The sequence below is a fragment of the Streptomyces sp. NRRL WC-3618 genome, assembly GCF_001280005.1.
Lineage (GTDB): Bacteria > Actinomycetota > Actinomycetes > Streptomycetales > Streptomycetaceae > Streptomyces.
On the sequence record NZ_LGDW01000458.1, the window covers coordinates 1 to 45,984 of the forward strand.

41 protein-coding genes and 1 pseudogene are annotated in these 45,984 nt (G+C 69.7%); 22 read left to right on the forward strand and 20 right to left on the reverse strand.

Annotated elements, in window-relative coordinates:
- The first annotated feature begins 69 nt into the window (after positions 1 to 69).
- Positions 70 to 801 (forward strand): nucleotidyltransferase family protein, encoded by a 732-nt coding sequence (locus tag ADL01_RS32495; protein WP_053745620.1) that lies wholly within the window; start codon positions 70 to 72, stop codon positions 799 to 801.
- A gap of 93 nt (positions 802 to 894) precedes the next feature.
- Here the strand turns inward: ADL01_RS32495 and ADL01_RS32500 are convergent, their stop codons facing one another.
- From ADL01_RS32500 to ADL01_RS32525, 6 genes are all read right to left on the reverse strand, one after another.
- A complete protein-coding gene (locus ADL01_RS32500) occupies positions 895 to 2,646 on the reverse strand; it encodes a DoxX family protein (RefSeq protein ID WP_234354872.1) in 1,752 nt (583 codons plus the stop codon).
- 118 nt (positions 2,647 to 2,764) lie between these two features.
- On the reverse strand, positions 2,765 to 3,706 hold the full coding sequence (rlmB, locus tag ADL01_RS32505) for a 23S rRNA (guanosine(2251)-2'-O)-methyltransferase RlmB (RefSeq protein ID WP_053745622.1): 942 nt from the start codon (positions 3,704 to 3,706) through the stop codon (positions 2,765 to 2,767).
- Positions 3,707 to 3,815: 109 nt separating this feature from the next.
- Positions 3,816 to 5,219, reverse strand: a complete 1,404-nt coding sequence (gene cysS / locus ADL01_RS32510) for a cysteine--tRNA ligase (RefSeq protein ID WP_053745623.1) — start codon at positions 5,217 to 5,219, stop codon at positions 3,816 to 3,818.
- A 107-nt stretch (positions 5,220 to 5,326) separates the two neighbouring features.
- Entirely contained in the window at positions 5,327 to 5,833 is a 507-nt protein-coding gene (gene ispF / locus ADL01_RS32515) for a 2-C-methyl-D-erythritol 2,4-cyclodiphosphate synthase (RefSeq protein ID WP_053745624.1), read from the reverse strand.
- Complete coding sequence (gene ispD, locus ADL01_RS32520) at positions 5,823 to 6,575, reverse strand: 2-C-methyl-D-erythritol 4-phosphate cytidylyltransferase (protein ID WP_053745625.1); 753 nt, start codon at positions 6,573 to 6,575, stop codon at positions 5,823 to 5,825. Before ispD ends, ispF begins: the two co-directional genes overlap by 11 nt.
- A 402-nt stretch (positions 6,576 to 6,977) precedes the next feature.
- Positions 6,978 to 7,460: a CarD family transcriptional regulator gene (locus ADL01_RS32525; protein ID WP_006380568.1), complete on the reverse strand. Its 483-nt coding sequence runs from the start codon at positions 7,458 to 7,460 to the stop codon at positions 6,978 to 6,980.
- A 659-nt stretch (positions 7,461 to 8,119) separates the two neighbouring features.
- On the opposite strand from ADL01_RS32525, the gene ADL01_RS32530 reads away from it, so the two are divergent.
- The gene (locus ADL01_RS32530) at positions 8,120 to 8,776 is read left to right on the forward strand and encodes a hypothetical protein (protein WP_053745626.1); all 657 of its coding nucleotides are present in this window, start codon (positions 8,120 to 8,122) and stop codon (positions 8,774 to 8,776) included.
- Positions 8,777 to 8,864: 88 nt separating this feature from the next.
- Here the strand turns inward: ADL01_RS32530 and ADL01_RS32535 are convergent, their stop codons facing one another.
- Both ADL01_RS32535 and ADL01_RS32540 read right to left on the reverse strand, forming a co-directional pair.
- On the reverse strand, positions 8,865 to 9,545 hold the full coding sequence (locus ADL01_RS32535) for a response regulator transcription factor (protein ID WP_053745627.1): 681 nt from the start codon (positions 9,543 to 9,545) through the stop codon (positions 8,865 to 8,867).
- Positions 9,542 to 10,867 (reverse strand): sensor histidine kinase, encoded by a 1,326-nt coding sequence (locus ADL01_RS32540; protein ID WP_053745628.1) that lies wholly within the window; start codon positions 10,865 to 10,867, stop codon positions 9,542 to 9,544. Before ADL01_RS32540 ends, ADL01_RS32535 begins: the two co-directional genes overlap by 4 nt.
- 203 nt (positions 10,868 to 11,070) lie before the next feature.
- Here ADL01_RS32540 and phoU point away from each other — a divergent pair, with 203 nt between their 5' ends.
- From phoU to ADL01_RS32565, 5 genes are all read left to right on the forward strand, one after another.
- Positions 11,071 to 11,760 (forward strand): phosphate signaling complex protein PhoU, encoded by a 690-nt coding sequence (phoU, locus tag ADL01_RS32545; protein ID WP_053745629.1) that lies wholly within the window; start codon positions 11,071 to 11,073, stop codon positions 11,758 to 11,760.
- Between the two features lie 651 nt (positions 11,761 to 12,411).
- A complete protein-coding gene (locus ADL01_RS32550; protein WP_053745630.1) occupies positions 12,412 to 13,548 on the forward strand; it encodes a sugar ABC transporter substrate-binding protein in 1,137 nt (378 codons plus the stop codon).
- A gap of 8 nt (positions 13,549 to 13,556) precedes the next feature.
- Positions 13,557 to 15,659 carry a HEAT repeat domain-containing protein gene (locus tag ADL01_RS47340; RefSeq protein ID WP_053745631.1) on the forward strand — a complete coding sequence of 701 codons (2,103 nt, stop codon included), beginning with the start codon at positions 13,557 to 13,559 and terminating at the stop codon, positions 15,657 to 15,659.
- Between the two features lie 13 nt (positions 15,660 to 15,672).
- Positions 15,673 to 15,921, forward strand: a complete 249-nt coding sequence (locus tag ADL01_RS32560; protein WP_053745632.1) for an SCO4226 family nickel-binding protein — start codon at positions 15,673 to 15,675, stop codon at positions 15,919 to 15,921.
- A 73-nt stretch (positions 15,922 to 15,994) separates the two neighbouring features.
- Positions 15,995 to 16,219 (forward strand): hypothetical protein, encoded by a 225-nt coding sequence (locus tag ADL01_RS32565; RefSeq protein WP_053745633.1) that lies wholly within the window; start codon positions 15,995 to 15,997, stop codon positions 16,217 to 16,219.
- Between the two features lie 29 nt (positions 16,220 to 16,248).
- On the opposite strand, the gene ADL01_RS32570 is transcribed toward ADL01_RS32565, so the two are convergent.
- Positions 16,249 to 16,566: a hypothetical protein gene (locus ADL01_RS32570; RefSeq protein WP_053745634.1), complete on the reverse strand. Its 318-nt coding sequence runs from the start codon at positions 16,564 to 16,566 to the stop codon at positions 16,249 to 16,251.
- 531 nt (positions 16,567 to 17,097) lie between these two features.
- Here ADL01_RS32570 and ADL01_RS32575 point away from each other — a divergent pair.
- From ADL01_RS32575 to ADL01_RS47595, 5 genes and pseudogenes are all read left to right on the forward strand, one after another.
- A complete protein-coding gene (locus ADL01_RS32575; RefSeq protein ID WP_053745635.1) occupies positions 17,098 to 18,180 on the forward strand; it encodes a PEP/pyruvate-binding domain-containing protein in 1,083 nt (360 codons plus the stop codon).
- 65 nt (positions 18,181 to 18,245) lie between these two features.
- Positions 18,246 to 20,084, forward strand: a complete 1,839-nt coding sequence (locus ADL01_RS32580; protein ID WP_053745636.1) for a PEP-utilizing enzyme — start codon at positions 18,246 to 18,248, stop codon at positions 20,082 to 20,084.
- A gap of 36 nt (positions 20,085 to 20,120) precedes the next feature.
- The gene (locus ADL01_RS32585) at positions 20,121 to 20,819 is read left to right on the forward strand and encodes an HD domain-containing protein (RefSeq protein WP_053745637.1); all 699 of its coding nucleotides are present in this window, start codon (positions 20,121 to 20,123) and stop codon (positions 20,817 to 20,819) included.
- A 45-nt stretch (positions 20,820 to 20,864) separates the two neighbouring features.
- Positions 20,865 to 23,294, forward strand: a complete 2,430-nt coding sequence (locus ADL01_RS32590) for a SpoIIE family protein phosphatase (protein WP_078960883.1) — start codon at positions 20,865 to 20,867, stop codon at positions 23,292 to 23,294.
- A 155-nt stretch (positions 23,295 to 23,449) separates the two neighbouring features.
- Positions 23,450 to 23,740: pseudogene (locus ADL01_RS47595) on the forward strand (class I SAM-dependent methyltransferase); the annotation flags it as partial.
- A 306-nt stretch (positions 23,741 to 24,046) separates the two neighbouring features.
- On the opposite strand, the gene ADL01_RS32600 reads toward ADL01_RS47595, so the two are convergent.
- Positions 24,047 to 24,808: a phosphoglyceromutase gene (locus ADL01_RS32600; RefSeq protein ID WP_053745640.1), complete on the reverse strand. Its 762-nt coding sequence runs from the start codon at positions 24,806 to 24,808 to the stop codon at positions 24,047 to 24,049.
- A gap of 173 nt (positions 24,809 to 24,981) precedes the next feature.
- Here ADL01_RS32600 and ADL01_RS32605 point away from each other — a divergent pair, with 173 nt between their 5' ends.
- A complete protein-coding gene (locus ADL01_RS32605; RefSeq protein ID WP_053745641.1) occupies positions 24,982 to 26,262 on the forward strand; it encodes an MDR family MFS transporter in 1,281 nt (426 codons plus the stop codon).
- Here the strand turns inward: ADL01_RS32605 and ADL01_RS32610 are convergent.
- Complete coding sequence (locus ADL01_RS32610) at positions 26,237 to 26,680, reverse strand: DUF2000 domain-containing protein (protein WP_053745642.1); 444 nt, start codon at positions 26,678 to 26,680, stop codon at positions 26,237 to 26,239. The two genes, ADL01_RS32605 and ADL01_RS32610, sit on opposite strands and share 26 nt — an antisense overlap.
- Before the next feature lie 49 nt (positions 26,681 to 26,729).
- Here ADL01_RS32610 and ADL01_RS32615 point away from each other — a divergent pair, with 49 nt between their 5' ends.
- Positions 26,730 to 27,545, forward strand: coding sequence for a helix-turn-helix transcriptional regulator (locus ADL01_RS32615; protein WP_053745643.1), 816 nt, complete (start codon positions 26,730 to 26,732; stop codon positions 27,543 to 27,545).
- Here ADL01_RS32615 and ADL01_RS32620 read toward each other — a convergent pair.
- Complete coding sequence (locus tag ADL01_RS32620; RefSeq protein WP_053745644.1) at positions 27,535 to 28,026, reverse strand: YbjN domain-containing protein; 492 nt, start codon at positions 28,024 to 28,026, stop codon at positions 27,535 to 27,537. The genes ADL01_RS32615 and ADL01_RS32620 overlap by 11 nt on opposite strands.
- The gene (gene mshA, locus ADL01_RS32625) at positions 28,019 to 29,341 is read right to left on the reverse strand and encodes a D-inositol-3-phosphate glycosyltransferase (RefSeq protein WP_053745659.1); all 1,323 of its coding nucleotides are present in this window, start codon (positions 29,339 to 29,341) and stop codon (positions 28,019 to 28,021) included. The genes ADL01_RS32620 and mshA overlap by 8 nt, the downstream gene beginning before the upstream one ends.
- A gap of 176 nt (positions 29,342 to 29,517) precedes the next feature.
- On the opposite strand from mshA, the gene ADL01_RS32630 reads away from it, so the two are divergent.
- The 4 genes from ADL01_RS32630 to ADL01_RS32640 all read left to right on the forward strand — a co-directional run bounded on the left by ADL01_RS32630 (position 29,518) and on the right by ADL01_RS32640 (position 33,502).
- Positions 29,518 to 30,348, forward strand: coding sequence for an SAM-dependent methyltransferase (locus ADL01_RS32630; RefSeq protein ID WP_078960882.1), 831 nt, complete (start codon positions 29,518 to 29,520; stop codon positions 30,346 to 30,348).
- 226 nt (positions 30,349 to 30,574) lie between these two features.
- Positions 30,575 to 31,690 (forward strand): C40 family peptidase, encoded by a 1,116-nt coding sequence (locus ADL01_RS32635; protein WP_053745646.1) that lies wholly within the window; start codon positions 30,575 to 30,577, stop codon positions 31,688 to 31,690.
- A 22-nt stretch (positions 31,691 to 31,712) separates the two neighbouring features.
- On the forward strand, positions 31,713 to 31,865 hold the full coding sequence (locus ADL01_RS44980) for a hypothetical protein (RefSeq protein ID WP_159049707.1): 153 nt from the start codon (positions 31,713 to 31,715) through the stop codon (positions 31,863 to 31,865).
- A gap of 245 nt (positions 31,866 to 32,110) precedes the next feature.
- The gene (locus ADL01_RS32640) at positions 32,111 to 33,502 is read left to right on the forward strand and encodes a PP2C family protein-serine/threonine phosphatase (RefSeq protein ID WP_053745647.1); all 1,392 of its coding nucleotides are present in this window, start codon (positions 32,111 to 32,113) and stop codon (positions 33,500 to 33,502) included.
- Positions 33,503 to 33,589: 87 nt separating this feature from the next.
- Here ADL01_RS32640 and ADL01_RS32645 read toward each other — a convergent pair whose 3' ends face one another.
- The 3 genes from ADL01_RS32645 to ADL01_RS32655 all read right to left on the reverse strand — a co-directional run bounded on the left by ADL01_RS32645 (position 33,590) and on the right by ADL01_RS32655 (position 35,643).
- A complete protein-coding gene (locus ADL01_RS32645) occupies positions 33,590 to 33,928 on the reverse strand; it encodes a DUF2516 family protein (protein WP_053745660.1) in 339 nt (112 codons plus the stop codon).
- A gap of 429 nt (positions 33,929 to 34,357) precedes the next feature.
- A complete protein-coding gene (locus ADL01_RS32650; protein ID WP_053745648.1) occupies positions 34,358 to 35,041 on the reverse strand; it encodes a hypothetical protein in 684 nt (227 codons plus the stop codon).
- Positions 35,042 to 35,160: 119 nt separating this feature from the next.
- Positions 35,161 to 35,643, reverse strand: coding sequence for a helix-turn-helix domain-containing protein (locus tag ADL01_RS32655; RefSeq protein WP_053745649.1), 483 nt, complete (start codon positions 35,641 to 35,643; stop codon positions 35,161 to 35,163).
- Between the two features lie 252 nt (positions 35,644 to 35,895).
- On the opposite strand from ADL01_RS32655, the gene ADL01_RS32660 reads away from it, so the two are divergent.
- From ADL01_RS32660 to ADL01_RS32675, 4 genes are read left to right on the forward strand one after another with little or no spacing between them, the layout of a single operon-like run.
- Positions 35,896 to 36,672 (forward strand): TnsA-like heteromeric transposase endonuclease subunit, encoded by a 777-nt coding sequence (locus ADL01_RS32660; protein ID WP_053745650.1) that lies wholly within the window; start codon positions 35,896 to 35,898, stop codon positions 36,670 to 36,672.
- Positions 36,638 to 38,752 carry a Mu transposase C-terminal domain-containing protein gene (locus ADL01_RS32665; RefSeq protein WP_053745651.1) on the forward strand — a complete coding sequence of 705 codons (2,115 nt, stop codon included), beginning with the start codon at positions 36,638 to 36,640 and terminating at the stop codon, positions 38,750 to 38,752. Before ADL01_RS32660 ends, ADL01_RS32665 begins: the two co-directional genes overlap by 35 nt.
- Positions 38,743 to 39,771 (forward strand): ATP-binding protein, encoded by a 1,029-nt coding sequence (locus ADL01_RS32670; RefSeq protein WP_053745652.1) that lies wholly within the window; start codon positions 38,743 to 38,745, stop codon positions 39,769 to 39,771. The genes ADL01_RS32665 and ADL01_RS32670 overlap by 10 nt, the downstream gene beginning before the upstream one ends.
- Positions 39,768 to 40,199 (forward strand): TniQ family protein, encoded by a 432-nt coding sequence (locus ADL01_RS32675; protein WP_053745653.1) that lies wholly within the window; start codon positions 39,768 to 39,770, stop codon positions 40,197 to 40,199. Before ADL01_RS32670 ends, ADL01_RS32675 begins: the two co-directional genes overlap by 4 nt.
- An 840-nt stretch (positions 40,200 to 41,039) precedes the next feature.
- Here ADL01_RS32675 and ADL01_RS32685 read toward each other — a convergent pair.
- The 4 genes from ADL01_RS32685 to ADL01_RS32700 all read right to left on the reverse strand — a co-directional run bounded on the left by ADL01_RS32685 (position 41,040) and on the right by ADL01_RS32700 (position 45,861).
- Complete coding sequence (locus tag ADL01_RS32685) at positions 41,040 to 41,789, reverse strand: IS5/IS1182 family transposase (protein ID WP_053745655.1); 750 nt, start codon at positions 41,787 to 41,789, stop codon at positions 41,040 to 41,042.
- Between the two features lie 181 nt (positions 41,790 to 41,970).
- Positions 41,971 to 43,911, reverse strand: coding sequence for an ATP-binding protein (locus ADL01_RS32690; protein ID WP_053745656.1), 1,941 nt, complete (start codon positions 43,909 to 43,911; stop codon positions 41,971 to 41,973).
- A 1-nt stretch (position 43,912) separates the two neighbouring features.
- On the reverse strand, positions 43,913 to 44,485 hold the full coding sequence (locus ADL01_RS32695; RefSeq protein WP_053745657.1) for a hypothetical protein: 573 nt from the start codon (positions 44,483 to 44,485) through the stop codon (positions 43,913 to 43,915).
- Positions 44,482 to 45,861, reverse strand: a complete 1,380-nt coding sequence (locus ADL01_RS32700; protein WP_053745658.1) for a dsDNA nuclease domain-containing protein — start codon at positions 45,859 to 45,861, stop codon at positions 44,482 to 44,484. The genes ADL01_RS32695 and ADL01_RS32700 overlap by 4 nt, the downstream gene beginning before the upstream one ends.
- Positions 45,862 to 45,984 lie beyond the last annotated feature (123 nt).

Consider the following 45,984-nt stretch of genomic DNA (forward strand, 5'->3'; position numbering starts at 1 on the left):
ACCCTCACCTCACCCCCAAGCCCTCACCTCACCCCCCAAAACCCGCGGAGCGCCCCGTACAGTTCGAACATGACCGATCCGAACGCCACTTCGCGTCCCACTCAGGCCGTGGTCCTCGCCGGCGGCCAGGGCTCCCGGCTGCGCCCCTACACCGACGACCGGCCGAAGCCGATGGTCGAGATCCCCGGCACGGGGACGCCGATCATCGGCCATCAGCTTGTCTGGCTCGCCGAAGAGGGCGTGACGGACGTCGTCGTCAGCTGTGGACACCTCGCCGAGGTGCTGCAGAAGTGGCTCGCGACCGCCGACCTGCCACTGAACGTGTCGACGGTCGTCGAGACCGAACCTCTCGGCCGTGGCGGCGGCCTGAGGTACGCCGCCGCACATCTTCCCGCCCCTGACCAGCCCTGGTACGCCACCAACGGGGACATCTGGACCCGTTTCTCGCTGCGTGACATGGCCGACTTCCACACCGAGCGGGACGCCGTGGCGACCCTCGCCCTGGCCCGTCCGCGGCTGCCGTGGGGCGCCGTGCAGACGGACGGGTTCGGTCACATCACGGACTTCATAGAGTCCCCTCCGTCGCCCTTCGAGATCAACGCGGGCGTGTACGTCTTCTCCTCCGAGTTCGCCGCCCTCCTCCCGGAGCGGGGCGACCACGAACGTACGACGTTCCCTCATCTGGCCCGCGAACTGCGGCTGGCCGGCTTCCCGATCCCGCACGGTGCCTACTGGCGTGCCATCGACACCGCGAAGGACCTCACCGAGGCCGCGAAGGAGCTTGCGGCGCTGGGCCGTTGAGGCGGCGTACGTCGAAAGCTTTTGTCCGTACGTGAAGGAAACGGGGTCCCGCGCTGTCACAGCGCGGGACCCCGTTCACGTAACTGCCTGCCGCTAGCCCAGGAGGCCGCCGACCAGTCCCGGCTGGCCCGTGGAGGAGCCGCCGGTGCTGCCGTCGCCGGTACCGCTGGTGCTGCCGCCCGTGGAGCCTCCGTCGGTGCCGCCGGGGGTGCCCGTGCTGCCGCCCGAGGAGGACGGTCCGGCGGTGGTGGTGCTGGGTGCCTGCTGGACCGGGGTGGTCTGCTGCGGCGGGGCCTGGCCGGCGCTGCGCTGGGTCTGGCTGGGCCGGCTTCCGGTGACGCTGCCGCTCTCGCGGGCCTCCTCGGGGGTGGTGGCGCCGCCGGTCGCGGGAGAGGCCGAAGTGGCGCTCTGCGTCGGTGACTTGGTGGCCGCCGAGGGACTCTTGGAGGCGCGGTGTTCGCGGGACTGCTCGGGGAGCGGGGAGCCGGGGAGTTCGTTGCGCGGGGCCTCTCCGGGGCCGGGGACGACCACGCGGTCGGCGTCACGGACGGCGCCGCCGAGGAGCGAGCCGATGAGGAGCGTGAGCCCGATGACGACGGCCGTGACGAGGGCGCCGCGGCGCAGGACGTAGGCGCGCAGCTCCCAGATGTCCGTACGGGGTCCGAGCCGGCGCCAGGCGCTGCCGGCGAGGCGGCCGTCGATGGAGTAGACGGGGGCGCCGGCGATGATCAGCGGCGACCAGGCCGCCAGGTAGATGATGTCGGGGGCGTCGTAGACGGGGACGCTCTTCCAGCTGACGGTGAGGAGCAGCGCGGCGGAGAGCAGGGCGCCGCCGACCGCGGCGACCCGCTGCCACAGGCCCAGGACCGTGAGGACTCCCACGATGACCTGGAGGAAGGCGATGACGAGTCCGGAGCCTACGGGGTGCTGGAGGGCGAACTGCCGCAGTGGTTCGGCGACTTCCCAGGGGTGCAGGGTGTTGAGCCACTTCACCATGGAGCCGCGTTTGCCGCCGTCGAAGTAGACGGGGTCGCAGAGCTTGCCCATGCCGGCGTAGATGGAGATGAAGCCGAGGAAGATGCGCAGCGGGAGCAGGACGACGCCGAGGTTCATCCGGCGGCCGGGGTAATAGGCGTGCCGGACGGGGTCGTTGGTGTGGCGTTTGCCGCCGGTGCGCCGTCCGTCGGCGTCCCGCTCGTGGGCTTCGTCGCCCTCGTAGCCGAACTCGTCGTCGCCGTAGCCGTGTTGGCCGTACCTGGAGTCGCCGTACCCGGAGTCGCCATATCCGGCTTCCTCGTATGCGCTGCCGCTGGTGCGCATGTGGGGGAGCAGGCGGCCGGGGTCGGAGCCGTGGGTGCGTTGGCTGCCGACGATCGGGGTCTCGACGGTCTGGTCGAGGGTGCTGCCGGCGTAGTCGAGTTCACCGTCGGCAGGGCCGATGCGGGGGATGACCTGGGTCGCTCCGGCGTCGCCGGCCGGCGGCTGCTCGCCGTGGCGCACGCTGGAGCCCCGTACGGCCTGGAGCAGGCGGTGTGCGCCGGTGTCGTCGGGCGCCGACCTGCCGCTCCAGACGACGGGTGCCCGGCGTCGGACGGCCGTGGCGCCGCCGGCGCCGACGACGGGGACGCGCGTCGTGTCCTGGGAGGCGCCGAGGTGCCGGGCGACGCGGGACGACGGTGCCGCCCGCCGGGTCGAGGCCCCCAACTGCACGCGGAAGCTCGCATGGTTGACGATGACCTGCGCCGGATCGCTCGGCACCTTCACCATGCTCAGCGCGGGAGCGTCGTCGTATCCCGACGAGCGGTCCCCCGTGGGTGTGCGGGGTGTTCTGGTGTCCACACTCATCTAACCGAGTGACGTGACGTTAGGACACTGCCTTTGACTTGGCGGATGTGTCCGGACCGCGTCAAGGTCACGTCACCCGCCGGGAATCCCCCGTACGGGTGACGGCGTGCACGCGTGTTCAGGCGCGGCGGCGGGCCGCTTCGTAGAGCACGATCCCGGCCGCGACACCGGCGTTGAGGGACTCGGTTCCACCGGGCATCGGGATCCGGACGAGGTGGTCGCAGGTCTCCCCGACGAGCCGGGACAGCCCCTTGCCCTCGCTGCCGACGACGATGACGACGGGTCCGCCGAGGGCGGGCAGGTCGCCGAGCTCCGCTTCCCCGTCGGCGGCGAGACCGACGACGACGATGCCGGCCTTCTGGTACGCCTCCAGGGTGCGCGTCAGATTGGTGGCGCGGGCGACGGGCGTACGGGCGGCCGCGCCGGCGGAGGTCTTCCAGGCGCCGGCGGTCATACCGGCGGCGCGCCGCTCGGGCACGACGACCCCGTGGCCGCCGAAGGCGGAGACGGAGCGGACGACGGCGCCGAGGTTGCGCGGGTCGGTGACACCGTCGAGGACGACGATGAGGGGGTCGGCGCCGTTGTCGTAGGCGGCGTTGGCGAGGTCCTCGGGGTGCGCGTACTCGTACGGCGGGACCTGGAGGACGAGGCCCTGATGGTTGAGGCCGTTGGTCATCCGGTCGAGCTCGGGACGGGGCGCTTCCATGAGGTGGATGCCGCCGCGCTCACCGGCGAGCTGGAGCGCCTCGCGTACCCGCTCGTCGTTGTCGATGAACTGCTGGACGTAGAGCATGGACGCGGGCACGCCTTCGCGCAGCGCCTCCACGACCGAGTTGCGTCCGACGACGAGTTCGGACGAGGTCCGTCCGCCGCGCCCCTTGGGCGCGGGCCGCCGCTGGAGCTGCTTGGCCTTGGCCCCGGCAATACGGTTCTTCTTGTGCCCCTTGCGCGCCTCGGCGGGCGGCGTCGGGCCCTTGCCTTCGAGCCCCCGGCGCCGCTGGCCGCCACTGCCGACCTGCGCGCCCTTCTTGCCGGACATGCGGCGGTTGTTAGCGGCCATGACCTACCTGTCTGTGTGAAGGCGTGCGTGTGTACGTCTACGAGTGTGCCGCCCGGAGACCCGAGCGGCACAATCGATCAAGGAGATGCGGGTATTTGTGCGGAAATGGTCAGCGCGGGCCGAGGGTCCAGCGCGGCCCCTGCGGACCGTCCTCGATGACGAGGCCCGACTGGTTGAGCTGATCGCGGATGGCGTCGGCGGTGCCCCAGTCCTTCCGTCCGCGCGCGGCCTCACGCTGGTCGAGGACGAGTCGTACGAGGCTGTCGACGACCCCGTGGAGGTCTTCGCCCCGGTCGGCGCCGTCCCCGGCCCAGTGCGGGTCGAGGGGGTCGAGGCCGAGGACGCCGAGCATGGCGCGCACCTCGGCGAGGCGGGCGACGGCGGCTTCCTTGTCGTCGGCGGCGAGGGCGGAGTTGCCCTGTCTGACGGTGGTGTGGACGATGGCGAGGGCCTGCGGCACGCCCAGGTCGTCGTCCATGGCCTCGGCGAAGGCGGGCGGCACCTCGGCGGAGGGCTCGACGACGCCCCCGGCCTTCTCGATGACGCGCTGGACGAAGCCTTCGATGCGGGCGAACGCCGACTCGGCCTCGCGCAGGGCGTCTTCGCTGTACTCGATCATCGAGCGGTAGTGCGGGGTGCCGAGGTAGTAGCGCAGGACGATGGGCCGCCAGGCCTTGACCATCTCGCTGACGAGGACGGAGTTGCCGAGGGACTTCGACATCTTCTCGCCGCTCATGGTGACCCAGGCGTTGTGCAGCCAGTACCCGGCGAAGTCGTCGCCGAAGGCCTTGGCCTGGGCGATCTCGTTCTCGTGGTGGGGGAAGATCAGGTCGAGGCCGCCGCCGTGGATGTCGAAGGCGGAACCCAGGTACTTGTGCGCCATGGCGGAGCACTCCAGGTGCCAGCCGGGCCGGCCCCGCCCCCAGGGCGTCTCCCAGCTCGGCTCGCCCGGCTTCACGGCCTTCCACATGGCGAAGTCGCGGGGGTCGCGCTTGCCGGTCTCGCCGTCCCCGGAGGGCTGGAGCAGGTTGTCGAGCTCCTGGTTGGACAGCTGGAGGTACCCGGGGAAGGAGCGTACGTCGAAGTAGACGTTGCCGTCGGCCTCGTACGCGTGCCCGCGCTCGATGAGGCCGCGCATCATCTCGACCATCTCGGTCACGTGCCCGGTGGCACGCGGCTCGTAGGTCGGGGGCAGGCAACCGAGCGCGCCGTAGCCGTCGTTGAAGGCCCGCTCGTTCTCGAAACCGATGGACCACCAGGGGCGGCCCTGGTCGGCGGCCTTCCTGATGATCTTGTCGTCGATGTCGGTGACGTTGCGGATGAACGTGACGTCGTAGCCGCGGTACGTGAACCAGCGGCGCAGGATGTCGAAGTTGAGCCCGGACCGGATGTGCCCGATGTGCGGGGCGGCCTGCACGGTGGCACCACAGAGGTAGATCGAGACACAACCCGGTGTGAGCGGGACGAAGTCACGGATCTGCCGGGCGCTGGTGTCGTACAGGCGAATGGTCACGGGTCCAGGGTAGTGGCCCACACCTGGTGCCCTGCGACCCTCGTGCACAAGGGCCACATATTCGTGACATTGCCGTCCAGGAGCGGGGCCTCCCTGCCTCTCGGCACTCAGCCGGTACGGGCGACCAGTGCCGTGGCCACCGCCATCAGCCCTTCCTCCCGCCCCGGAAACCCGAGCCCGTCCGTCGTCGCGCCGGACACCGACACCGGCGCCCCGACCGCCTCCGACAGCACCTTCTGCGCTTCCTCGCGCCGCTTCCCGATCTTCGGCCGCGGTCCCACCACCTGTACGGCGACGTTGCCGATGGTGAATCCCGCCGCCCGCACGATCCGCGCCGCCTCCGTCAGCAGCGTCACCCCGGACGCCCCGGACCACTCCGGGCGACCGGTGCCGAAGTGCTGGCCCAGGTCGCCGAGGCCGGCCGCCGAGAACAGCGCGTTGCACGCGGCGTGGGCGACGACGTCCGCGTCGGAGTGACCGGCGAGACCTGTTCCCTCGCCCTCCCACTTCAGGCCGGCGCACCACAGTTCCCGGCCCTCTTCGAAAGCGTGGATGTCGGTACCGATGCCGACCTGGGGCAGCACCGGCCCCGGTGCGGTGGGCTCAGAAGCCATGGTTCAGCCTCCTGCGGGCGAGTACCGCTTCGGCGAGCACCAGGTCCAGCGGCCTGGTCACCTTGAACGCCTCCTCGTGTCCGGGCACGACCACGACCGGCAGGCCCAGCTGTTCGACCATGCTCGCGTCGTCGGTGACATTCTCGGTCACCGTCTTGTGGGCCCGCAGCAGCGTGTCGACGGCGAAACCCTGCGGTGTCTGGACCGCGCGGAGCCTCGCCCGCTCCGGCGTCGCCAGTACCGGTTCCGGTTCCCCGGGCGTGGTGGCCGGTTCGACCTCCTTGACGGTGTCGGCGAGCGGCAGCGCGGGAACCACGGCCTGGGCGCCGTCCCGTACGGCCTCGATGACGGCGTCGACGGTGTCCACCGGTACGAGGGGGCGGGCGGCGTCGTGCACGAGGACGATGTCGATGCCGGGTGGCAGCGCGTCGAGGCCGAGCTTCACCGACTCCTGGCGGGATTCGCCCCCGGGGACGACGACGAAGTCCGTGCGCTCGGGCAGCGCGTGGGCGTCGAGCAGGGTCCTGACCTCGGCGGCGCCGTCCGGCGGGGCCACGACGACGACGAGGGAGACGGCGCGGGACGCGGCCATCGCGCGTACCGCGTGGACGAGCATGGGCGTGCCGTTCAGCGTGCGAAGCGCTTTGGGGGCACCCGGGCCGAGGCGGACGCCCCGGCCGGCGGCCGGAATCACGGCGGCCGTGCGTGCCCCGGGCGGTGTGGGGCGCGATTCGTCAGACATCGGTTCCTGTCAGGTTTGTGTGCCGAGCCCTCGTGGGTATGGCCTGGAGGAGTGCCGGGCGCGAGCCTCGATCGGACCCTTCCGTGACTTCCGGTCGAGTCGGCTCCGGGCCCGGCGCACCAAGTATCAGTCAGTACTTCAGTGCTACTGGCAGACCGCGGAGACACCGCTACCGCGGAGAATCCACTGCCGGTAGGGAATTCGCTGATGGCGCCAGTGGTGCCCCGGATGCGTGACAGGACATCCGGGCACGAACATGCCGCAGCGCCCGGCGACATTGGATACGTCATCGGGCACCGCGGCATTTCTTTGTACTGCTGAGCACTGTGCTGCGCTGAGCATTGTGCTGCTGAGCTGAGGCTGAGTGAGCGGGCCCTTTTCAGAGCCCGTGTTCAGCCCGATTCAGGACGCGAGTACCTCGTCGAGCAGAGCCTCGGCCTTGTCCTCGTTCGTGTTCTCCGCGAGCGCGAGCTCGCTCACCAGGATCTGGCGAGCCTTGGCGAGCATGCGCTTCTCACCGGCGGACAGTCCGCGCTCACGCTCACGACGCCACAGGTCACGCACGACTTCCGCGACCTTGATGACATCGCCGGAGGCGAGCTTCTCCAGATTTGCCTTGTAACGACGCGACCAGTTCGTGGGCTCCTCGGCATACGGAGCGCGCAGGACCTCGAAGACCCGGTCCAGCCCTTCCTGACCGACCACATCACGTACGCCGACGAACTCCGCATTGTCCGCTGGTACACGTACAGTCAGGTCACCCTGGGCGACCTTCAGCACCAAGTAGGTCTTGTCCACGCCTTTGATCTGGCGAGTTTCGATGGCCTCGATCAGCGCGGCCCCGTGATGGGGATAGACCACGGTGTCGCCAACCTTGAACGTCATGTGACAGGTACCCCTTCCGTGGCTATCCAGGGTAACACGGAAACGGCAGCTTCTGAATGGCGTTTTCGCAGGTCAGGGCATATCTCGGGGCTTGACAACTGCAACAGGAACGTGCTTCGGAAGCGCCCGGGAGACGAACGGGAGGGGGGTATTCGCAGGTCGGAGCGGCTCTCCGAACGGAGCGAAACCCAGGCGCCACGCGCGCGCGGAGGCTCCGACGGGCGACCAAACATCCGCTTATGTCCGCTTCCAAGTGTGCTACTTCCGTTACTCCGTTCGATGAGCGGAGGCGGGTGGGAGGCGAATCCGGAATTGATCAAGGGGGTCGGCGATCGAGTGGATGAGCCATGGATGATCAATTTCCCGATGCCGTCCATTCCTTCACAGCTTCCATCCCTGGTTCCTTCACCCGTTCCTTCGCTCCTTCCTTCACTGGAGATTTTCCGGACGGGGTCTTCTGTTTGTCGGCGGCACTTATGTGAATGCCGGACCGCCGTGCCCCGGAAGGGGTCAGAGCGACGACCGGGGCGCCCCGGTCGCCCGTAGAGGCGGGTCGGGTGCGGCGGCGCGGGAACGGCTCGGTAACCTGAGGCCGCTGACAGTCACTTAGGGCGGCTTTATCGGGAGCTGCCCGTGCGTTCCAAGGAGTTGCCGCCGCCGTGAGCAGCAGCCTTCGACGCGGCGCCCTCGCCGCATCCGCCCTCGCGTTCTCGGTCGCCACGCTCGCCGGGTGCGCGGCCGGAAACGATGCCCAGACGCTGGAGATCAAGCCGGACAACGCGGCCACGACCGTCGGCGACATCAAGCTGCAGAACGTCGTCGTGATCACCCAGCCGGCGCGGGAGTCGACCGGCCCGGCCACCGTGTCGGCGGCCGTGTTCAACACCGGCACCACCGCCCAGACGCTTGAGTCGATCACCATCCCCGGCACCGGCAAGACCGCCGAGCTGAAGCCTGCCAAGGGCAAGGACCTGAGCGTCCCGGCCGGCGGCTCGCTCATCCTCGGCGGCGCGGGCAACGCCTCCGCCGTGGTGCCCAGCAGCAGCGAGGCGGTCAAGGACGGCAACGCGCAGAAGGTCACCTTCACCTTCAGCAAGACCGGTGACGTGAGCCTGCGCGCGTTCGTCGTCCCGGCGGAGAGCTTCTACTCCTCGTGGGGCCCGACCGAGGGTGCGGAGACGCCGGCCACCACCCCCTCGCCGTCCGCGCCCGCCTCCGGCGCGCCTGCCGCGTCCGGTTCGCCGAGCCCGTCCGGTGCGGCCGGTACGCCCGCCGCCGGCGCCACGCCGAGCACCTCGGCGACGGCCGGTCAGTAACCCCGTACTCAGTAATCGCGTACGCCGAAGGGCGGCACCTCTTCAGGAGGTGCCGCCCTTCGGCGTACGCGCGCGTGTGCGGGTCGGTTTACGGCTCGAACTTGTAGCCGAGGCCGCGGACGGTGACCAGGTATCTCGGCGCGCCCGGGTCCGGCTCGATCTTGGCGCGCAGGCGCTTGACGTGGACGTCGAGGGTCTTGGTGTCACCGACGTAGTCGGCGCCCCAGACCCGGTCGATGAGCTGCATACGGGTCAGCACGCGGCCGGCGTTGCGCAGCAGCATCTCCAGCAGGTCGAACTCCTTGAGCGGGAGGTCGACCTTGTCGCCGGCGACGGTGACCACGTGGCGGTCGACGTCCATACGGACCGGGCCGGCCTCCAGCGCGGCCGGGGTGACCTCCTCGGGCTCGCCGCGGCGGCGCAGGACGGCGCGGATGCGGGCGACCAGTTCGCGGGAGGAGAAGGGCTTGGTGACGTAGTCGTCGGCCCCTATCTCCAGGCCGACGACCTTGTCGATCTCGCTGTCCTTGGCGGTGACCATGATCACCGGGACGTTGGACTTGACGCGCAGCTGACGGCAGACCTCGGTGCCGGGCAGGCCCGGCAGCATCAGGTCGAGCAGGACGAGGTCGGCGCCGTTGCGCTCGAACTCGTCGAGGCCGTCGGGGCCGGTGGCCGCGATGGCGACCTCGAAGCCCTCCTTGCGGAGCATGTACGAAAGGGCGTCGGAGAAGGATTCCTCATCCTCGACGACGAGCACTCGGGTCACGGATGGACCTCCGGGGCGTGAAGCGGATCGTAAGGGGATGTACCGGTGGTCCGGTCGGCCACTTCGCCGGGGTCGGACGGTCCGTCCCCGGCTTCGGGGTCGGAGTCTGGGAGTGACTCGGGGTGGGAGTCATGGTCGTACACGTGCGGCCGGTTCGCACGGGCTCGGCGGCCGGTGCCCGCCTCCGGCAGCCGCAGGGTGAACGTGGAGCCCTGGCCCTCGGAGCTCCACACCGTGACCTCCCCGCCGTGCGAGGCGGCCACGTGCTTGACGATCGCGAGCCCCAGGCCCGTACCGCCGGTGGCGCGGGAGCGGGCCGGGTCGACGCGGTAGAAGCGCTCGAAGATGCGCTCCTTGTCCTTGTCGGAGATGCCTATGCCCTGGTCGGTCACGGCGACCTCGATCAGGTCCCCGCCCGGCGAGTTCACCCGGCGGGCCGCTATGCCGACGCGGGTGGCGGCGGGCGAGTAGTTGACGGCGTTCTCGACGAGGTTGCCGAGGGCGGCGGCGAGCTGGCCGCGGTTGCCCCAGACGCGCAGGTCGGCGGTGCCTCCGGCGGCCATGGTGATGTGCTTGGTGCCGGCCTGGTGGCGGCAGCGGTCGACGGCCTCGGCGACGAGTTCGTCGACGCGGACCGGCTCGGCGTCCTCCAGCGGGTCGTCGTTCTGCACCCGGGAGAGGTCGATGAGTTCCTGGACGAGGCTGGTGAGGCGGGTCGCCTCGATCTGCATCCGGCCCGCGAAGCGCTCGACGGCCTCCGGGTCGTCCGAGGCGCCCATGACGGCCTCGGAGAGGAGGGAGAGCGCGCCGGTGGGGGTCTTGAGCTCGTGGCTGACGTTGGCGACGAAGTCGCGGCGTACGGCCTCGATGCGCCGGGCCTCGGTGAGGTCCTCGACGAGGAGGAGCACGAGCCGCGAGCCCAGCGGGGCGACGCGCGCGGAGACCGCGAGGCCCTCGCCGCGGCCGGTGCCGCGTCTGGGGAGGTCCAGCTCGACCTGCCGTATCTCGCCGTCGCGCCGGGTGTCGCGAGCCATCTGGAGCATCGGCTCCACCGAAAGCTTTCCGCCACGGACCAGTCCGAGTGCGTACGCCGCCGAGCTGGCCTTGACGACGGCGTCCGCCTCGTCGAGTACGACGGCCGAGGACCGCAGCACGGACAGCACCGTGTCGACGCCGGGCGGCAGCACGGGGTCGGTGTGCAGGGAGCTACGGGTGGGGCGCTTCTGGTCGCGCTCGCTCCAGCGGAACGCCAGCATGGCGATGACACCGGTGAGCACCCCGGCGATCGCTGCCGCTGCGGCGACTGCCGCGTTCACGTCCATGCGTTCAGGTTAGGCATGGGATACGACCTGGCCACAGCCATCAACGTGCGACCTCCGACACTCGTCGCCCAGAGTTCACCTTGGAGCCAGTATTGATTCATTTGTCGGGGCGGAAAACGACGCGTCCGGGGCCGAACGTGGGAGCGTGGGGGTCACGGGGCCCGCTGTTCGCCCCCGAACGGACGTCAAGAGAGGGACACCTGATGCGTGACGCGTACCACGAGGAACTTGACTCGATCGGCGATAGTCTGGTCGAGATGGCCCGACTTGTCGGGTCGGCGATCGGGCGTGCCACGACGGCGATCCTCGACGCCGATCTGAAGCTGGCCGAGAGCGTCATCGAGGCCGACGCCAAGGTCGACGAGCTCCAGCACGACCTGGAAGGCCGCGCCATAGCGCTGCTGGCCCGCCAGCAGCCGGTGGCGACCGATCTGCGGATCGTCGTCACGTCGCTGCGGATGAGCGCCGACCTCGAGCGCTCCGGCGACCTCGCCCAGCACGTCGCCAAGCTGGCCCGGCTGCGCTTCCCGGACCGCGCGGTCCCGCGCGACCTGCACGCCACGATCCTGGAGATGGGCCAGCTCGCGCAGCGCCTGATGGCGAAGGCGGCCGAGGTCATCATCACCAAGGACGTCGACCTGGCGATGCAGCTGGAGACGGACGACGACGAGATGGACCTCCTGCACCGCACGCTCTTCCGGCACCTGATCGACGAGCGCTGGAAGCACGGCATCGAGACGGCGGTCGACGTCACGCTGCTGGGCCGTTACTACGAGCGCTTCGCGGATCACGCGGTGGCCGTCGCCAAGCGTGTCGTGTTCCTGGTGACCGGAGAGCACGCGGACGAGCTGCAGGCGGACGTTCAGCCCCCCACGGGGGTCGAGGGGGCGTAACTCCCCTGAGGGGCGTGCGGGTTCTGCCGCACGCCCCCGAGGTGTGCGCGAGCCTCTGTGCGCCGTTGATGCGCCCGGCGGGACGGGCATGCAATGGGGAGAAGGCACCAGACAACGAGCAGGCATCCGTCTCCAGGACCAGCTCTCCAGGAGGGCCCGATGGCCGAGACCCCCAGCACGCCCGACCCGACGCGGGAACGCGACACCCAACACCCCGCCGACATCAAGGCCCTTCCCCTGTTCGGCGCCTGCGGTTGTGGCTCCGGCTGCGGGTGCGGCTGCCAGTCGGGCAACCCCTGTCAGTGTGGCTGACGGAGCGTCACCGGAAACGGCGAACAGTTACAGGATTGGCTACGGCAACGACCAAGGACCCTGCCTCCATTGCGGAGGCGGGGTCCTCTTGTGTGAGGTTTGTGCGCGGCGAGGCCCGTTCGTCCCTGTTCAGGAGGGTGCCGGACGCCTTCGATCATTATTGAACGGGCATACACTTCAGAGCAGTTGACGCTCAGACATTGCCCATGCACAACAGTCACGCTGTTGCCATCTCGTTAACCAGCACTTCTTGACGTCACGTGCTGCCGCCGCGTTGGCTTCCCTAACTGTTCTGTATCTGGGTTCGTCATGCTGTTACCCGCCTGGAAGGCACCTGCCGTGAACGCTCGTATCCCCCGTCGGACCGCCGTACGCCGTACCGCCATCGCGGCGACGGCGGCTGCCTCGGCCTTCTCGCTCGCCGCGTGCGGTGTCATGGACGGCGCCGGCGGAAGCAGCGACTCCGCGGCGCCCAAGAAGGGCGACAACATCACGGTGGGGCTCCTCCTGCCCGACAAGAAGACGAAGCGCTTCGAGAAGTTCGACTACCCGCTCTTCAAGAAGCAGGTCCTCACCCTCACCAACGGCAAGGGCAAGGTCCTCTACGCCAACGCCGAGGCGAACGAGAGCAAGCAGACCAAGCAGCTCGAGGAGATGATCGCCGAGAAGGTGGACGTCATCGTGGTGGACGCGATCGACGCCAAGGGCATCGTGCCGGCGATCGAGAAGGCCAAGGACGCCGACATACCGGTCATCGCGTACGACCGGCTCGCGCAGGGCCCGATCGACGCGTACGTCTCCCACGACAACGAGCTCGTCGGCGAGGTACAGGGCCGCTCGATCGTCGAGGCCCTCGGCGGCAAGGCCGCCAGCAGCAAGATCGTCATGATCAACGGCTCGCTCACGGACCCGAACACCGCGCGGTTCGAGACCGGCGCGATGGACGAGCTCAAGGGCAAGGTCCAGATCGCCGCTTCGTACAACACCAAGGACTGGCTGCCCGAGGTCGCCAAGGCCAACATGGAGACGGCGATCAAGACCGTCGGGCTGAGCAACATCGCCGCCGTCTACTCGGCGAACGACGGCATGGCCGGCGCGGCCATCGACGCGCTGAAGGAGGCGGGCGCCTCCAAGATCCCGCCGGTCACCGGGCAGGACGCGGACCTCGCGGCGGTGCAGCGGATCGTCTCCGGCGAGCAGTACATGAGCGTCTACAAGTCGTTCATCCTGGAGGCCAACGACGCCGCGTCCATCGCGGTGGCCAAGGTCCAGGCCCGCTCGATCGAGTTCGACGCGCTGACCCGCGACAGCGTCGACAGCCCCACGACGAAGAAGATCCCGTCGCAGCTGGTACCGGTGGTGGCCCTCACGAAGGACAACATCAAGGACACCGTGATCCAGGACGGCGTGTACACGGTCCAGGACATCTGCACGGCGGAGTACGCGGCGGCCTGTGCGGAGATCGGTCTCAAGTAGACGGCGGCATGACGACCGGCGAGTCGCTCCTCCGGCGCCAGGGCACGGAACTGTCGGACGAGGACTGCTCCACTCTCCACGACCACTGCGGCGCGGGCCGGCAGCACCTGACCGCCGCGGCGACCGCCGCGCTCCCCGACCTGCTGCGGCTCGCCGCAGCTCCCGGCGGGACGCGGGTGTACCTCGTGGACCTGATCGGCACGCTGGCCCAGCAGGCACGGACCGTGCCGCCGGAGGCGGTGGACCCCGGCTGGCCGACGGCCTGGGAGCACCACCGCGCGGAGGCGGAGGCACTGCTTGCCGACCCCGACAGAGCCGTACGGTACGCGGCGCTGGGCCTGACTCCGACGCCCGCGAAGCTCCTCGAACGCTGGCGGGCGGAGGAGGACGCGACCGTACGGCACCGGCTGCTCCCGACCCTCACGGCCGCCGCGGCCGAAACGGCGTGGGAGCCGGAGGCCGTCGCGCTACTGAACAGCCTCCTGCTCGACGACGACCCGGTGCTGCGCCTGGCGGCCGTGCAGGCCTGGGCGGCGATCGACCCGGCGGCCCCCGCCCGGCACGTGGACCTGATGGCGGACGTCCTGGCGGACCCGGCCCACCGTCCGGCGATCGCGGTACGGGGCACCGAACCCGGCGAGGACACGGCGTACGCCTTCGAGGCCTCCGTCGATCACTCGCTCCATCTGCTCCTGGAGCAGACGGACGACCCGGCGACGGCCACGCGCTTCGTCCTCCGCCTGGCCGACCGGAGTGGGGGTGCGGAGGATTCCGTACCGCGCCGGTGCGTCCTGGACCAGGCGTGGCGGCTGCTGGTGGAGCGCCGGTCCGCGGCGCCCTCTCTCGTACCCCTGGCCGCCGCCCGGCTCGCCGACCGGGACCCGACGGTACGGGTGCGGGCGGCCCATCTGCTCGCGGTGCTCGGTACCCGGTCGGCGCCGTACGCCGACGAGCTCGCCGCCCTCCTCGACGACACCGGCGAGGACGAGCTGCTGGAGGGCACGATCGGGGAGCACGCCCGCTGGGCGCTGGCCCGGATCGGCGACGTACGGGCGCTGCCGGGGCTGGTGGAGAGCCTGTACGAGCCGTACCGCGACCAGTACGCCCGCGGCTACGTCCTGGGCGACCCGCGCCGCCCGGAGATCTCCGATGTCCTGATCCCGCTGCGGGCACACGCGCCGGCGCTGCTGCCGTCGTTGCGGGCGGCGCTGCGGCACGACATGCGCAACGGTGACGTGGGCGCGTCCCTCGCCGGAGAGTTTCGTGGGGTGCTGGAGGCCTGGGGCCCGGCGGCGCTGCCTGCCCTGCCGGACGTACTGCCGTTGCTGGCCGGCACTTGCCTCTCTCTGGCCGCGGCCGACGTGCTGGCGGCCATGGGTGAGGGAGCGGTGACGGCCGTACCGGCGCTGCGCGACTGCGCGGTCCTCGACTGGGAGGGCAACCGCTGGAAGGTCGCGTGGGCGGTGTGGCGCATCGGCGGCGACCCGGAAGGGGGCGGCGAGCGGACACTGCGGCTGCTCGGCGAGGCGCTGCTGAACGCCGAGGAGCCTCACTACGGCGGCCTGCTTGGCTACGTGGCGGACTTCGGCCCCGCCGCCTGCGCGTACGCGCCCCGGATCCGCGACCTCATGGACAACACCGAGCACTGGTGGCTCCGGCTGGCGTCGGCGACGGCCCTGTGGTCGGTCACCGGCGACCCGGCACCGACGCTGCCGGTACTGGGCCGCCCCATCGCGGCGGTCGCCGAAGGCGATGACAGCTACGGGGCGCTCCGCATCGCGCTGGACGCGCTGAGCCGCATCGGCAGGATCACGACGGAGATCGAGGCGGACCTGCGCACGATCCGGGCGAGGGAACGGCGGCTGTCTCCGTACGGGGACTATCGCGCCGTACTGGACGACGAGGCGCTGCGGGGGACGATCGAGGGGCTGCTGGCGGGGGCGGGGGCGCGGCAGGGAGCTGCGGTCGGGGTCGCCGGGCCGACCGTACGGGCAGAAGATGAAGGAGAAGTACAGGAAAGCGGCACGAAGCAGGAAGAGCCACCCGGTCACCGAGATCAATCAGCTCAACCATCTCAACCGGATCAACCATCTCAACCAGATCAGGGATAGGAGGTGCGACGCCATGCCCCAGTTCATGGACGTCCACCACGGCATGGAGGGCATCACCGCCGACCAGCTGCGCGAGGCCCACCAGGCCGACCTCGACATCGAGAAGGACGAGGGAGTCCACTTCGAGAAGGCCTGGGCGGACCCCGAGTCCGGCACGGTCTACTGCCTCTCGGAAGCCCCCTCGGCGGAAGCGGTCCAACGCATCCACGAGCGCTCCGGGCACCTTGCGAACGAGATCCATCCGGTGCCGCTGACGGTGTGAGCACCGGGTGACTCCGCGGGCGGACCGCCCACCGGACCGACGGCTCACGGTCCGCCCCGGAAGGGAAACTCCCATGAAGCCAACGCTGCCTTCAAAGACCGGCACCCCGCCGGAACCCCCGGCCGAGGCCCCCCGCGAGACCGACCTCGCCCCCCTGCTCACGGCCTGGGACCGGGCCCACCCCACGGTCGCCGACCCCGACTGGCGCCACGTCCTGGACGAAATCGCCCACCCCCGGACGACGGAGGCGTTTCGGCACCTGGCCGGGGCTGGGGAAGGGTGCGAGCCTGGGGCTTGAACGCCGTGGCGTACGGCCGACGAGCCGCACTAGCCGCGCGGCAACTCCACCCGCCGCCCGACGCCGATCTCCTCCGCCTCATCGTCCGTGACCACCGCGAACACACCACGTGGGATGCCCGCAAGTCCCGCCACGCGAGACGCGACGGCCAGGAGATCGTCTTCGGGGGCACCGGTGACGAAGAAGACGTACGTCTCGCCGTACTCCTCCCCGTCGTCCCACACCTCCGCGTCCCCCTGCTGAGCGAGGAAGTCCTCGACCTGATCGATCCAGGGGAAGGGATACGAACCTTCCGGAGTGCCCGGGACTTCCCGAAGGGGCACGTGGATCTCGACGACGATGTCCATGTGGCTCATTCTCACTGGTCAGGCCGCGGCTCCACGTACTCATCCGGTCCCAGAGCATCGCGCGTGCCGAAAGGCCGAAGGACGCCCAGAGAGGGCCCAGCGTCGCCAAAAAGCCCCCTCCCCCGCGAGGAACTCGCAGGTCGGGGGCTCGATGGGGTTCGCTTACTTCTTCTTGCCCCGGGTCTTGCCGCGCCGGCACAGGGGAGGGCGGGCGAGGGTACCGAGCGGGTCGGGTGACCACCATCCCGGCCCGTCGTCGCGGTAGCGCTACTCGCAGAGCGGGCCCGCCTCGCGGTCGACGCAGCGCGCTGCCGCCTCGGTGCAGGGCATAGGCGTGGGCCCCCGACGACCGCGGCCGTGCGCCCGTCGGCCACCGCCAGGTCCGCGGCCCGTCGGCCACCGCCGGGACACCGCCCGCGCCGCTGACCTGGCATGACGCCTGCCGGGTCGCCGTCCGCCGTCGTCACACAGGGCACCGTAAGCTTGGTGGAGGGAATGCCGTGCAGCCGTGCCAGTGCGGGGAGCCCTTCCATGACCGACCAGTTCACCGTCTCCTTCGATTCCGGTGCCGAACCGTCCACCGCCCGGGTCGGGGGTAAATGCGTCGGTCTGCTGACGATGACCGGCCGCGGGATACGGGTGCCGCCCGGGTTCGCGGTGACCACCGATGCCTTCGCCGCCGCGCTCGACGGCGGCGGCCTTCGCGCGGAGATCCGTTCCGTCCTCGCCGGGCTCGACCGCTCCGACCCGGCCGACACCGAGAGGCGGGCCGCCGAGGTCCGCGGACTTGTCACCGACCGGCCCGTGCCGCCCCCGGTCGCGAGGGCCGTCGCCGCGGCCTACCGGGTCCTCGGGGCGGCCGGGGACGTCCAGGTGGCCGTACGGTCGAGCGCCGAGACGGAGGACCTGCCGACCATCAGCTTCGCCGGGCAGTACGACACGTACCTGGGGGTCCTCGGGGCCGACGCCGTTGTCGACGCCGTACGCCGCTGCTGGGCGAGCCTGTGGACGGCGCGGGCGATCACCTACCGCGCCGCGGGGGGTGTGCCCGAGCGGGGGCTGAGAATGGCGGTCGGCGTGCAGAGAATGGTCGACGCCCGCACGGCTGGTGTGGCCCTGACCGTGAACCCGGCCGACGGCGACCCGTCGAAGATCGTCATCGACGCCGCCTGGGGACTCGGCGAACCGCTGGTGTCCGGCGAGGTGACCCCCGACAACTACGTCGTGGACAAGGTGCTGCTCCTTCCCGTGAAGACGACTCTGTCGCCGCAGCACCACGAGCTGGTCGTCGCTCCGAACGGGCACGGTCTCCTCCGGCGTGCGGTCGAGGATGGCCGCCGCAGGAGGGCATGCCTGGGGCCCGCCGAGGTCACCGCCGTCGCCGAGCTGGCCAAGAGAGTCGAGCGGCACTACGGCTGTCCGCAGGACATCGAGTGGGTCATCGCCCGTGACGCGCCCCAGCTCCCGGACGGCGGCCCCCGCGTACTGCTGCTCCAGACACGGCCCGAGACGTTCTGGAGTCGCCGACCACGGGCGAAAGCCGCGGTGGTGCCCGGGGCGGGCGTCTCCAGCATCGCCGACACCATGCTCGGACTCGGGACCCTCCCGAGCTGAGCGGTCCGAGCCCCAGCCCCGGTCACCGGTCACCAGTCACCACGGACCCGACGAAGGGACCTCGTATGGCGACCCAGGAGCGCCGCACCTCGTCCGGACAGCGCACGAGCTTCCCCAGCCCCTACGAGCAGCCCGCGCCCGAAGGAGCCGAGGACTGGCGGAGCCTGTACCCGTACAACGTGCTCTTCCAGCCCGAGCGGCGGGCCGTCGAGGAGGCGAAGTTCTGGTTCTGCGACAGCCAGCACTGGCCCTCGGTGCTCAAACCGTTCGAGACGATCGGCCCCGAACTGGCGACGAAGTGCCTGGGTCAGTTCAACACCCGGTACTTCCTCGTGCCGCCCGCCAACGGCGTGGAATGCCGCATCCACCAGGGCTACGTCTACCAGAACCCGGTCACGGTGGAGCCGGACGAGGCGGCGGCGAGGGTGCCGGAGTTCCTCCGGCGCGCCGGGTACTACTTCGAGCACTGGGACGCGCTGCTGGACAACTGGAAACGCAAGGTCCTCGCCACGATCGTGGAGCTGGAGGCGCTCCGGTTCACCGAACTGCCCGACGTCCAGCCGTACGAGGAGGTCGAGCGCGGCGTCGGGCTGGACGCGGCCGACGCCCTGCTCGGCGGATACGACAGGCTGCTGGCGCTGTGCCACCGGGCCTGGCAGTACCACTTCGAGTTCCTCAACATCGGCTACGCGGCCTACCTGGACCTCTTCCGGGCGTGCGGACAGTGGTTCCCCGGTATCCCCGACCAGGCCGTCACGATCATGGTCCAGGGCGTGGACCTGGAACTGTTCCGTCCGGACGACGAGTTGAAGCGACTGGCGAAGCTCGCCGTCGAACTGGGCCTGGACCACGTGCTGACCGTCCCCGGCCCCGGACAGCACACCCTCGCCACCGTCGCGTCGGCGCCGAGGGGCCGGGACTGGCTGGACGCCTGGGAGACGGCCCGCGACCCGTGGTTCAACTTCACCTCCGGCAACGGCTTCTACGCCGACGACCGGTACTGGCGGGACGAACCCGCGCTGCCCCTGGGCTACATCCGCGACTACGTCCTGCGGCTGCGCCGGGGCGAGTACATCGACCGGCGCGTGAGTGAACTGGTCGCCGAACGGGACCGGGTCACCGGCGAGTACGCCGCCCTGCTCGATGCCGCGCAGCGCACGGACTTCGAGGCCAAGCTACGGCTCGCCCGGCAGGTGTATCCGTATCTGGAGAACCACAACTTCTACATCGAGCACTGGTCCATGGGCGTCTTCTGGCGCAAGACCCGCCAGCTGTCAGCGCTCCTGCACCGGGCGGGCTTCTGGCCCCGCGAGAACGACATGCTGTACCTCACCCGCGACGAGGCCCGCGGCGCCCTGTTCGACTTCGCGTCCGGCTGGGCGCGGGGCAGCGCGCCCATCGGCCCCGACCACTGGCCGCCCGAGGTGGAACGGCGGCGGCGGATCGTACGCGCCCTCGCGTCCCAGCGCCCGGAACCGGCGCTGAACCGGCCGCCGACGGCCGTCACGGAACCGTTCAGCATCATGCTGTGGGGCATCACCAGCGAACGCGTCCGGTCCTGGCTGGCCGACGTCGACACCATGGGCGACCTGGTCGGCATGGCCGCCTCACCCGGACGCGCGGAAGGCCCGGCCCGCATCGTCCGCGGCCCCGCGGAGCTGGACCTCGTACAGGAGGGGGAGATCCTCGTCGCGCCGGTCACCGCGCCCAGCTGGGCCCCGGTGTTCGGCCGGGTACGGGCCACGGTGACCGACATAGGCGGGGTGATGTCGCACGCCGCCATCGTCTGCCGCGAGTACGCCCTGCCCGCTGTGACGGGGACCGGATCGGCGTCCACCCGTATCAGGACGGGGCAGCGGATCCGCGTGGACGGCACGGCCGGCACCGTCACCCTCCTCGACTGAGCGTGCTCACGCCGACTCGCGCCGAAAGGAGACGGCATGCCCCCCACACCGCTTCCCGCCATTGCGCTCGCCCCGTCGCTGATTCCCCCGGCGGACGAGGTGCCCGCCCTGGTCCGCCTGACCGGGGCCGAACAGGAGATCTGGGACAGGGCCCTGCCGTATCTCGACGTACGGGACAACGACGCGCACTCGCTCCACGCCCACGGCCTCGCCCGCGCGCTGCTGACCGCGATGCCGCAGGCCCGCGCCGGCATCGTGCTCCCGGCGGTCCTGCTGCACGACACCGGCTGGAAGTGCGTCGACCCGGCGCGCATCCTGCCCGCCCTCGCCCCCGGCTCCCACGACCCCGAGACCGTCCGCAGACACGAGACCGAGGGCGCCGTCATCGCCCACCGCATCCTCAGCGACCTCGGGTACCCGCAGGACGTCACCGCGCGGATCATGGAGATCGTCGACGGCCACGACACCCGGCGGCATGCCCTCAACGCCGACGACGCGGTGGTCAAGGACGCCGACAAACTGTGGCGGCTCACCCCGCACGGGCTGCGAACCGTCGGCTCCTGGTTCACTCTCGACGCCGAGCAGACGCTGCGCCTGGTCCTGTCCGTCACCTACGACCGGCTCCTCACCGAGCCGGGCCGCGTGATCGGCCGGGCGCTGGCCGCCTGCGCGGGGCTCGACAACAGCCCGCGGCGGTCGGGGCCCCGAGGCCAGGCCTCCGTCGGCGAGCAGTGACCGGACGGGTTGCTTATGGGCATCACGGGCACCACTCTGGACGTTATGGACACGTCGGGCGTCCTCGGACTGGTCGTGACCGACCGGCGCGGTCTGATCACCGGGTGGAGCCCGGGGGCGGAACGCCTGCTGGGTCACACGGCCGGGGAGGCCGTGGGGCAGCCGGCCGCGGAGCTGCTCGGGCTGGAGGGCTCCGAGGGCTCCGAGGGCTCCGAGGGCTCCGAGGAACGCCACAGGGCGCTCCCGGTGCGGCACAAGGACGGCAGCCTGCTGACGCTGCCGGTCTCCAGCTACCCACTGGCCGACGGCGTGGCCGAGAGCGAGACGGGGCCCGGTTCGATCCTGGTGGTCGGCCCGCAGCCGACCGGGTTCGCGCTGAGGGAACGAGAGGCGTTGACCACGTGGATCCTCGAAGCCTCGCCGATGGCCCTCACCGTCTACGACACCGACCTGCGCTGCGTGTGGCAGAGCGACCGGATGCGCCGCCTCAGCGGACTCTCCGACGAGGAACGGCGCGGGCGGCGCGTCACCGACGTCCTGGTCGGCCCGGACGCGGCGGAGTGGGAGGAGCGGATACGGCGGGCCCTGCTGACGGGCGAGGAGCAGGTCGCCGAGATCAAGGGCCGCGTTTCGGCGGTGTCCCCGTCCCGGGTCTTCGGCGTCTCCGCGACGCCGCTGCGGGACGCGCGGGGCCAGGCACTCGGCGTCTGCACCACCGTGACGGACGTGACCCGGGCCAGCCGCGACCGCGAGCGGCTGGCCCTGCTGAACGACGCGAGCGTCCGCGTCGGCAGCACCCTGGATGTCACCCGGACCGGCCAGGAGCTGACCGAGGTGGTGGTGCCCCGGTTCGCCGACTTCGCCCGCGTCGACCTGCTGGAGGTCCTGCTCAGGGGCGACGAGCCCGCCCCCGGGCCCATCGCCGGGGCCGTCCGGCTGCGCCGGATCGCGGAGCTGAACCTGTTCGAGGGTGTCCTGGAGGCGCAGACCACCGCCGGCGACTTCGACGTCTATCTCGCCAACTCGCCCGCGGCGCTGTGCCTGGCCAGCGGACGCTCGACGATGTACCGGACGGAGGACCCGGTGATCCAGGCGTGGATAGCCGAGAGCCCGGCCCGCCGGGCGAATGTGGCCCGCCTCGGCGGGCACTCGTGGCTTCTGGTGCCGGTCAGGGCCCGGGGGACGACGCTGGGTGTGGTGATGTTCTGCCGCACCCTCGAGACCCCCGAGCCTTTCGACCCCGACGACCTCGCCCTGGCCGAGGATCTGGTGGCCCGGGCGGCGGTGTGTCTGGACAACGCGCGACGGTTCACCCGGGAGCGCACGGCGGCACTCGCGCTGCAGCGAAGCCTGCTTCCGCAGCGGCTGCCGCACCAGTCGGCGGTGCAGGTGGCCTCGTGCTATCTGCCCGCGTCACCGAGCATCGGGGTGGGGGGCGACTGGTACGACGTGATCCGGCTGTCGGGTGAGCGGGTGGCCCTGGTGGTCGGGGACGTGGTGGGACACGGGATCCACGCGGCGGCGGCGATGGGGCGGCTGCGGACAGCCGTCCGTACGCTCGCGGACATCGATCCGACCCCGGACGAATTGCTGACCCGACTGGACGACCTGGTGATCCAGCTGTCCGCGGAGTCGGGGGATGACCGGGACGACGATCCTGCGGCGGACATCGGTGCGACGTGTCTGTACGCGGTGTACGACCCGGTGTCACGGCGGTGTTCGCTGGCCCGGGCCGGTCATCCGGCACCCGTTCTGGTGGCACCGGACGGTGCGGCCGGGTTCCTGGATGTCCCGGCCGGGCCGCCGCTCGGCCTGGGTGGTGTGCCGTTCGAGTCGGTGGAGATGACACTGCCGCCGGGGAGTCTCCTGGCGCTGTACACCGACGGCCTGGTCGAGTCCCGGCAGCGCGACCTGGACGCGGGCCTGAAGGTGCTGCTGACGGCACTGACCGTGCCCGCCGACTCGCTGGGGGACCTGTGCGACCACGTGGTGAGGACGGCGCTGCCGGACGGACCCGCCGATGACGCGGCGTTGTTGCTGGTACGGACTCGGGCGCTGGACCGGCAGCGGGTCGCGGCCTGGGATGTGATGGCAGACGCGGCGGCTGTGTCGCGGGTGCGTTCGGAGAGCGTGCGCAGGATGGTGTCCTGGGGTCTGGAGGAGGCCGCGTTCGTGACCGAACTGGTGGTCAGCGAGCTGGTGACCAACGCCATCCGGTACGGCGAGCCCCCGATCCAGCTGCGGCTGATCCACGACGACGTGCTGACCTGCGAGGTCTCGGACGCGAGCAGTACCGCGCCGCACATGCGGCGGGCGCGGGTGTTCGACGAGGGGGGCCGAGGTCTGTTGCTCGTCGCACAGCTGACGCAGCGATGGGGGACCCGGCAGACGTCGACGGGCAAGACGATCTGGTGCGAGCAGTCCCTGCCGACCGAGATGGGTTCGGTCGGCCCGGAGTCGGTCGAGGCGGCCTGACCCGGGCCGCAGCCGGCCCGGCGGACCGGAGCCACGGGCTACGATTTCCGACCGCGACGATCGATGCGACCGGCAGTGGCACCGTCGACGGCGCGGTTGAACCCGCAGAACCCGCAGTCGAAGACGGGAGGTCCGCAGCGGCGCGGACTGGGCAGATGGTCTTGGCGGCGCTGCCGGTCGGCGGAGGCATCGCGGCGCTGAGTGCGTCGCACGAGGCGGTGGCCGCGCACCATGGCAACAACTACCTGCCGCTGTGCGAGCGGTACCAAAAGTCGCACCGGGCGGTGCTGTTCGCGCTGGTGGACGCGATCAGGCTGGAGGCGACTTCCGCGGAGCGGTCGGTGCTGGACGCGCGCGGTGGGGTCCGCGCCCAGCAGGTCGTGCTGCTCGGAGGCGGGATGGACAGCAGGGCCTTCCGGACGGACTGGCCTGTGGGGACCCGGCTGGATCTGGCCACCGGCGAGGTGGGGCCGAGGCTCTGGCCCTCCTGACCGGTGGGCACCGGTAAGCGGTGCCCACCGATCGGTGCGGCGGAGGGCCAGGCGGAGGCGCCGGGCTTGCGCGCCGTGTCGTCTGCCTGACACTAAAGGTGACGCGCACCTCATACCGAGCAGCCGGGACCGTGCCCGGAAGGCTCTGGGCGAGGCACTCAGGCCCCACGACCCGAGGGGCTGAGGTTCCAGAGAGGTCCAGCGCATGAAAATGCCTCCCACCCGCGCCGTTTGCGCAGGTGGGAGGCGTGATCACAAAAATTACTTCTTCTTGCCCTGGTTCTTGACCGCCTCGATCGCCGCCGCAGCCGCGTCCGGGTCGAGGTAGGTGCCGCCTGGCTTCAGCGGCTTGAAGTCGGCGTCCAGTTCGTAGGACAGGGGGATGCCCGTCGGGATGTTCAGGCCGGAGATCGCCTCGTCGGAGATGCCGTCCAGGTGCTTGACCAGGCCTCGGAGGCTGTTGCCGTGGGCCGCTACCAGGACCGTGCGGCCGGCGAGGAGGTCGGGGACGATGCCGTCGTACCAGTACGGAAGCATGCGGACGACGACGTCCTTCAGGCACTCCGTGCGGGGGCGCAGCTCCGGGGGGATCGTCGCGTAACGGGGGTCCGCCGACTGGGAGAACTCCGTGCCGTCCTCGAGGGGCGGGGGCGGGGTGTCGTACGAGCGGCGCCAGAGCATGAACTGCTCCTCGCCGAACTCGGCCAGCGTCTGGGCCTTGTCCTTGCCCTGGAGGGCGCCGTAGTGGCGCTCGTTCAGGCGCCAGCTGCGGTGGACGGGGATCCAGTGGCGGTCCGCGGACTCCAGCGCGAGCTGGGCCGTGCGGATCGCGCGCTTCTGGAGGGACGTGTGGACCACGTCGGGGAGCAGGCCGGCGTCCTTGAGCAGCTCACCGCCGCGGACCGCCTCCTTCTCGCCCTTCTCGTTGAGGTTGACGTCCACCCAGCCGGTGAACAGGTTCTTCGCGTTCCATTCGCTCTCGCCGTGGCGGAGGAGGATCAGCTTGTACGGTGCGTCGGCCATGCCCCGAGCGTAATAGAACGTCCGGATCGGTCGCTCAGCCGCCCGGCCATCGGACGCATAGGCGAGGTAGAGAGCGACGGTTGACGGGATCTGCTAATTGAGTGGCCCCCTCGCGCGCCCCGCTCGTAAGGTGTCATCACCGTCCGAGCTGCTTACGTCCGTGGGGGATACCTGTGTCACCAGCCGCCCTGAAACGCGCTGCCCGCGAATCCGTCTCCGGGCTGCCCCGCGAGTTCTGGTGGCTGTGGACCAGCACCCTCGTCAACCGGCTCGGGGCCTTCGTCGCCACGTTCATGGCGATCTACCTGACCCTCGACCGCGGCTACTCCGCCTCGTACGCCGGTCTCGTCGTCGCGCTGCACGGGCTCGGCGGGGTCGTGTCGTCGATCGGCGGCGGTGTCATGACCGACCGGCTCGGGCGGCGCCCCACTCTCCTCATCGCGCAGTCGTCCACCGCCTTCTCCGTGGCGCTGCTCGGCTTCGTGCACGACCCGGTGGCCATCCCGGCCGTCGCCTTCCTCGTCGGCATGGCGAGCAACGCCTCGCGGCCGGCCGTACAGGCGATGATCGCGGACATCGTGCGGCCCGAGGACCGCGTCCGCGCGTTCTCCCTGAACTACTGGGCGATCAACCTCGGGTTCGCCGTCTCCGCCGCCGGCGCTGGTTTCATCGCCGAGGTCAGTTACGCCGCCGGGTTCCTCGTCGAGGCCGGTATGACGCTGGCCTGCGCGGTCGTCGTCTTCGTCAAGCTGCCCGAGTCACGGCCGGCGCACACCACGAAGGAGGAGCGGGCGGAGGCCTCCGTCGGGCTCGGGACCGTGCTGCGCGACGGGCGCTTCATGGGCGTCGTCGGGCTGTGCTTCCTCGTCGCGCTCATCTTCCAGCAGGGCGCGCTCGGACTGCCGATCGCGATGGGCGCGGCCGGGTTCACCCCGGCGGACTTCGGGATGGTCATCGCCGTCAACGGCGTACTGATCGTCGCGTTGCAGATCCCGGTCACCCGGTTCATCGAGCACCGGGACCCCCGCCGGCTGCTCGCCCTCTCGTCCCTCCTCGCCGGGTACGGCTTCGGGCTCACCGCCTTCGCCGGGTCGGTCGGCGTCTTCGTCCTCACGGTGTGCGTGTGGACGCTGGCCGAGATCGTCAACGCGCCCACGCAGACAGGGCTGGTCGTGCGGCTGTCGCCGGTGCACGGGCGCGGTCGCTATCAGGGCATGTACACGATGTCCTGGTCGGTGGCCGGGCTGGTCGCTCCGCTGATGTCCGGGTTCGTCATCGACCACTTCGGCGCGGAGTGGCTGTGGGCGCTGTGCGCGGTCATCGGGACGGTGGCGGGGGTGGGGTACTGGGCGCTGATGGGGCGGGTGCCGGACGAGGAACCGGCCACGGACGCCTCCCCGGTGGACGCGGTCCTCGCCGCCGAAGCCGTCACGGGTGCATCCGCGACCCCTTGATCACCCTGTCCACCGGGTTCTTCGCCCCGTACACCGCCACCCCCACCACATCCAGCTCCCCCGCCCCCACGGCCCGTACCGCCGCCCGGTTGTCGCGGTCGTTGCCCGTGGCGAACAGGTCGGACGTGAAGACGGAGCACGGCAGGGAACGGGACACCGCCCTGCTGTGTGCCGCCTTCAGGGTGTCCTTCGTCGCCTCGAAGACGAGGACCGGCTGGCGGAACATCGGGAGGTACGGGGTGCCGTCCGCGTCCTCGTACGGCTCACCGATCACCTCGGGGACCGTCGTCCCCAGGCCGCTGACCAGGAACGCCGTCACGTTCAGGCGCTGCCAGGGTTCCAGGTCCTCGCGCAGGACCACGGCGATCTTCGTGTCGAAGCGGATGGGGGCGGTACCCGTAGGGCTCTCCGTGTTCATGCTGTGAGACTGCCGACCCGCGCACCCTGGCGTCTTGTACGTTCTTTGCGTGGCCGCCGCACCCCCGCAGCGCACCGTCTCCGCCTGGCGCCCCCCGGTCCCGGGTGTCCTCGAGGTATTTCACGCCCACTTCGTCGAGTACGCCTACCCGATGCACGTACACGACTCCTGGACGCTGCTCATCGTCGACGACGGCGCCGTACGGTACGACCTCGACCGGCACGAGCGGGGCACCCCGCACGACACGGTGACCCTGTTGCCGCCGCATGTGCCGCACAACGGGTCGCCCGCGACTCCGGGCGGGTTTCGTAAGCGGGTGCTGTATCTCGACTCCACCCATCTCGGCGACGAGTTGATCGGGGCCGCCGTCGACCGGCCCGATCTGCGTGATCCCCTGCTGCGGCTGCGCGTCGGGCAGTTGCACGGGGCGCTCACGCGGTCCGGGGAGGAGTTGGAGGCCGCGAGTCGGCTGGCGCTTGTCGCGGAGCGGCTGCGTACGCGGTTGCGGGCGACGGACGTACCCCGTCCCACTCGTGTTGATCCGCCGCTCGCCCGGCAGTTGCGCGAGCTTCTCGACGCTCGGCTCGTCGAGGGGATCGCGCTCGGCGAGGCCGCGGGGCTTGTGCACGCTCATCCCGCGCATCTCGTACGGGCGTTCAGCGCGGCCTTCGGGATGGCGCCGCATCAGTATCTGACGGCCCGTCGTGTCGAGCTCGCCCGGCGGTTGCTCCTTGCCGGGCAGTCTCCGGGGGCGGTCGCCGCGGCCACCGGGTTCTATGACCAGGCCCATCTCACTCGGCATTTCAAGAGGTTGGTGGGTGTGCCGCCCGGCCGGTACCGGCTCGGCCGGGAATTCAGGCCTTAGGGCGCTGGGTCAGGTGGGCGAACGCGTCCAGGTTGCGGGTGGACTCGCCCCGGGACACCCGCCAGGCGTACTCCTTGCGGATCGCCGACGCGAAACCCAGCTCCAGAAGGGTGTTGAAGGCGCCGTCGGCCGCCTCGAGGACCGAGCCGAGGAGGCGGTCGATGTCGTCGGGGGTGATCGCCGAGAGGGGGAGCTTGGCCGTGACGTAGACGTCGCCGAGGCGGTCGACCGCGTAACTCACGCCGTACAGCTTGAGGTTGCGTTCCAGGAGCCAGCGGTGGACGCCCGCCTCGTTCTCGTCGGGGTGGCGGATCACGAACGCGTTGAGGGAGAGCGAGTGCTTGCCGACGAGGAGCGAGACCGTCGTCGAGAGCTTGCGGGTGCCCGGCAGTTTGACGACGTAGTTGCCGGGGTTCGGGCTCTCCCAGTCCAGGTCGGCCTCGGTGAGGACCTGCTCGATGATCGACGCCGCATCAGCCATGCAGCGAGCGTACGCGACGCCTGTGGGCCTGCATCGCGGCCGCGTAGACGTCGCCGGTGGCGGCGGCCGAGGCGTCCCAGCCGAAGCGCTGGGCGTGCCGGGCCGCCGCCTCGCCCATGTCGGCGGTCAGGTGCTCGTTGTCGGCGAAATCGCGCAGCACGCGCGCGTAGGCGGCCGGATCGTGGCCCTGTACGAGGAATCCCGTACGTCCGTCGTCGACGGCCACCGGGAGGCCGCCCACCGCCGCCGCCAGCACCGGCGTGCCCGCCGCCTGCGCCTCTATGGCGACCAGGCCGAACGATTCGCTGTAGGACGGCATGACCAGGACGGAGGCCGCCCGGAACCAGTCCGCGAGCTGCTCCTGGCCGACAGGCGGGCGGAACCGTACGACGTCCGCGATGCCCAGGCGGGCGGCGAGCTTCTGCAGGCCCTCCGGCTTGGCCAGGCCGCTGCCGCTGGGGCCGCCGACTATCGGGACGACGATGCCCGCGCGCAGCTCGGGGCGCTCGTCCAGGAGGACGGCGACGGCGCGGAGCAGCACGTCGGGGGCCTTCAGGGGCTGGATGCGGCCCGCGAAGAGGGGGATCAGGGCGTCCTGTGGGAGGCCGAGGCGGGCGCGGGCGGCGGCGCGGCCGTCGGCCGGGGAGAAGCGCTCGAGGTTGACGCCCGGGTGGACCACGGCGACCTTGCCGGGGTCGGCGTCGTAGTGGCGTACGAGCTCGTCGGCCTCTTCGGCGGTGTTGGCGATGAGGCGGTCGGCGGCGGCCACGACCTGCATCTCGCCGATCACGCGGGCGGCGGGTTCGGGGCTGTCGCCGGCGGCCAGGGCGGCGTTCTTGACCTTGGCCATGGTGTGCATGGCGTGCACCAGGGGGGCGCCCCAGCGTTCGGCGGCGAGCCAGCCGACGTGGCCGGAGAGCCAGTAGTGCGAGTGCACGAGGTCGTAGTGGCCGGGGCGGTGGCCGGCCCAGGCCTGCATGACGCCGTGCGTGAAGGCGCACAGCTGGGCCGGCAGGTCCTCCTTGGGGAGGCCCTCGTAGGGGCCCGCGTCGATGTGGCGCACGAGGACGCCGGGGGCCAGTTCGACCGTCGGGGGGAGGGCGGCGGTGGTGGCCCGGGTGAAGATCTCGACCTCGATGTTGATCGCGGCGAGGCGCTGCGCGAGCTCGACGATGTAGACGTTCATGCCGCCGGCGTCGCCCGTGCCCGGCTGGTGGAGCGGGGAGGTGTGCACGGAGAGCATGGCCACCCGGCGCGGTTTACGGCGACGGCCCAGCAGACCGATGTACTGGCTGCCGATGTACTGGCTGCCCATGTACTGGCTCACGCGGCGTTCCTCCTTCTCGGCCCGACTCGTTCCGTTGCGCTGCCGCTCTTCGCACAGCTCCGAAGGGTCAACGCCAGGGGGAAGCGGCCCATTTCCTCTTTGCGCAATCATTACCGATTTCCGATCAACCGTTCGATAGCACATCGCCCCTTACTCTCATACCCATGACTCCCCGCGCATCGGCCCGACCCGTGGGAACGGTGACGCCCGTAGGAACGGTGACGCGCGGGACGACCAATCCCAATCGGCTGCGCCGTATGGACCGCTGGATCGCGGCCACGCACGGCGCCGCCCTGCGCCGCGCCCACTCCCCCGTCGCGGTCGACCTCGGCTACGGCGCCGCCCCCTGGACGGCCGTCGAGCTGCTCGCACGGCTGCGTACCGTGGCGCCACGCGCGCGCGTGGTGGGCGTCGAGATCGAACCGGCCCGGGTCGCGGCGGCGACACCGTACGAGCGCGAGGGCCTCGTCTTCCGGCACGGCGGGTTCGAGATCCCGGTGCCGGAACGGCCGGCGCTCATCCGCGCGGCGAACGTGCTGCGCCAGTACGGGGAGGCCGAGGTCGCCGGGGTCTGGGCGCGCCTGTGCAAGCGGCTCGCGCCGGCCACGGACGTCCACGGGGGCGGGCTGCTCGTCGAGGGGACGTGCGACGAGATCGGGCGCCGGCACGTGTGGGTCGCCCTCGGGCCCGAGGGGCCGCGCACCGTCACCTTCGCGGCCCGGCTCGGCTCCCTGGACCGCCCCTCCGACCTCGCCGAGCGCCTCCCGAAGGCCCTCATCCACCGGAACGTTCCCGGCGAACCGGTGCACGCGTTCCTGCGCGACTTCGACCGCGCCTGGGCGGCCGCAGCGCCCTACGCCTCCTACGGGGCACGCCAGCGCTGGATCCGGGCGGTGCGGGACCTGACGGCGGACTGGCCGGTGACGGACGGGGCGGCACGGTGGCGGCAGGGTGAAGTGACCGTGGCGTGGGGGGCGTTGGCGCCTCGGCGTTGAGCCGCGGCGGGCTCGCTGTTCCGGGTGCCGCACGCCGTTCACCGAATTGCCCGCCGCTCACGGGCAACGATCTTCGGGCGCCGTTCGTCAGACATGCGGGGCGCTCTAAAGGGCAGGGAATGCGCGGGATGCCTGTTGCTTTCGGCGGTCACATGCCACGATCCCCCAGGGCGCCACAAGTTACTGACGGTTAATCAGGTGGGCGAGAAGGTACGGGGGTACGGCCATGGGAGCCGGCAAGCGGAGTCTGGTCGCGGCGGCCGTGGGGCTGGTCTGCGCGATCACCGTCCTCGGCGGCGCGGGCACCGCGTTCGCGAGCCCCGCGCCGACACCCGTACCCCCGATGCCGACACCCGTACGCCCGACGCAGACACCCGTACCCCCGCCGCCCGTGACGCTGCCGCCCAACAAGGACCTGGAAGCCGTACGGGAGAAGCTGGAGGCGCTCTACCACGACGCGGCGGTCGCCACGGACGCGTACAACGCGGCGGAGGAGCAGAGCGAGCAGCAGTCCGCGCAGATCGTCGAGTTGGCCCGGGAGATCGTCAAGGGGCAGCAGCGGCTCGCCGAATTGAAGGACCGCGCGGGTGCCGCGGCCCGCGCCCAGTACCGCTCAGGAGGCCTGCCGCCGGAGGCGCGGCTGTGGCTCAGTGACGATCCGCAGGCGTGGCTCGAGGGGGTCGGCCGGATCCGGCAGGGGCAGAAGGCGACCGAGGGCCTGCTCGCCGAAATGACGCGCACCCAGCAGGACTTGGAGCTGTACGCGCGGGACGCCTCGGCCCAGTGGACAAGGCTGGAGACGAGCCGGAAGGCCAAGGCCGCCGCACAGACGAAGATCAGGCAGCAGGTCGCGGCGGCCGAGAAGCTGGAGTCACGGCTGGAGAAGAAGGAGAAGGCACGCCTCGCGGAGCTGGAACGCGAGGCCGCCGCCAGGGCGCAGACGTCCTGGCTCAGCTCCGGAATCCTCGACGACCTCGACGCCAGGGCGACAGAGCAGGGCAAGAAGGCCGTGGCGTTCGCGACGGCACAGATGGGCAAGGCGTACGAGTGGGGCGCCGAGGGCCCCGACACCTTCGACTGCTCGGGCATGACACAGGCGGCCTGGGCGGCGGCCGGCGTCCACATCCCGCGCACCTCGCAGGAGCAGTGGGCGGGGCTTCCGCACGTCGACGTCAAGGACATGCGTCCCGGCGACCTGATCGTCTACTTCGACGACGCGAGCCACATCGCGATGTACGTGGGCGACGGCACGATCGTGCACGCCCCGCGTCCCGGGCGGACGGTGACGACCACGGGAGCGGGGTCGATGCCGATACTCGGGGTGGTCCGGCCGGGCGCGTGAACCCGGTGATGAAACCTGCGACGTGAACCGCGGGCGGGGCCTGGAGAAACTCGCCTCGGCCGGCCCGGAGAAACTCGCCTGGGCCGGCCTCGAGAAAGTCGCCCGGGCCGGGCACATGGATCTCGCCGCATACGACGCTTTTCACGCCGTACGGAACATTCCGCCCCGCGCGTGACCGGCCCCACGTGACCCACCGCACCCACGGCCCCCTCCGACCCTCGGGCGGAGTGACATTGGTCATCCCTGGACGGGCCACCCCGTGTCCAAGTGCGCGGCGGAACACGGCATATGACGCCGCCGCCACCCTCTGAACACACCGCTGACCATTCCGCTGCGGGCCTGGCAACCGCTATGGTCCCGGTCGGTGGATCGAGACCCTCGCCCATCGTGCCCTCGGGGGGAGGGAAGGAACCCAGGACGATGCCCGCACCCATACCGCGGCAGAGAGCGATCCCGGCCGTGGAAAACGGTCAGGCGCCGAGCCCTGCCATGCCCCAAGGGACCTCCGCCGGCACCGCCGGTGACGCGGCTCCGCGCAAGCAGACGACGACCGGCGACGTCGCCGCCGTCAACGCCTCCGTGACCGCCCCCGGCACCCACCTGACCCTGCTGCTCATCCAGGACGACCCCGGCGGCGCCCCCGTCGTGCCCGAACTGCTCGACGCCGCGGGCAAGCCGATCCGTATCCGTACGGCCCGCAACCTCACCGAGGCCGCGCGGCTGCTCACCGACGACGTCCACTGCATCCTGCTCGACCTCGCGCTGCCCGTGCCCCACCACAGCGAGGACGGGAACGACGACGAGCTGGCGGTGCTCAAGCACGTACTGCGGCTCGCGCCCCGGCACGCCGTCCTCGCGCTCACCGCCTCCGGCGACGCCGTACGCGGCTCGGAAGCGGTGCGCGTCGGCGCCCAGGACTACCTCTTCCGCGACGAGCTGGACGGCCGGCTGCTGAGCCGCGCGATCCGCTACGCGGTGGAGCGGAAGCGTTCCGACCGGGCCGAACGCCGGCTCACCGAGTCCCGGCTGCGGGCCCAGGAGAACGCCCGCCTGGAACGCGGTCTGCTCCCCACCCCGCTCCTCGACGGCTCCTCGCTGCGCTTCGCCGCCCGCTACCGCCCCGGCCGCTCCCGCGCGCTGCTCGGCGGCGACTTCTACGACACGGTCCGTACGCCCGACGGCACCGTCCACGCGATGATCGGCGACGTGTGCGGGCACGGCCCGGACGAGGCGGCGCTCGGCGTGGAGCTGCGCATCGCGTGGCGCGCGCTGACCCTGGCGGGCCTGTGCGGCGACGCGTTGCTGGGCACGCTCCAGCAGGTGCTCGAACACGAACGTGAGAACGACGAGATCTTCGCGACGGTCTGCACGGTCGACATCGCGCCGGACGGCCGCAGCGCGGGCCTGTGTCTGGCCGGCCACCCGGCTCCCCTGCTGGTCCGCCCGGCGTCCGCGACGCATTCCGGGCTCGCCGGGCTCGCCGACTCCCCGGTCGCGGCGGAGCTGCTGCCGTACGACAACAACGGCCCGGCGCTGGGACTGTTGGCGGGGGCCCGCTGGCCTCGTACGCAGGTGCAGCTGGGTGCCGAGTGGGCGCTGATGCTCTACACGGACGGCATGATCGAGGGCCATATCGGCGAGGGCCGGGAACGGCTCGGCCAGGACGGCATGGTGGCGTTGATCCGCCGCCAGCTGGCGCAGGGCCTGCGCGGCGAGAAGCTGCTGCGGGCGGCCGTGCGGGAGGTACGCGCGCTGAACGGCGGAGAGCTGACGGACGACTTGGCGGTACTGCTCCTTGAGCGCGGGGCGTAGGGCCTGGCAGGCGGCAGTAGGGGGTCAACAGGCCGGGGGCAGCAGGCCGGGAGGCAGCAGGCCAGGGGGGCAGCAGGCCAGGGGGGGTCAGCGACCGCCGTTGTAGGGCCCGTACGGACCGTCGCTGCTGGAGCCGCCGCCTCTGCGGCTGCGGCCACCGCCCGGGAGGCCGCGCAGTGCCGGTCGTACGTCGACCATGTACACGATCGTCGCGATGAGACCGGCGATCGGCAGGAACGACAGGATCCCGAAGATCAGGCTCACCACGAAGGCGATCCCGAGGATGATCAGCCAGAAGGGCTTGCTCTGCTTGTCCGCCGCACGGTAGGCGTCGTCACGGCGCGCGGCGGCGTCGAAGAACGCGAAGCCGCTGAAAAGGGTAAAGGCCGTGCTCAGCAGCCACATGAACCCGTCGAAGCCCTGCATCAGCACTACGTCCACCACCAGATTCGGTCGGTCCCTACGCGGCCACCGTACCCGCAACGGTGAACCGGACACTTCGAGAACGGGCCGGGCACTCATGGAGTGCCCGGCCCGTCCTCATACTTCCTGTTTCACCCGTACGGCTCCGCCTACGTGCTACCGAACACTTGCTCAGTACTCCATCCTCCAGGGTGGAGGTGCAGGGCTTCCTGTCCATTGCGGCCCGGAGAGCCGCAGCGGCATGGCTGAGATCGCCTCATCCGACGACGAAGTTGTCGGATCTACCGCCGGACGGGCGGGAAGTGACGCCTGTGGAGGCCCCTGTCAGACCGAGCTCCCCGGAGACCGGCAAGGGCCAGTGAAACAGGAACCCGAGGTGGTACCGCGTAGCGGTGCGGACCGGAATCTCCCGCCCTCGGGCAGGAGAGGGCGTCAGTTGGCGGGCGGAGTCGTCTTCTTGGCGACCGGCTTGCGGACCGGGGCCTTCTTGGCGACGGGCTTGTCGGCCGGCGCGGGCGCGGACTTCGCCTCGGCCGGGGCGGGCACCGTCTTCTCGGTCGCCTTGACCTCGACCAGCTTGGCCTCGGCGGGCTCGGCGTTCGGCTCGACGGCGATGGCCAGTTCCTCGATCTCCTCGGCCGCCTCGCCACGCCAGGTCTTCACGGCCTGCTCGCCGTGCTCGGCGACCTTCTCGTACGTCTCGCGCGCCTTCACGGCGTACTCGGCGGCGACGCCGACACCGCGCAGGGCGAGGTCCTGGGCGCTCTCGCCGAGCTTCTTGAGGTCGGCGTCGATGGTGGAGCCGAGCTTCTTGAAGTCGCCGTCCAGCGTGCTGATGAACTCGCCGACCTTGGCCTGGAGAGTCTCCTGTGCTTCCTTGGCACGCGCGGCGGCCTTCTCCTGCGCCTCCTTGGCGCGGGCGGCGGCCTTCTCCTGGACCACCTTCGGGTCGGTGCCGCGTACGGCCTCGATCCGGGCCGGCGCCTCGGCACGCAGCTGCTCGACCAGGCCGGGAACCTTCTTGGCCTGCTGAAGGGCGAGGTCGGCGGTGCCGGCGGCGAAGTAGAGGGGGGTGGGGTCGCTGAGGGTCTTACGCAGGTCTTCGGTGATGGCCATGGTGATGGTCCTCCCGGGTTGCTTCGAGCTGAGGGTTTGCGAGCTGGGCGTTCTGGGGTGCCGCGTGCGGCGGGCCGGTCTAGGCGGGCGCATCGGATGCGTCCGGTGCGTCCGTTGCGTCAACTGGCCGTCTGCGGCGGGTCGGCGTCGCTGCCGGTGCCTATGTCCGTACCTGTTGCTCTGCGAGCACCGCCCGGAACGTCCGGCACAGGAACGTCCGTCGCGGCTGGGGCGCTGCCCGGGTCGGCGATCTCGAACCCGTTCTCCTTGCGGAAGGACTCGTAGATCTGCAGCAGCACCTGCTTCTGCCGTTCGCTGAGCGTGGGATCGGCGAGGATGACGGCACGCGTCTCGATCTCGTCCCGGTCACGCTCGGCGTCCAGGATCCCGGCCCGCACATACAACGTCTCGGCGGAGATCCGCAGCGCCTTGGCGACCTGCTGCAACACCTCCGCGCTCGGCTTGCGCAGCCCGCGCTCGATCTGGCTCAGATACGGATTGGACACCCCGGCGGCATCGGCAAGCTGCCTGAGGGACAGCTGCGCGGTGCGCCGCTGTTCACGCAGGTACTCACCAAGACTGCCGACGTTGAGCGATGCCATGCCTCTACTGTGCCGCACCCCCGCTAACTTTTGCAAGCGCCTGCTTGCAAAAGTGCGCCGCGCCACTGCGACTCGGCGGGACAGTTTGACGTGTCCCGCTGAAGATGAGCCAGTCTCGGTCGATCTGAACCATCTGGTCGCTCGTCTCAGTCAACCGTGACCATCTGTCGATCTGTCTCGCTCTTCTTGACCCACTGCCGCACCGGGGTCCCTACGGTCTTCGTATCGGGCGGGTGCCGAACGGGGTGGCTGATGGCTGAGGAAGACTTCTGGCTGGAGTACGTAGACGCCCGCGGCGAACCGCACGGCGGGCCGCTTGAGGTGATGTGGCCGACCCGTTTCGAGGCAGCCGCGCAGGTACGCGGGTTCCCTTCGTACCGGGGGCAGCGGAACTTCCCGGGCTGGTACTGGGCTGCTACAGGTGGTGACCTGGTGGGCTATGAGTCGTGGGTGGAGCTCGGGCACCTGATGAGGCTGGACGCCGATCCGGATGTGGTGGCGGTGGCCTCGCAGCCGTTCCGGCTGTCGTGGCGGTACAGCGACCGGACCCGGCGGACCCGCCATACGCCGGACTACTTCGTACGCCGTCGGGACGGCACCGCTGTGGTGCTGGACGTACGTCCGGACGATCGGATCGAGCCGGACGACGCGAAGAAGTTCGCGGCCACGGCCGCGGCCTGCGCACGGGTTGGCTGGGGCTTCGAGCGAGTCGGGATGCTCGATCCCGTGCTGGCGGCGAATCTGCGCTGGCTATCGGGCTACAGGCACCCGCGGGTGCAGCGCGAGCCGGTCGCCGATGCCCTGCAAGCGGTGTTCTCAGAGCCGCAGGGACTGCTTGCGGGGGCCCGGGAAGTCGGGGATCCGATCGCCACGCTGCCGGTGCTCTTCCACCTGTTGTGGCGCCGTGTGTTGGCCGCTGACTTGGGGGGCGAGTTGCTGGCGGGGGCCACGCGCGTGCACCTCGTTCCTGCGGTGGCGAAGGAGGTGGGCGGGGATGCCGGCGCGTCCGCAGTTGCTGTCGCTGGGTGATCGGGTTCGCTACGACGGGCGCGAACACACCGTGGCTGCCTTGCACGGCACTTCGGTGCGGCTGGTGGATGACGCCCTGGCCGCCAGTGTGGTGCTGCTGGGGAACTTGCTGGCCTCTGAGGGATTCACCGTACTCAGCAGCGCGCCGAGTCGCCCGTCGTTGCCCGATGCAGGGGTCCTGGAGGGACTGTCCGAAGACGCCGCAGAGCGGGCCGAGTGGTGGCGAAGGCACCTGACCGAACTGCTTACGGGCCGTCCAGACGTCGATGCGCGCACCCATGTGAAGGCCGAGTACGACCCGGCCGTGAACTCGTTGCGGCAGCGGGAGCTGGCCAAGCTCGCCGAACTACGCGAAGTAGGCGAGGAGGTGGGGCTGAGCACGCTGCGCCGGATGCGCTCTCGCTTCGAGCGCGAAGGGGTGGCGGGTTTAGTGGACGGTCGGCAGCGCAAGCCCGCCACCGGCACGAGCCGGGCCGATCCGCGGGTGGTCGAGGCCATCGAGAAGATCGTCAGCAGCCGGACCGACGAGCCGACCGTGTCCGCACAGGTGCTGCGGCGCAAAGTCGAACGCCTGCTGGCTACTGAGCACGGCAAGGGAGCGGTTTCGATGCCCTCCAGGGCGACGTTCTACCGCCTGTTGGAGGCAGTCTCGACCGGGCAACATCTGTTGGGCTCGGCCCGCACCCGCCGCTCGCTGGGCAAACAGCCGAAGCGGATGTTTGGGCAGCTGACGACAGCACGACCAGGTGAAGTGATGGAGATCGACTCCACGCCACTGGACGTAATGGTCGTCCACGACGACGGGACAGTGGACCGCTGCGAGCTGACCGGACTGGTCGATCTGGCGACGAGGACGCTGGCCGCGGTGGTGTTGCGGCCCTCGACGAAGGCGGTGGACGCCGCCCTGCTGCTGGCGCGGGCGATGACGCCCGAGGTGGTGCGGCCGGGCTGGTCGGACGCGTTGCGCATGTCCCGGTCGGTGCTGCCCTATGCCTCGCTGCTGACGCTGGACGAACGGATGGCCAAGGCCGCCGCGAAGCCGGTGATCGTCCCGGAGATGGTGGTCAGCGACCGCGGGAAGGCGTTCGTCTCGGACAACTTCCGTAATGCCTGCCGCCACTTGGGGATCTCGTTCCAGCCCGCGCATCCGGACACCCCGACCGACAAGCCGCATATTGAAAGAACCTTGGGCTCCGTGGCAACGATGTTCGCCCAGGATCTGCCCGGCTACACAGGCCGGAGTGCCGAGATGCGAGGCAGGGATCCGTCCGCACAAGCGGTTTGGTCCATCCACGAGCTCCAGGAACTGCTCCAGGAATGGGTCGTTTCGACATGGCAGGTCAGGCCGCACGGCGGGCTGCGAGACCCGTTGATGCCGGATCACCCGTTGAGTCCGAACGAGAAGTACGCCGCGCTGGTGGCGGCGGCCGGATACGTGTCGGTCGCGCTGAGCCCGGAGGAGTACATCCAGCTCATGCCCCGCGAATGGAGGGTCATCGGTCCCGGAGGGGTGCGGATCAACAACCGTACTTACGATTCCCGCGACCTTGTCCCCTTTCGGCGCCAGCCCTCCGGGGCGGGTCCGGACGGGAGGCTCTGGGAGGTCCACTACGACCCTTATGACATCTCCTGCGTCTGGGTACGCAACCACCGTGGCATGGGCTGGATCACCGCGACCTGGCGCCATCTACGCACTTCGCCCGTCCCCATGGGTGAACTGGTCTTCGACCGGGCCCGTCAGGTGCTGGCCGAACGTGAACAGCGCAAGCCGGACGAGGAAGCGGTCGCTGAGGCTGCGGTCGAGCTGCTTGACCGGGCCGCTGACGGTCCCGAGGAACGCCCTGTCCGGCGGCGGAAGAGCTCGGGCCGAGCGGCCGAGCGGCGTGACCGCAAGGTCGTCGGCCGCACCCGTGCCACCAGCCAGTCGGCCTGGCCTCGTCCCGAGACGCCCGCCGCCTCGCAAGCGCTTCCGGCCGAACCAGCTCAGGTCTCCGATGCCACCGATGAGGACGAGGAGTTGGCGAAAGTGGTGCCGCTGGGGATCTTCGACGCTCGTGAGGAGGCGAAAAGATGGTGGTGAGCCCCTCCGGAAATGATCGCTCTGGGGCCGACAAAGACGAACGTGTGGAGCCGCCCACCACTCTCACTGGCTGGCGGCGGTTCGTGGAGAAGGACCCGCACCCCTTCGACCTGCTTCCCCGCCCTCGATGGGAGTCGATGAGCGACGAGGAACGCACCGACTACGACGAAGCTCGCATCGACTACCACTCAGAACTCCAAGTGGTACGCACGTCCACAGTGAAGGAAGTCGCTCATCAGGGACGCCTTCTGACCCTGCTCAACCGACGCGAGCACGGAGCTCGCCGCGGCCTGATCATCTCTGGCGACCGCACCACGGGCAAGACCACTGCACTCCGGCAGCTCGGGCGCCTTCATGAACTGCGTGTTCGGCAGAGATCCGGCGAAGGCCAACGCATCCCGGTGGTCTATGTCACCGCACCGCCGAAAGGATCACCCCGGAAGCTCGCCTTGGAGTTTGCACGCTTCCTCAACATCCCGACCATCACCCCTCGCCACAACACAGCCGACATCACGCATTCCGTCTGTCAGGTGCTGACAGAGGCCCGCACGGACCTGGTGCTGGTCGACGAAATCCACCTCATGAACTTGGGCACGATCGCCGGAGAGGAGCTCTCCGACCACCTGAAGTACTTCACCGAGCACCTGCCGGCCACGTTCATCTACGCCGGCATCGACGTCGAACACTCCGGACTGTTCACCGGCATCCGCGGCGGCCAGATCGCAGGTCGCTGCACCCTCCTGCACACCGGCCCCTTTCCCCTGGGCCGCGAATGGGAAGGGCTGGTCGCGACCATGGAGGGCACCCTTCGCCTGCACAGGCACGCCCCCAACACATTGACCAAGTTGCACAAATACCTCTACCAGCGGACCGGCGGCATGATCGGCAGCCTCTCCCATCTTGTCCGTGCCGCAGCCATCTCCGCGATCCTGGACGGCAGCGAAAGCATCACCCGGCGACAACTGCACGCCATCCACGTGGATCACGCCAGCGAGAGCGCCTACCGGACATCCGCATGATCGGGGTCAAGGCCCCGGCCGGGCGGGCACGGCCTCTGCCTCTGACCTCCCCGCCCTTTCCGAATGAGACTGTTCGGTCCTATGCCACGCGGCTCGCGCTGCTCAACGGGGTTCCCCCGAAGCACGTGCTCCGCCGCTTCTACTCGGCGGAGAGGCCCCTGGACAAGCTGGATCTCCTCGCCGTTCGCAGCGGTCAGACACCGAAATCCCTGAGGAAGGCACTGCCCGAGCTGACCACCGCCACGGCATGGCACCATCCGGGCTACCCGTTGATCAACCGGACCTGGGCCTGCGACTTCTGCGCGGCCGCACATACTGGAAAGACCAGCTGGCGGATCGAGATCTGGGGGCTCCGAGACCTCAACCAGCTCTGCGTCAAGCACCGTTCGGTGGACAGGCAGTGGCACCGCCTACGACTCGTACTTTGAGCGAAGCGTCGAGATCCCTTCAACCGGTCAGTGCAGCGTTGCGCAAGCGCCCGAGATCGTTGAAGCTCAACGGCGCCTCCACCGGCTCTGCCGTCACAGCAGATACCGCAGGATCCTGCCCGCCTACGAAGAATGCTCCAAGTTCTGGCGCGACCTGACCAGACACGGCTACGCAGCAGACCGCACGGAGCGCAGACTCCGCTTGATCCATCCGGACGAGACCAGTCGGCACCGGCCATACCCATACGCCGAGGCCGCCGACTTCCCCGACGTCGTCCAGGTCGCCGCTCTCTTCGCTTCCTTCTACTGGCGAAATCAAGCCCTCGGAAGCCAGGGAGAGGTTCAGTGCTTCCGCCGAGAGTTCGACAGGCGACTACCCGCAGAGCGGAAGCTGAGGACAACCGCCATCCCATGGCTCCAAGAAGAGATCGTGCGGCTTGCCCAACGGGTCGACGAGGCCGTCCGCCACCATGAGGCCAGCCTCGACGGGCTCGTAACCGCCCACCCGCACGACCAGTTCCCTCCCCTGCTCATCCGAAGGATCTTGAAGCGTTCCCCAGCACACGCACGGTGAACTGCCTCTGCCCTCAACTCTGGACTGATCGCTTCTCCGCGATGGGCCGCAGCGGGAACATTATCGACATCCTCGGCAGGATCTTCGCTGCCGTCCGAGCGGTCCACGTCCCACCGCTCACCTCGCGGCTCGGCACTCCATCGCCTGCTTCCGCCTCGACTGCGTCATAGAACGCATCACCACAGTCGTCATCGCGGCCGGCCAACCGTTCGTAGACATGGGAAGCCACGTAGTGGAGCGTCTCCCAATCCGGCCAATGAGTGTTTTCAGCGGTGCCGCTCCAGGGTGAGGACGGCCTTGGCGATTGACGTCATGCGGTTTGGGCTGCATCGGGCTCTGCGGAAGATTCGCCAAGATTTGAGGCGGGCGATTCCTCGTTCGACGGGTACGCGAGCGGCGGACAGCGCCCGGTTGACCGTCCGCTCGGTCGTGGTGAGTTCACCTTGGGGCGGTCGGCGTTTGGGGGTGGTGACCCACTCGCCCGCGCCGATGTAGGCCATGTCGGCGAGGACGGGGACGCCTTGTCGCTCGCAGATCCTGATGATCTTGTGGGTGCGGGCGGCGGTCAGGTCGTGCGTGCGGCCGGGCAGGGCGGGTGAGAGCCACAGCGTGCGACCGTCCGGGTCCGTGATGACCTGCACGTTCACACCGTGCCGCTTGTGCTTCGTCGAATAGTCCGCGCGCCCGTCGCCGACCCGGTCGCACTCGGCGAGCGTGCCGTCCACGAGAACGTAGTCGGGGTCTGCCTCACGCAGGACCTTCAGCAGGCCCGGCGCCATGTCGGCCAGGTGCTCGACGACGGTGGTGACGTACGCGTGGGCGGTGCCGACGGAGATACGGAAACCTGCGGCGAGCTGAGCCAGCGGGTCGTGCCGGCGCAGGTATGCCAGAGCGATCACCGCACGCTCGGACGGCCGGAGTTTGCAGCGCCGGTCACCCTCACGGGTGACGATCAGCATCGTCACCCACTCCACGAGTGCGTGCGGCAGGTCGAGTGCGGCAGGATACGGGACCAACAGGGTTCCTGAGCTGGAGAGTTGAGACCTAGACACCTCTCTCAACGGCACGGGGACCCTGTCCGTTGCTCACGATCCCGCCGTCACCCGTCCGAGGGCCACTCTGAAAACCCTCAATCATCGTCGCGGTTGCCCCCAGAGCGCTGGACTTCGGGAGCTTCGGCCAAGGCATCGGGATCAATCACGAACCCTCTTCTTGGCTCTCTATACGAGTGACCTGGTCAGGGCCGGGGTGATCCACGCCGGGCACCATAGGGTTCTCGTAATCGAACTCCACCTTCCCGAAGGAGTCGCTCGTGATGGGCGGGGGGTCGTTGTCGGCAATGATCAGTTGCAGGCGTTCGCCGTACGCGTCAGCCAGAGTTCTGAAGCGGCTGTAGATCTCGGCTGCGCGTTGGCGGTCGGAGGCGTTGTTACCGAAGGCCTTGCGCGGTGAATCGATCACGAGGAGCGACGGAACGAGGACGTCCGGGTGGTCGAGTCCAAAAGCAAGGAGTGCGAGGCTGTAAGCGAGGTTGACAGAGGTAGCGATGCCCCCGCCGGAGGCTTGCAAGGACTCAAAGGGCCGTCCGTTGATCACCGGCAGGTAGGTGTCGCGGTCGATGACCGCCGTGTCGACCCAGGGCAGGTTCCAGCTGGTAAGCAGTCGGCTGAACTCAGTGCTGAGGTCACCGACCAGAGTCTGGCTGGCCTTGAGCTGCTCGGACTTCTCCTTGATGTCCTTGTTGACCTGCCGGCGGTTGGCCTTGAGTGAGCGAATGTCCGCGTCGATGGTGCGCACCCGTGCCCAGGACTCGCGCAGTTGGGTAATGGCATCAATGCTGGCCTTGAGCGAGGCGACGCGGGAGCTGGCCTCGGCGATGGCATCGAAACGCGGGGCGACCGCATCACGGGTCTGGGCGTCGAGCTCCCGGCGCAAGCTCGTGACGGCGAAGCTGAGTTGCTGCGACCGCTCCTGGACGGTCTGCAAGTGAACTTCGTCCGACTGTTGGATGCGCCGTGCGTCCTCAAGCTGCTGCTGCAGGGCCGTGCGTGTCTCCTCGATGGCCGCCGGGTCGATATCGGCCTCGACTGGGTCGGGCTGGAGACAGACGAGGCAGTGACCGTCCTCGACGATCCGGGCCGCCAGCGACTGCATGCACCGCGGGCAGACGACGAACTCGAAGGGGGAGAGCTGGTCGATGGCCGTGACCGACCGTGCGAGCCGGGAGAGGTCGAGCTGTACCTGGGCGACGACGGCATGCCGCGCCTCCACGAGGTCGGCGGCTGCGGACACTTCTTCTTCGGTCTGCCGAGCGGCGCGGATGGCGTTCTGCAGCTCGTCACGCAGCGCGGTGTCGGCGGCGGTCTGATCCTCAAGTTCGGTGCGGAGGCTGGCAAGGGCGGACGACGCCCGCTCCAGGGTGTCGCGCAGCTGAGCGAGTTCGGCCCGCAGTTCGTCGTCGCTGCGGGGGTCGGAGGCTGCCAGGAAGGAGCTGACGTTGTCGTGCTCGGCGGTTCTGGCCTTCAGTGTGTCCAAGAGCTGGTTCCTGGTGCGCTTGAGCTCCATGAGCGCACTGTCGGTGAGCCCGAACATCAGGCGGAAAAGCTCTCTGCGCTTGGTCTCAAACCAGCTGTCCAGGTGACCGACGACCTGGCGGTCGATCTCGCGTGCCTGGAGGTAGACGTAGGCGTACAGGTCGTTGAAGGTGAGGTTCTGCGGCCGCGCTGCTCCTTCTCGCCGTGCGGCAATCTGTTCCCGCGGGAAGCCGAGCGCGTCCAGGAGGTGGTCGGAGAGCGTGGTGGCGCCTTCCGAGGCGCGCAGGGGCAGGGTGCGTTCCAGAGCGAGGGAGTGTGGATCGAGGAGATCCACAGTGTCGGCTGTGTCTCCCTCAATGGTCCGCCTGAGGACGACACGTTCGTCGCCGGCCACAACCTCGGCCTGGACCGACAGGACGTGGTCGCGGACCGCCGGGGTGAGCATGGCGCTGCCACCGAGGGCGTGCTTGAAGAGCATCAGCAGACTGGACTTGCCAGTGCCGATGGGTCCGGTGATCACGGTGGCCGGACGGTCGAAGCGGTAGGTCTGTTCCGCCTCGGCGGTCGTAACGGTCAAAGCGACGATGCGCAGGTGGACGGCCATGTCAGATCTCCGTCCGCCAGGGCCGGTCGACGGCGTCGGGCAGACGGTCGTAGATGAGGTTCTTCAAGGCCGATCCTGACTTGTTGAAATGCCGCTTGAGCAGCTTGATGCGGCTGGCGACAACGGCCCATTCCGGCGTTGCGGCAAGAGAGGCCGCGGCGGAGACGCCCTGCGGCGTGGCACGGAATTCCGCTCTCGCGCTGTTGCTGTAGACGATCAGACCACGTGCGGCGAGTGAGCCAAGGACGCTGTAGTAGCGCTGGTCCCAGGGCCCGTACTTGTAGCGGGTCATACGGCTTTCGACCGCGAGGCGCTCGGGTGGTGTGGGGGCGGTTCCTACCGGCCACGACGCCTCGCCACCGGGCAGGAGACGTTCCAGCATTGCTGGATAGCGCAGCAGGAAGTCGAGTTTGGCGAGCTTGGTCAGCCCGTCGAGCCCTCCTTTGGCGGTGGTGAACTGCGAGATGAGCAGGAGGATGCGCGCCTCGTGGTAATGGACCTCACGCTGCTCTGCCCGTCGCCGCTGAGTCCGCATGCGCGCTACGGCGGTCTCGAAGTCGGCGCTGGGGGTCATGAGGCTTCCTCATCCGTGTCGAAATTTTCGGAGAAGAAGAAGAGGCACTCGTCGCACAACTGGTAGGCCAGACCCCGCAGATGCAAGTTGCTGAGCAGAATCGGCGGCGGCGACGGCAGAGCTTCGACCTTCAGCTTCACGGCCAGCAGGTCGTTCATCTTGTTGCCGAACTCGCTGCCCTCGGCCAGCTGAGCGCGCGCATGGCGTCGGCACTCAAAGGCCATCTCCAGAACGTCCATCGACAGGTTCATAAGGTCGGTTTCATCCCCGGCTAGACCGGAACGGCGCTCGGACCAGGTCGTGTACCACGCGGAGCGGAGCCGTTCGGCGAACGCCGCCTCGTCGGAGGGCACCAGGCCCCGGCGCAGCTTGCGGCCGAGCTTTACCCCTCCCGGCGCCACCACGGGTGCCTGGCCTCGTGGGAACGTGGGCAGCTGAACCGTCGTGTACGCGATCGCCTGGCGAACGATTTCGCGGGTGATTCTGCGCCGGCCGATGCGCTGCTGCATTCTCGTGCTGTGACGGACACGGCTCGGGTCGGCGATGTAAACGGCCAGTTGGCTGCGGTCGCTCTCATCACGGTTGGCACGCTCGATCCGATCCACGACGGCCCGGTAGGTGCCTTCAAGGTCGACGTGCGCCAGCTTCAGTTGCTCGACGGCAGGCACCAGAAGCCTTTGGATGTTGACGTCGGTGATGTGTGCGCGCTGCGGTGGATCGCAGGAGATCTCCAGGACTGCGAGGAAACGAAGGACCTTCTCCACGAACCCCGTTGGCACCTGGATGTTCGCGAGCTTGCGCACCTGGGGTGTATCCGGGATGTTGGGATAGGGCTGTTTCCAACGTACTTTGAGCATCTGGCGGGCGACTGTCTCCGCCATAGAGGACAGCCCATCCGTGAGTTCCGGCTCTGGGCCGCACATCCGAGCCAGCGTGCCAGCACCACCCTTGATCGGGCTCAGCGCCGCGTTCGTCGCCAGCCGGAGACGGACATTGGCAGCACACTCGCATGCACACCAGCGGTCGAAGAGATGGGTCAGGCCGCCGCTCTTGCACAACTCCGTAAGCGACCAAGTGCCCTGATTCTCTTCTCGATGCTTAACCGATACCAGTTCCACTGACCCATCGGCCCACGCCACGACGAAGTCCTCGTGCCACTCGCAGACGACGAAGTCGATTGCGTCCTCCGTGAGCATGGCGAGATACTCTCGCGCGGCTACCTCCGCCTGGTACCGGTAACGGCCCAGCGTGTCCGAGCCGCTGTCTTCCTCCGGATTCAGTTCGAAGATTGCGTGCCCTGAACCGTCCGGATCATCCAGCTCAGCGGGCGCTCTGACACCTTCAGCCCCTACGCCCACACCTGCCGCATCGACCATCTACGCCCCCGATCCGGCCCTGCACTAGCCTCGCGCTTTCACGAGGTGGGGTGTCCGAGGCTTGATCAAATAAGCGGAGAGTGCTCCTGACCTGCAACGATGGGACTTGTCTAGGGTCCTGTT

Coding starts and splice junctions, on each gene's coding strand:
- ADL01_RS32495 (WP_053745620.1), top strand. CDS start 70: ATGACCGATCCGAACGCCACTTCGCGTCCCACTCAGGCCGTGGTCCTC.
- ADL01_RS32500 (WP_234354872.1), bottom strand. CDS start 2,646: ATGAGTGTGGACACCAGAACACCCCGCACACCCACGGGGGACCGCTCG.
- rlmB (WP_053745622.1), bottom strand. CDS start 3,706: ATGGCCGCTAACAACCGCCGCATGTCCGGCAAGAAGGGCGCGCAGGTC.
- ispF (WP_053745624.1), bottom strand. CDS start 5,833: ATGGCTTCTGAGCCCACCGCACCGGGGCCGGTGCTGCCCCAGGTCGGC.
- ispD (WP_053745625.1), bottom strand. CDS start 6,575: ATGTCTGACGAATCGCGCCCCACACCGCCCGGGGCACGCACGGCCGCC.
- ADL01_RS32525 (WP_006380568.1), bottom strand. CDS start 7,460: ATGACGTTCAAGGTTGGCGACACCGTGGTCTATCCCCATCACGGGGCC.
- ADL01_RS32540 (WP_053745628.1), bottom strand. CDS start 10,867: ATGGACGTGAACGCGGCAGTCGCCGCAGCGGCAGCGATCGCCGGGGTG.
- phoU (WP_053745629.1), top strand. CDS start 11,071: ATGCGTGACGCGTACCACGAGGAACTTGACTCGATCGGCGATAGTCTG.
- ADL01_RS47340 (WP_053745631.1), top strand. CDS start 13,557: ATGACGACCGGCGAGTCGCTCCTCCGGCGCCAGGGCACGGAACTGTCG.
- ADL01_RS32560 (WP_053745632.1), top strand. CDS start 15,673: ATGCCCCAGTTCATGGACGTCCACCACGGCATGGAGGGCATCACCGCC.
- ADL01_RS32565 (WP_053745633.1), top strand. CDS start 15,995: ATGAAGCCAACGCTGCCTTCAAAGACCGGCACCCCGCCGGAACCCCCG.
- ADL01_RS32570 (WP_053745634.1), bottom strand. CDS start 16,566: ATGGACATCGTCGTCGAGATCCACGTGCCCCTTCGGGAAGTCCCGGGC.
- ADL01_RS32575 (WP_053745635.1), top strand. CDS start 17,098: ATGACCGACCAGTTCACCGTCTCCTTCGATTCCGGTGCCGAACCGTCC.
- ADL01_RS32580 (WP_053745636.1), top strand. CDS start 18,246: ATGGCGACCCAGGAGCGCCGCACCTCGTCCGGACAGCGCACGAGCTTC.
- ADL01_RS32585 (WP_053745637.1), top strand. CDS start 20,121: ATGCCCCCCACACCGCTTCCCGCCATTGCGCTCGCCCCGTCGCTGATT.
- ADL01_RS32590 (WP_078960883.1), top strand. CDS start 20,865: ATGGACACGTCGGGCGTCCTCGGACTGGTCGTGACCGACCGGCGCGGT.
- ADL01_RS32600 (WP_053745640.1), bottom strand. CDS start 24,808: ATGGCCGACGCACCGTACAAGCTGATCCTCCTCCGCCACGGCGAGAGC.
- ADL01_RS32610 (WP_053745642.1), bottom strand. CDS start 26,680: ATGAACACGGAGAGCCCTACGGGTACCGCCCCCATCCGCTTCGACACG.
- ADL01_RS32620 (WP_053745644.1), bottom strand. CDS start 28,026: ATGGCTGATGCGGCGTCGATCATCGAGCAGGTCCTCACCGAGGCCGAC.
- mshA (WP_053745659.1), bottom strand. CDS start 29,341: ATGGGCAGCCAGTACATCGGCAGCCAGTACATCGGTCTGCTGGGCCGT.
- ADL01_RS32630 (WP_078960882.1), top strand. CDS start 29,518: ATGACTCCCCGCGCATCGGCCCGACCCGTGGGAACGGTGACGCCCGTA.
- ADL01_RS32635 (WP_053745646.1), top strand. CDS start 30,575: ATGGGAGCCGGCAAGCGGAGTCTGGTCGCGGCGGCCGTGGGGCTGGTC.
- ADL01_RS32640 (WP_053745647.1), top strand. CDS start 32,111: ATGCCCGCACCCATACCGCGGCAGAGAGCGATCCCGGCCGTGGAAAAC.
- ADL01_RS32645 (WP_053745660.1), bottom strand. CDS start 33,928: ATGCAGGGCTTCGACGGGTTCATGTGGCTGCTGAGCACGGCCTTTACC.
- ADL01_RS32650 (WP_053745648.1), bottom strand. CDS start 35,041: ATGGCCATCACCGAAGACCTGCGTAAGACCCTCAGCGACCCCACCCCC.
- ADL01_RS32655 (WP_053745649.1), bottom strand. CDS start 35,643: ATGGCATCGCTCAACGTCGGCAGTCTTGGTGAGTACCTGCGTGAACAG.
- ADL01_RS32660 (WP_053745650.1), top strand. CDS start 35,896: ATGGCTGAGGAAGACTTCTGGCTGGAGTACGTAGACGCCCGCGGCGAA.
- ADL01_RS32665 (WP_053745651.1), top strand. CDS start 36,638: ATGCCGGCGCGTCCGCAGTTGCTGTCGCTGGGTGATCGGGTTCGCTAC.
- ADL01_RS32670 (WP_053745652.1), top strand. CDS start 38,743: ATGGTGGTGAGCCCCTCCGGAAATGATCGCTCTGGGGCCGACAAAGAC.
- ADL01_RS32675 (WP_053745653.1), top strand. CDS start 39,768: ATGATCGGGGTCAAGGCCCCGGCCGGGCGGGCACGGCCTCTGCCTCTG.
- ADL01_RS32690 (WP_053745656.1), bottom strand. CDS start 43,911: ATGGCCGTCCACCTGCGCATCGTCGCTTTGACCGTTACGACCGCCGAG.
- ADL01_RS32695 (WP_053745657.1), bottom strand. CDS start 44,485: ATGACCCCCAGCGCCGACTTCGAGACCGCCGTAGCGCGCATGCGGACT.
- ADL01_RS32700 (WP_053745658.1), bottom strand. CDS start 45,861: ATGGTCGATGCGGCAGGTGTGGGCGTAGGGGCTGAAGGTGTCAGAGCG.